The sequence below is a fragment of the Nesterenkonia massiliensis genome (assembly GCF_000455245.1).
Lineage (GTDB): Bacteria > Actinomycetota > Actinomycetes > Actinomycetales > Micrococcaceae > Nesterenkonia > Nesterenkonia rhizosphaerae.
This window is the reverse complement of the sequence record NZ_HG005165.1, coordinates 246558-289550: the sequence shown is the minus strand read 5'-3', so window position 1 is coordinate 289550 and position 42993 is coordinate 246558. Positions and strand designations below refer to the sequence as shown.

Genomic DNA, 42993 nt, shown 5'->3' with positions numbered 1-42993 from the left:
CGGTGGCCCGCCCCGAGGTCATCAACGATATCGTCGCCCGTTTCGGCAACCAGGTGCTGGTGCTCTCCCTTGATGCGCGACGATCACCGGATACGCCGTCGGGGTTTGAAGTCACCACCCATGGAGGACGCCGCGGGACCGGCATTGACGCGCTGGACTGGTGCCGGGAGGCCTCAGAACGCGGAGTGGGGGAGATCCTGCTCAACAGCATCGACGCCGATGGCACCAAAGAGGGCTTCGATACCGAGATGATCTCCGCGGTGCGCGCGGTGACCTCGGTGCCGTTGATCGCCTCTGGAGGAGCTGGCGAGCCGGCGCACTTCCCACCGGCTATTGCTGCCGGCGCCGATGCAGTACTGGCGGCATCGATGTTCCACTTTGGACCAGACGACATGATCGCCCAGGTCAAGGACGCTATCCGCGCCGCAGGGTACCCCGTGCGGTGAGTGCAGAAACCGATGAAAGTGCCGCAGTCATGAGCAGCTATCAGCTTCCCCAGGACCTCGCCCAGCAGGTGAGCTTCAACGAGGCCGGACTTGTTCCAGCTATCGCCCAGGATGTTTCCAGCGGTGTGGTGCTGATGATGGCGTGGATGAACGCCGAGGCGCTGGCTGCCACACTGGCCACTCGGCGGGGCACCTACTGGTCACGTTCGCGCCAGGAACTCTGGGTCAAAGGCGAAACCAGCGGACACGCCCAGACTGTGCGCTCGGTGCACCTGGACTGCGACGGCGACACTGTCCTCCTGCAGGTGGAACAGCGCGGTCCGGCCTGCCACACTGGTTCCGAAAGCTGCTTCACCGACCGCGAGATCATGCTGGAGAACTCAGCGGAAGGAAACAACCTGTGATGCACCAGCTCGGCGTCGTCATCCCCGCCCAGGACCAGTTCTTGAGCCTGGCCAAAGACCACCGGGTCATTCCTGTGTCCATGCGAATGCTGGCCGATAGTCACACCCCGTTGAGCATCTACCGGGCACTGGCTACTGAGGCTGACGGAACCGCGCGGCCGGGCAGCTTCCTGATGGAATCGGCGGCCCCCGGTGCGGCCTGGGACCGGCACAGTTTTATCGGGGTGAACTCCCTGGCCACACTTTCTGAACAGGACGGCCGTGCGCACTGGATCGGCCAGCCGCCAGCCGGGGCTCCCACTGAAGGAACCACCGCTGAGGTGCTGCGCGAGACCTTGAACTTCCTCACGGAGGGTTCGGCCACAGGCCGCGCTTTCACCGAGGAGCTGCCTCATCTGTCATCCGGCCTGGTTGGGTACGCCGGCTGGGATGTGGTGCGGCACTGGGAGAAGCTGCCGAACCCTCCTGCCGATGACCTGGGCCTGCCCGAGATGGCCATGAACCTGGTCTCAGACCTAGCCGTCCACGATAACCGCGATGGCACAGTGACCCTCATCGCTAACGCCATCAACCGCGACGGCCGCGAGACCGGGGCCGCTGAAGCCTATGCCGACGCCGTGGCCCGGTTGGAGACTATGCGCACTCAGCTGGCGGCGCCGGTCCAGCCCGGTCTTGCGCTCGCCCAGGAATCCTGGGCCGAGCAGGTGGAGCAGGATTTCCAGGAGAAGGTCATTCACACCTGGGATCAGGACGAGTACCTTGCGACTCTGGGCAATGCTAAGCAAGCGATCATCGACGGCGAGGTCTTTCAGATCGTCGTCTCCCGCAGGTTCGAGGTGGCCACCGATGTGGACGCCCTGGCGGTGTATCGGATGCTGCGGCTGCTCAACCCCAGCCCGTATATGTACCTGATGCATTTCCAGACCCCAGATGGTGAGCCATACGAGTTGGTTGGCGCCTCTCCGGAAGCACTCGTCACCGTGGAGGAGACCACCGGCGGCGAGCGAGTCGCCGTATCGCATCCGATTGCCGGCACCCGGCCCCGCGGTGCCACCCCGGCGGAGGATAGGGCGCTGGCCGAGGACCTGCTGGCTGATGAGAAGGAACGTGCGGAGCACATCATGCTGGTGGATCTGGCGCGCAATGATCTGGCGAAGGTATGCGTGCCCGGTTCAGTGGAGGTCACCCGCTTCATGGCGGTGGAGCACTTCAGCCACGTGATGCACCTGACCAGCCATGTCCAGGGAACTGTTGCGCCGTCGTCGTCGGCCTACGATGTGCTGGCCGCGACGTTCCCAGCCGGCACGCTCTCCGGGGCGCCCAAGCCTCGGGCGCTGCAGTTGCTTGATGAGTGGGAGCCCACCCGTCGTGGCATCTACGGGGGAGTGGTCGGCTACTTTGACCTGTCCGGGCGAATGGACGCCGCCATTGCGATCCGTTCTGCGGTGTTGAAGGATGGGCGCGCCTATGTCCAGTCTGGAGGCGGAATCGTAGCGGATTCTGACGACGACGCCGAGCGCCAGGAGACGGTGAATAAGGCCGCTGCTCCGCTGCGCGCTGTGCTGGCTGCAGCTCGGCTGCAGAATGTCCCGGACCAGACGGGTTTCCCCGCCGCCGGGAGTAGCGCTTTAGGTGTGAAGGCCGACGATAGGCGGCCAAGAGGCGAGCGGGGTTCCCCCGCCGCCGGGACTAGCACTGATAGGTTTCAGTCCTAATGGGACATCTTGCGTATTTCTTCCAGCGTCGCAACACGGTTCTGCTCATTCAGGCCGGTGCGATCCTGCTGCTGATCTCCACTGCTCTGACCTGGGTCGCAGTTGACGCCCCGGGGGTTCAGCCGGTTGAGCTCAGCGGTGCTGCCATGGCGCCTATCGTGCGTACCATCGGGATGCTGGCGGTGGTGGCAGGTGTGCTGATCACGCTCTTCCGCGGCTGGTTCCGGGGTGCTCTGGGCGCGGTGCTGCTCGGTGGCGGCATCATCGCTGGCATCGCAGTGATCCTTGCCATGGTGGATCCGGTAGCCGCAGCGTCGGCAGCCTCTGCTGTCAACGGTGCGGCGGAAGCGGAGTATAGCACCGGCGGTGCGCTGTGGGCCGGCCTTGTCGGCAGCCTCGCGCTGTTGGTCGGTTCACTGGCTGTGCTGCTGTTCTCGCAGAGCTGGGATGATGAGGCCCAGCCTGGCCGCGCTGCAGACCGGCGGGGGAGTGCCCGCTGATGAGCAACCGTCGCAATGCCGTGCTGCTGGCTCTGGCCGGTGCCGCACTCATGCTGATCTCGGTGACCATGACATGGGTGACCGCCGAGCAGCTGGGTGAGACCGCCTCGGTGCAGAGCATTGAGGTTCCCGGTTCTCAGGCCTCCGATATCGTCACCGCCATGGGGCTGGTTGCCCTGGCCGGTGCGCTGACCCTGACCATCGCCCGGCGGGCAGGCCGCTGGATTATTGCGCTGCTGCTCAGCGCCGCCGCGGCTGCGGCACTTTTTGACACCCTCCATGCAGTGGCTGATCCGGCTTCGGCCGCTGCGGTGGCCGTGGGTGAGGCCACTGGCATCACCACGACAGCAGGCAGCTACGAACTCGGTGCCGGTCCTTGGTTGGGCGTGGCAGGGGCGGTGCTGGTCCTGCTGGGTGCTCTGCTTGTTCTGCTCTTCTCCCACCGCTGGACTGATAAGCGCAGCTCCAAGAAGTACAGCCGCACCGCTTCGGTCGATGACGCTGAACCCGATGAATTTGACCTCTGGGATGGGCTCTCCCAGGGAGAAGACCCCACGGAGGAGAGACAGCAGTGAATATTGGGCGAATCGTGATTATCGGTGCCGGTGCGGTCGGTGCTGGCACCGCAGCGGAGTTAGCACTTCGGGATCGACCGCACCTGCTGGTCGGCCGCGGTGAGCAGATCCGTCACCTGACCGAGCGCGGACTGAAGTACCGCCGGCCCGAGGGCGTTCGTCAGGTTCAGCTCTCGACCTGCGATGGCATTGCGAACGCGCAGCTGCGTGCTGGTGATGTTCTGGTTATCGCTACTAAGACCCAGCATGTGGCGCAGGTTGCTGAGCAGTTGGCCTGGCAGCCGGTGGAAGGCGGCAGCACCGCCTCTGAGCTCCCCGTCCTTACCTTGCAGAACGGGATGGCAAGCGAGCCCATACTGCTGCGCTACTTTGCACATGTCTATGGCGGCTCAATCCTGATTCCTGCCAGCTACACCACTACCGGTGAGGTCATCTCTGGCGCCGCGCCCAAAATTGCCAGCTTCGTGATGGGCCGCGCACCACGGGGCCTGGATGAGACAGCCCAAGAGATCGCCGAGCATCTGCGCGAGATCGACTGGCTGGTGCAGCTGGATGAGAACGTCATCCGGTGGAAGGCCCTGAAGCTGCTGCACAGCGTGAAGAACGGCCTGGAACTGCTGGATCTCAGCAAAGAGCACTCTCAGCAGCTGGGGCATGCCCTGGTCCACGAAGCCAAGGAAACACTGTCCGCGGCGGCTATCCCGGTGGCAGAGAACTCCGAGCGCACCGAAGATATGTCCCTGTTCCAGGTGGATTCGTCCTCCGGCTATCAACCGGGGCAACAGTCCACGTGGCAGAGCTACGCCCGTGGCGCCAGTCCCGAGGTGGACTACCTCAACGGTGAGATCGTCCAGCTGGGTCGGCTGCATGCCGTCCCCACCCCGGTCAACGCCGCCCTGCAGCGTGTGCTGGGCGTGGCGTGGCTGCAGAGGCAGACTCCAGGGCAGATTGATGCCGGCCCCGTCCTGGCGGCGCTGCCGAAGACTGACTTCGACGCCGTGTAGTAGAAATCTGGCACAATTGGAGCCAGGCAACACCCCCGTAGTTTTTCCAGGAGAGGACAACCCAGATGGCCACCAGCCAGACCAAGGTGCGCGACGTCGAGCAGCAGCCCAGCGCCAGCGACGAGTTCATCCACTACGACCACATCGGTCACGGCTCCACTCCTGCCGCCTGGGCACTCTCCCTCACCATCATCGTGGCCTCCATCGTTGCCGGAATCGGCTTCGTCACCGAGATTTGGCTATTCGCCTGGATCGGTGCGGGCCTGGTCCCAGTGGCCGTCATCCTCGGCGTGGTCCTGAAGAAGATGGGCTACGGCGTGGAGATGGATGCCAAATCGGTGCTCAACCAGGGCGCTGACCCCCGCGAGCACGCTGGTCCTGCCATTCCTGACCACACCGAAGGCGGCGCAGACAAGCGTCGCCCCGAGTCGGGCCGCAGCTAAAAGCCGAATCCTCGATGACCACAGTCCTTGATTCCATCATTGAGGGGGTCCGCGAAGATCTCGCTCAGCGTCAGGCCCAGGTGCCGCTGGATCAGCTGATCCAGCAGGCTCAGGCTGCAGCGCCGCCCCTTGATGCATACGCCGCACTTGCTGGAGGGCGCGACGACGCCCAGGGTGTGCGCGTTATCGCCGAGGTCAAACGCTCCTCACCCTCCAAAGGCGCGCTCGCAGAGATCCCGGACCCCGCTGCCCTGGCTTCGGCCTACCAGGCCGGTGGCGCCAGCGTCATCTCTGTGCTCACTGAGCAGCGTCGCTTCCGCGGCAGCTTGGATGACCTTGCCGCGGTCCGGGCTGCTGTAGATATTCCGGTGCTTCGCAAGGATTTCATGGTCGATGAGTACCAGTTCTACGAGGCGCGTGCCTACGGTGCTGACCTGGTGCTGCTGATCGTGGCGGCCTTGGATGACGTCCAGCTGAAGAGGTTCTTACAGCTGACTCACGATCTGGGCATGAATGCCCTGGTTGAAGCCCACACTGAGGAGGAGATCGAACGCGCCAAGGCGCTCGGTGCAAAAATCGTGGGCGTCAACGTGCGCAACCTGAAGACCCTGGAGGTCGACGTCGCCCACTACTCGGCCATGGCGCGGCACCTGCCACAGGATGTCATCAGAATTGCTGAATCCGGTGTGGACGGCCCGGGTGTGGTCCTGGACTACGCCCGTCAAGGTGCCGACGCGGTGCTGGTGGGGGAGGCCCTGGTCAAACACGGCGATCCCACCACTGCCGTGCGCGATTTCCGGCAAGCCTCACTGGCTGCCGACGCAGACTAAATTTCAACGGACGCGCAGCCGGCCGTTGGTGACCCACCCTCATGAGGAGAGCGATGACTCAGAACCAGTTCCGCGAAGCGGAGGGCCCCTACTTCGGTGACTACGGCGGGCGCTGGATGCCGGAGTCCCTGGTCGCCGCCCTCGACGAGGTCGAGCGTGTCTTTCGTGAGGCCAAAGCTGACCCGGAGTTTGTGGACGAGTTCCAGCGGCTCTGCCGGGATTACACTGGCCGGCCCAGCCTGCTCACAGAGGTCCCGCGCTTCGCCGCGGAGGCCGGCAGCGCACGGATCTTCCTGAAGCGCGAAGACCTCAACCACACCGGCTCGCACAAGATCAACAATGTGCTCGGGCAGGCGCTGATTGCTAAGCGTCTGGGCAAGACCCGGCTGATCGCCGAAACCGGAGCCGGCCAGCACGGTGTAGCCACCGCCACCGCCGCGGCCCTGATGGGCATGGAGTGCGTGGTGTACATGGGTGCTGAGGACACTCGCCGCCAGGCCCTCAACGTGGCCCGGATGCGGCTGCTCGGTGCAGATGTGGTGCCGGTGGAGCACGGCGCTAAGACCCTGAAGGACGCGATCAACGAGGCCCTGCGTGACTGGGTGGCCACCGTGGAGAACACCCACTATGTCCTGGGCACCGTGGCCGGACCGCATCCCTTCCCGGAAATGGTGCGCTGGTTCCACCAGGTCATCGGTGAGGAGGCTCGCGCCCAGATCCTCCAGCAGGAAGGACGACTGCCCGACGCTGTCGTTGCCTGCGTAGGTGGCGGCTCCAACGCACTGGGTATCTTCCATGCCTTCCTCGATGACGAAGATGTTGCTCTCTACGGTTTTGAAGCAGGCGGTGAGGGTCTGGAATCCGGGCGCCATGCCTCGGCTATCACTCTGGGACGCTCCGGAGTGCTACATGGTGCCCGCAGTTACCTGATGCAGGATGAAGACGGGCAGACCGTGGACTCTCACTCGATCTCCGCGGGTCTGGACTATCCCTCCGTTGGCCCGGAGCACGCCTACCTCGCCGACGCCGGGCGCGTCAGCTACGAGCCGGTGACCGATGTCGAGTGCATGAACGCCTTTGAACGGCTCTGCCGCACTGAGGGCATCATTCCGGCCATCGAATCCGCCCACGCACTTGCCGGGGCCACCCGGCTGGCGCGCAGCTGGGGCGCTGAAGGGGAGGACCGCATCATCATCGTCAGCCTCTCCGGGCGTGGGGATAAAGATGTGGCCACCGCCGCTGAATGGTTCAAGCTGTTGCCCGGGCAGGAGAACGACCCTGCCCGGACCGTGGCGGGGGATGAAGACGAGAACGCCGGTCAGGCGCCCGAGACGGGAGTGCAGAGTTGAGCGAGCAAGCAGCCCCGACGCAGCCGCAGCCTGGAGATGAGCACATCATGAGCAAGACCGCAGCAGCCATCGACGCCGCCAAAGCCCAGGGTCGGTCCGCCTTCATCGGTTACCTGCCCGCCGGCTACCCGGATAAGGACACCTCCATCGCCGCCGCGATTGCCCTGGTGGAGAACGGAGCCGACGTCCTGGAGATCGGGATCCCGTACTCAGATCCGGTGATGGACGGTCCGGTGATCCAGCAGGCCACCACAGCGGTGCTGCAGCGTGGCTTTCGGATCGATGAGGTTTTCGAGATCGTCGAAGCCGTCACCGATGCCACCGGTGCCGCAGTACTGGTGATGACCTACTACAATATCATCGACCGCATGGGGGCCGATGAGTTCGCGCGTCGCCTGGCAGCCGCCGGTGGTGCAGGGGCGATCACTCCGGACTTGATCCCAGACGAGGCCGATGACTGGATCGCCGCCACCGAGAAGTACGGTCTGGACCGGGTCTTCCTCTCCGCCCCCACCTCCACCCCGCAGCGGGTGGCACGGATCGCCGAGCTTTCCCGCGGCTTCGTTTACGGGGTCTCGCTGATGGGCGTCACCGGAACCCGGGACGCTGTCTCCGACGTCGCCGAGTCAGTGGTGAAAGCCGCCAAGGGCGCCGGAGCTGAACGAGTATGTGTCGGCCTCGGAGTCTCCACCCGTGCCCACGTCGAAGAAATCGGCGCCTACGCTGATGGCGTGATCGTGGGCACCGCCTTGGTGGCAGCACTGCGCGACGGCGGCGCAGCTGCCGTGGGCCGATTGGCCGCCGAGCTCTCTGGACGGCCCTGAACCACACACCAGATAGCTGATAGGTTTCCCTCATGATCCTTGCTGGCTTCCCGCCGCCGCCTGCGCGCGGCATCGACCTGCCCGGTCCGTTCTTCCTGAACTTCTACACCCTGGTCATCATCCTCGGCGGTATCCTCGCCGTCGTCGTGGCCACCCGCCTGTGGAAGTCCCGCGGGGGCAATGGCGACGACGTCTTCTCCGCAACCTCCTGGGCGGTGATCCTGGGCATCATCGGTGCGCGGATCTACCACGTGATCAGCTCCCCAGATGCCTACTTCGGCGAAGGCGGAGATGCGCTGCGGGCACTGCGCGTGTGGGAGGGTGGCCTGAGCATCATCGGCGCAGTGGCCGCTGGTGCCTTGGGCATCTGGATCGCCTGCCGCCGCTACGGCATGAAATTCGGTGCACTGGCTGATGCGGTGGTGCCCGGTGTGATTCTGGCTCAGGCGATTGGGCGATGGGGCAACTGGTTCAACCAGGAGCTCTTCGGTCGCACCACTGAGCTCCCCTGGGGTCTGCGGATCGACCTGGAGCAGGCCAGCCAGGCACCACTGAACACCTCTGAAAGCACGCTGTTCCACCCCACCTTCCTCTACGAATCCATCTGGAACCTGCTGGGCTTTGTGGCGCTGCTGTGGCTCTTCCGTCGCTTCCAGTTCAAGCAGGGACTGCTGACCTGGACCTATGTGGCCTACTACGCGCTGGGCCGATTCTGGATCGAGTCGCTGCGCATTGATGAGCCCACCAAATCCACCCAGTACCCGCTGCGGGAGCTGCTGGGTCTTGACTGGCGACTGAACCAGATCGTCATGTTCGTGATCTTCGTGGTGGCTATTGCAGTGCTGCTCTACCTGTGGGCCCGTCGCCCGCGCACCCCGGAGGCCTTGGCAGAAGAGCTGGAAATCTACCGTCCTGACTCTGAAGCGCGTACTGGCGCGGACGAGGGTGCCGGCGAGGTCGCTGTGGAGGCTTCGGAGGAGAGTGCAGCGGACCAGGCTGACAGTGCCGAGGCGGTGGAGACTCCGGAGGAATCCACACGTCCACGCACTGAGACCTGAGCCGTTCTATTTGCCTCAGCTCACACTCGCGCGCAAGATAGACCTGATCACCCAATGAAGGGTCTCTACCTAAGCGTGCCCACAGAATCGCACCCAAATTCTGGCTCTCGCTTTGAAGCGCCCACCCGAAGCGCCACTGTGATGCCGCCTGTGTGAAGCACAGCGCGGCGTCCTATAGGCAGGGGAGCACCCCTGGCCTTTCCAATGCCCGCTGCGGAGGAAGGAACACCGCTATGTCCGCTGATCAGGTCATCAGCCCGTACCAGCGCTTCGCCGCTTTCCCTGAGAAGGCCGGCCTCTACGATCCTGCCAATGAGCACGAGAACTGCGGCATGGCCGCAGTGGCCACACTGCGCGGTGAGCCAGGGCATGACATTGTTGACCACGCACTCGTAGCGCTGCGCAATGTGGAGCACCGCGGTGCCGTCGGCGGAGATGTCGGCACCGGAGATGGGGCGGGTATCCTCACTCAGATTCCGGATGAGTTCTTCCGTGCGGTCACCGAGTTCGAGCTCCCCGCTAAGGGACAGTACGCAGCTGGCACCGCCTTCCTCCCGAAGGAAGACACCGAGCGTGCTGACATGGTCGCCGCTTTCGAGGAGATGGCCGCGGATCAGGGGCTCCAGGTGCTGGGCTGGCGTGATGTCCCGGTGGATTCCTCCATGATCGGCAGCCTGGCCCGTGACGCGATGCCCTTCTTCAAACAGGTGTTCCTCGCAATGGCGGACCAGGATTCCGCGGAGTTCCAGGAGTCAGCACCGGGGAATCTGGATCAGCGTGCCTGGAGGCTGCGCAAGCGCGCTCAGGTGCGGCTGGGCATCTATTTCCCCTCGCTCTCCAGCCGGACCATCACCTATAAGGGCATGCTGACCACCGCTCAGTTGGAGCCCTTCTATCCGGATCTGGCCGATGAGCGCTATAAGTCCACACTGGCGATCGTGCACTCGCGGTTCTCCACCAATACTTTCCCCTCCTGGCCGTTGGCTCAGCCGCTGCGTCATATTGCCCACAACGGCGAGATCAACACCGTCAAGGGCAACCGCAACTGGATGCGTGCCCGGCAGGCTGTGATGGCCGGGGAGGTTCTCGGTGATGACCCTGAGTACCTGTTCCCCATCTGCACCCCGGGCGCCAGCGACTCCACCAGCTTCGATGAGGCTGCAGAGCTGCTGATGCTCGCCGGCCGTCCGCTGGCCCAGGCGATGCGCATGATGATCCCAGAAGCCTGGGAGAACAATAAGACGATGGACCCGAACCTGCGGGCCTTCTACGAGTACCACGCAATGCTCATGGAGGCCTGGGACGGTCCGGCGGCTATGGCCTTCACCGACGGCACGCAGCTGGGTGCCGTGCTGGACCGCAACGGGCTGCGTCCGGCCCGCTACTGGGTCACCGACGATGGCCTGGTCATCCTCTCCTCCGAGGTTGGCGTGGTGGAGGTGGAACCCTCCAAGGTGGTCCGCAAGGGCCGAGTGGCCCCGGGCATGATGTTCCTGTGCGACACCGCAGAGGGCCGCATCATCGAAGACGATGAAATCAAGGCAGACTTCGCCTCCAAGGAGCCCTGGCAGGACTGGGTCAAGGACAATCTGGTCCGCTTGGAAGATCTCCCGGAGCGGCTGCATGTACGCCACCCTTCCGGCTCTGTCCGGCTGCGCCAGCAGACCTTCGGCTACACCCATGAGGAACTGAAGACCCTGGTGGGCCCCATGGCTGCCACTGGCGCCGAACCACTTGGCGCTATGGGCACCGATACCCCCATTGCTGTGCTCGCCGAGCGCCCACGGCTGCTCTTCGACTATTTCGTGCAGACCTTCGCTCAAGTCACTAACCCGCCGCTGGATGCCATCCGTGAGGAACTGGTGACCTCCTTGGGGCTGCATATTGGGCCCAAGGGCAACCTGCTGGCCAGCTCCCAGGTGAAGACCCAGCAGATCGCTCTGGACTTCCCCGTGCTCAACAATGACCAGCTGGCCAAAATCGCCAATGTCCGCAACGACGACGGGCAGAAGGCCACACTGCGCATTCGGGGACTCTTCCGGGTGGGCTCCACCGAAGAAGAGTTCCGCCAGCGCATCCGGACCCTGTGCGAGCAGGTATCCGCGGCGGTGAACCGCGGCGTCGGCTACATCATCATCTCCGACCGCGACTCCAACGCGCAGTGGGCACCTATCCCTTCACTGCTGCTGCTTTCGGCCATCCACCACCACCTGCTGAAGTCCGCCAACCGGACCAAGGCCTCACTGATCGTGGAGGCCGGCGATGTCCGTGAAGTCCACCATGTGGCCTGCCTGATCGGCTACGGTGCTGCCGCGGTCAACCCCTACCTGGCCATGGAGTCAGCCGAGGACATGGTCCGCCGAGGTGAGATCACCAACGTCACCGAGGAACAGGCGGTGGGCAACCTCATCACTGCTCTTGGCAAGGGCGTGTTGAAGATCATGTCCAAGATGGGTATCTCCACGGTCACCTCATACTGCGGTGCGCAGACCTTCGAAGCAGTGGGTCTGGCTCAGAACGTGGTGGACCAGTACTTCTCCGGCACCCACTCACCGATGGGTGGGGTCGGCATCAATGTCATCAAAGAGGAGGCCCTGGCCCGCCATGCCAAGGCCTACCCTGCTGATGGCAATGATCTGGGCCGCGGTGATGAGCTGGAGGTCGGTGGCGAATACCAGTGGCGCCGTGAAGGCCCGCCGCATCTCTTCAACCCCGAGACGGTGTTCAAACTCCAGCACGCTTCGCGGACTCGCCGGTACGACATCTTCAAGCAGTACACCAAGGCCGTGGACGACCAGTCCAAGGCTCTGATGACACTGCGCGGGCTGTTCAAGCTCAAAGGCAGCCGACCGGCGGTGCCCATTAGCGAAGTGGAGCCGGTCAGCGAGATCGTCAAGCGCTTCAACACTGGAGCTATGAGCTACGGCTCCATCTCCCAGGAAGCCCATGAGACGTTGGCCATTGCCATGAATAAGCTCGGCGGCCGCTCCAACACCGGTGAAGGCGGCGAGCACCCTGAGCGTCTGATGGACCCTGAACGGCGCAGCGCGATCAAGCAGATCGCTTCCGGCCGGTTCGGCGTCACCAGCCAGTACCTCACCCACGCCGATGATCTGCAGATCAAGATGGCGCAGGGGGCCAAGCCCGGTGAGGGCGGCCAGCTCATGGGCAAGAAGGTCTACCCCTGGGTGGCGGAGACCCGGCACTCGACTCCTGGTGTTTCGTTGGTATCTCCTCCGCCGCACCACGACATTTACTCCATCGAGGACCTCAAGCAGCTCATCTATGACCTCAAGCGTGCCAATACCGGCGCTCGGGTGCATGTGAAGCTGGTGTCCCTACACGGTGTGGGCACTGTGGCAGCAGGCGTGGCCAAGGCCAGCGCCGACGTCGTGCTCATCTCCGGACACGACGGTGGTACCGGTGCCTCCCCGCTGAACTCGCTCAAGCACGCCGGCACCCCTTGGGAACTGGGACTCGCCGAGGCGCAGCAGACCCTGATGCTCAACGGCCTGCGCGAACGCGTCACCGTGCAGGTGGACGGTCAGCTCAAGACAGGACGCGATGTGGTGATTGCGGCACTGCTGGGGGCCGAGGAATACGGCTTCGCCACCAGCGCGCTGGTGGTCTCCGGCTGCATCATGATGCGGGTCTGCCACTTGGACACCTGCCCGGTGGGTGTGGCCACCCAGAACCCGGTGCTGCGCGAGCGCTTCACCGGCAAGGCCGAGCATGTGGTGAACTTCTTCGAGTTCGTCGCCCAGGAAGTGCGGGAATACCTCGCCGAACTCGGCTTCCGCAGCCTGGACGAAGCCATCGGCCATATCGAGGCCCTGAATATGGACGATGCCAAACGGCACTGGAAGACCGAAGGCTTAAGCCTGGATGCTGTGCTGACCGGCTGGGATCCGCTGGATGAAACCACCGCGGCTATGCTGCGGCGGACCTCCGAGCAGGACCACGAGCTGGAGAAGCACTTCGACGTCGCGCTCATTGAACAGGCGCAGTCAGCCATCCGCGAGGGACAGCATGTGCGGATCTCCTCCAGCGTGGTCAACACTGACCGCGCCGTAGGCACCATGCTCGGCCATGAGGTGACCAAGGCTCTGGGCCTGAAGACCCTGGAGAACAACACCATCGAGCTGGACCTCGACGGTCACGCGGGGCAGTCCCTGGGCGCTTTCCTCCCGCACGGGATCACCATCCGGCTCGACGGCGACGCCAACGACTATGTGGGCAAGGGCCTCTCCGGTGGCCGGATCATCATCCGCCCCCATACCCGCGCGCCGCTGGTGGCCGAGGACAATGTCATCGCCGGTAACGTCATCGGCTACGGCGCCACCGCAGGAGAGATGTTCCTGCGCGGACAGGTCGGCGAGCGTTTCCTGGTGCGCAACTCCGGCGCCACTGCTGTGGCCGAAGGAATCGGCGATCATGGCTGCGAGTACATGACCGGTGGTCAGACCCTGATCCTGGGCCCCACCGGGCGGAACTTCGGAGCAGGGATGTCCGGCGGCACTGCCTTTGTGCTGGACTTCGACGAGCGCCAGCTCAACGACCACGCGGCTGCCCGTGGCGACCTGCTGCTGCTCTCCCCGGATGAGGAAGACCAGCAGATCATCCTGGACCTGCTCCGCCGCCATGTGGAGGAGACCGGATCCGAGGTTGCTCAGCGACTGCTGGCCAACCCGGAAGAGACGATGGCCAGGATCACCAAGATCCTGCCGCGAGACTATGACGCAGTGCTGCGCGCCCGCGCCGAGGCCCTGGACGAAGGTCTGGATCCCAATGGCGATGACGCATGGCAGAAGATTCTGGAGGTGACCCGTGGCTGATCCACGCGGATTCCTGAAGCACCCACACCGCCGTCCCCGCCCCTCGCGGCCGGTTCCGGTGCGCCTGATGGACTTCAAAGAGGTCTATGAGCGCCAGCAGAAGGGCACCACCCAGGCCCAGGCCTCGCGCTGCATGGACTGCGGCATTCCCTTCTGCCACACCGGTTGCCCGCTGGGGAACCTCATCCCTGAGTGGAACGACCTGATCTGGCGTGATCAGTGGGAAGAGGCCTCCCGACGGCTGCATATGACCAATAACTTCCCCGAGTTCACCGGGCGGGTCTGCCCGGCACCTTGTGAGAGCTCATGTGTGCTGGGGATCAATCAGCCTGCGGTGACCATCAAGCAGTCCGAGGTGGAGATTGCCGATGAGGCACTTGAGCGTGGCTATGTGGAACCAGTCCCGCCGCAGCGGCTCACCGGCAAGACCGTGGCAGTGGTCGGCTCCGGCCCAGCCGGCCTGGCTGCCGCCCAGCAGCTGACCCGCGCAGGCCACACGGTGGCTGTCTACGAGCGCGATGACCGTCTCGGCGGTCTGCTGCGCTACGGCATTCCGGACTTCAAAATGGAGAAGCAGCTGGTGGACTTCCGCATCCAGCAGATGGAAGCAGAAGGCACTCGCTTCTACGCCTCCACCGAGGTCGGCACTGACATCACATGGGATGCCCTGCGGGACTCCTACGACGCCGTCATCGTAGCCACCGGTGCCATGGTGCCGCGTGATCTGCCCATTCCCGGCAGGGGCCTCAACGGCATCCACTTCGCCATGGACTATCTGGTGCAGTCCAATAAGGCCGTGGCTGGTGATGACGTGCCGGACCAGATCCACGCCCAGGGTAAGAAGGTTGTGGTGCTCGGCGGCGGCGATACCGGCGCAGACTGCATCGGCACTGCCCACCGACACGGGGCGGTCTCGGTGACCACCCTGGCGATCGGTAAGGAGCTCCCCAGCGAACGCACCGAAGAAGAGCCGTGGCCTATCGATCCGCGGATCCTGGAAATTTCCAGCGCCGATGAAGAGGGCGGGGAGCGCCGCTGGCTGGCCTCCACCGTGGAGTTCCTCGGTGACGAGAACGGCAATGTCCGCGCCCTCCGGGTGGCCGAGACCGAATACAACCCCGATGGCACGCGTACGCCCAAACCCGGCACCGAACAGGACATCGAAGCTGACCTGGTGCTGCTGGCGCTGGGCTTCACCGGTGCCGAGCCGCAGACTCTGACCAATCAGCTGGGCATCGAGTTCACCAACCGCGGCGTGATCGGACGGTCCGAGGACTACCAGACCAATATTGAAGGGGTCTTCAGCGTCGGCGACGCTGGACGCGGAGCCTCCCTGGTGGTCTGGGCGATCGCCGAGGGACGGGCAGTGGCGAAGGAAGTTGATGAGTTCCTCGAGGGCTCTTCGCGGCTTCCCGCCCCGGTTCGCCCCAGCGACCGCGCCATCAGCCTGCAGGGTTAGTCCCACGGGGCCGTCCACGCCGCGCGCGGTTCTGGACTGTGTGCGGCGTGTACTGCCCCAGGTGTTCTGGGTCACCCATTTGGGTATAGGCTCGTATGGTCACTGGTCCAGCGTCGCACCAGGATTGACGAAGAAGCTTGAAGTTAATCCGACAACGACAAAGGTGAGGCATGAGACACGCCAAGATCGTCGCAACATTCGGCCCAGCAACGGCCGGCTACGAGAAGACCCGGGAGCTGATCGAGGCCGGGGTCGACGTCGTCCGCGTCAATATGAGCCACGGCGACTACTCCGTGCACGAGGAGACCTACAACACCGTGCGCGAGGTGGCTAAGGATATGCGCCAGGCGGTGGCGATCTTCGCCGACCTGCAGGGTCCCAAGATCCGTTTGGGCCGATTCATTGACGGGCCGCATTACCTGGAGGTCGGTGACCGGTTCACCATCACCACCGAGGACATTCAGGGCACCAAGGAGCGCTGCTCCACCACGTTGAAGACCCTGCCCCAGGACGTTGAAGTGGGGGACAGCCTGCTGATCGACGACGGCAAAGTCTCCCTGCGCGCCTTGGAAGTCACTGACACTGACGTGGTCACCGAAGTGATCGTGCCTGGAAACGTCTCCAACAACAAGGGCATCAACCTGCCCGGTGTGGCCGTCTCAGTTCCCGCTCTCAGCGAGAAGGACGAGGATGACCTGCGCTGGGCACTGCGCACCGGCTTCGACATGATCGCGCTGTCCTTTGTCCGCGACGCCGCAGACATCGAGGCAGTCCATCGCATTATGGACGAAGAAGGCCGGCGCGTGCCGGTGATTGCCAAGCTGGAGAAGCCGCAGGCAGTTGACGCGCTGCAGGACGTCATTGATGCCTTCGACGCCATCATGGTGGCCCGCGGAGACCTCGGTGTCGAGCTTCCGCTGGAAGAAGTTCCTGTGGTGCAGAAGCGCGCGGTGGAACTTGCCCGCCGCTGGGCTAAGCCTGTCATCGTGGCCACCCAGGTGCTGGAGTCCATGATCGACAACCCGCGTCCCACCCGTGCAGAGGCCTCAGACTGCGCCAACGCTGTGCTCGACGGCGCCGACGCGGTCATGCTTTCCGGTGAGACCTCTGTGGGTAAGTACCCGGTGAAGACCGTGGAAACTATGGCCAAGATCATCGAGACCACTGAAGCCAAGGGCCTGACCCGCATCCCAGAGCTGGGTACCCGGCCGAAGACTCGCGGTGGTGCCATCACTCGCGCCGCCAAGGAGATGGCAGAACAGCTGGATGTGCCCTACCTGGCCACATTCACCCGCTCTGGCGACTCTGCTCGGCGGCTTTCCCGGCTGCGCCCTAAGCAGCCGATCTTCGCCTTCACCCACGTGGAGCACACTCACAACATTCTGTGCCTGAGCTGGGGCGTGCAGCCCCGCTGGGTGGAGTTCGCCTCCCACACCGACCGGATGACTGCCCAGGTGGAGCGACAGCTTCTTGAAGAAGGCATCGCCGATGTGGGCGACCTGGTGGTCATCGCCGCGGGTTCCCCTCCAGGACAGGCTGGCACCACCAATATGGTCAAGGTTCACCGTCTCGGTGACCTGCCAGATGGGGGAGTCGACCTCGAGGCCTTGCGCCGCGGTGACGCCGATGCGTTGCCCACCAAGGAGCCGGTGGGACCATGGCCCTCGCGCAGCGCAGCCAGTGCCGCCAGTGCGCTTTCAGCGCACTCGGCGCTGTAAGTAACGCAACACGGAAAAAGTCCGGGCGAGCGTGTCCAGCCGAGCCTGCAGTTTTAGGTAGACTGTAGCGGCTGGTCGGTCGCCCGGCCCGCGCCCGAATGGCGGAATTGGTAGACGCGCCGCACTCAAAATGCGGTACCTCTGGTGTGTGGGTTCGAGTCCCACTTCGGGCACATTTCTTAGGGATTTTCTGCCGAGCGGCCGCGTGGAAGAACTGACCCTGTTGGCCGTAGCGGCTGTGCTGATTATTGTGGCCGCCACACTCTTTGCGTAGAAGCACGGCATCGCAGCCCCCGTTCTACTGGTGATCATCGGCATTGGATGCAGCTTCATCCCCGGTACCCCTGAGGTGCTGGTGGAACCGGAGTGGATTCTCATGGTGGTGCTGCCACCGATCCTCTGATTCGGCCTCAGTTAACGTGCCGATCACCGGCGCGAACTCCCAGCGGCGCTTCTGGAGGTCGAACAGGCAGTGATCCTGGATGCGCGGGCCGCAGGCACCTACAGTGCGCATACCTTGGAGAAGGCCCAGCACTTCATCGACGCTCATGCCACCAGGCCCTGAAGCGCAGTACTTCACGGACTCAGGCAACACCACAGACATAGGTAAGATGACTGGGTTGACCACAAGCGACGGAATGCGGTGATGTGACGGGAATGTCTGATTCAGTACTTTCCCGGGCGCTGCTCACCCTGACTGACGAAGCCACACTCCAGGCCGCACACGCCATGGTGGAATCTGACAGCGTCTTCCTCGTCAGCGATGAGACCCAGGACGGGCTGCAGCGCATCGAGGCAGTGGTGGCCTCAGCGGAGACCGGCAAATGGTACGAGCGCCCAGTGGTGGAGACCTGGCTGGACGACGACGGCACCGGCCAGATGCACATCACCTGCAGCTGCGGTGCGGCCCCGGGCTGTGTTCACGCCGCTGCAACTATCCTGGCCTCTGGGGACGCGGTAGTGGCCGGCCTCCCCGGCTACCGCCGAGCACGAGAAACGCCGGTGGTAGAAATCAGCGCAGCGGAGACCACTGAACTGGCCCCCGGAACCCCTGCAGAAACCGACGGCGACGTAAGCGCCGCGGACGAGACCGGGCCGGAACTGCAGCTGAACAGCTCCAACGCCACTGGTGATTGGTTCGACCTGAAGGTCACCGTGACCATCGAGGGCGAAGAGGTCAATTTTGCTGATCTGTTCGCCGCCCTCAGCCGGAACGAATCGATCTTCGTGCTGCCCTCTGGCACCTATTTCCCGCTGGATTCTCCTGAGCTGGACCAGCTGCGCAGTATCATCGAGGAAGCCGCTTCGCTCAATGATCAGCCCAGCGGCTCCGGACTGCGGTTAAGCCGATACCAGTCGGACCTATGGGAGCAGCTGGGCGATCTCGGCGTCGTCGCACAGCGGGAGCACCAGTGGTGGGAGAGCCTGCGTCAGCTCTCTGACGACGCCACGCTTCAGCTGCGCAAGCCACCTGCGGGCCTTCACGCCACGCTGCGGGACTATCAAGTGTATGGCTATTCCTGGCTGCGCTTCCTCTACGAACACCGGCTCGGTGGCATCCTGGCTGACGAAATGGGCCTGGGCAAAACCCTGCAGACGCTGGCGATGATCCAGTCGGTGCGGGAGGACGCCGCACCCAAGGACGCTGCACCCAAGGGCACTGCGCTCAATGAGACCGCCCCCGAGGAGGCTGCCCCCGAGGGTGCTGCACCGTTCTTGATCCTGGCACCCACCTCCGTGGTGGGCAATTGGAAGGCCGAAGCACACCGCTTCACGCCGTCGTTGGAGGTAGTTGTCATCTCCGAGACGGCGCAGAAGAGCGGCGAGCCGCTGGCCCAGCAGGTTCAGGGCGCGGACATCGTGATCACCAGCTACGCGCTGTTCCGGTTGGAGGAGGAACGCTACCGGGAGCTGGACTGGGCGGGCCTGATCCTGGATGAGGCGCAGATGATCAAGAACCATGCCTCCCGCGGTCACCGTGCTGCCCGGGGTCTGAATACGCCATTTACCCTGGCCATCACCGGCACACCGCTGGAGAACAACCTCATGGAGCTCTGGGCGCTGGCCGCACTGACCTGTCCGGGACTGCTGGGCAGGCGGGAGCGTTTCATCCAGACGTATCAGAACCCCATCGAGAAAGACCGCGATGCTGGACGGCTGGCCACGCTGCGCCGTCGACTGCGTCCTTTCCTGCTGCGGCGAACCAAGGAAGCGGTGGCCACGGAGCTTCCTCCGAAGCAGGAGCAGGTCTTGAGCCTCGAACTCCATCCGGACCACCGTGAGCTTTACGACCGCAGACTCCAGCGCGAACGGGCGAAAATCCTGGGGCTGGTGGAGAACGTGAGCACCAACCGGTTCGAGATCTTCCGATCCCTGACTACTCTGCGGCAGCTGGCCCTGGACGCTGAACTCGCCGGGGAGGGCACTGCCCCTTCGGTCAAACTCGAGGCCCTGGGTGAGCTGCTGGAAGAGGTCACCGCCGAAGGGCACCGGGTGCTGGTGCTCAGTCAGTTCACCAGGTTCTTGAAGAAGGCTCGCGCCACCGCAGATGAACGCGGGATCGCCTCGGCTTACCTGGACGGGGCCACCGCCAAGCGACAGGACCAGATCGATGCTTTCCGGGCAGGGGAGCGGGAGGTCTTCTTCATCTCGCTGAAGGCCGGTGGTTTTGGCCTGAACCTGGTGGAGGCCGACTACGTGATCCTGCTGGACCCTTGGTGGAACCCGGCAGCCGAGGCCCAGGCCATCGATCGGGCACATCGCATTGGGCAGACCCGATCAGTCATGGTCTACCGGCTTATCGCTGCAAATACCATCGAGTCCAAGGTGATGGCCTTGCAGAAGTCCAAGCACGAGCTGTTCTCCCGGGTGTTGGAGGACAGCGACGCCGCCGCACCAGTGCAGCTCAGCGCAGACGACATCCGACAGCTGCTGCAGTAGATCACACTGGCCGGTACTCAGCTGCCCGTAAAGTCCGGGGCGGTACCCTTATTTTCAGAGCAACTGGCGCGGGGCAGGTCCCGCCCCTAGACCCTTAAGCATGAAGGAGCCCCGTGACAGAGCAGACTGAAGCCGGCACCGCCCCGGCCCAGCACCAGCCCCGCCGGGTGCTGGTGGCAGAGGACGAGACGCTGATCCGACTCGATATCGTCGAAATCCTCACCGGCGCCGGGTACGAGGTTGTCGGAGAGGCCGACAACGGCGAGAAGGCCGTGGAGCTGGCCCGTGAGAGCGAACCGGATCTGGTGGTCATGGACGTGAAAATGCCGGTGATGGATGGGATCACCGCGGCCAAGACCATTGCCGAGGAGCGCATCGCCCCGGTGGTGATGCTCACCGCTTTCTCCCAGCGCGACCTTGTGGAGTCAGCGCGGGAGGCCGGAGCGATGGCCTATGTGGTCAAACCCTTCAGCGAGAACGACCTGATTCCTGCCATCGAGGTGGCAGCCGCACGCTTTGATGAGATCCGCGCCCTTGAGGAGGAAGTCTCCTCGCTGGCGGAGAAGTTCGAGACCCGCAAACTGGTGGACCGCGCGAAGTCGCTGCTGACTACCAAGATGGGGCTCTCCGAACCGGAGGCCTTCCGCTGGATCCAGAAGACCTCGATGGATCGTCGGCTGACCATGCGCGAAGTCGCAGACACCGTCATCGACCAGATGGGTTAGCCTCTCGGGCACCGCGCAGGGCGGCCTTGCAGGCGGCTCTGGCGGCCTCAGCGCTCTGGGCTGCGCCGGGGTGCACAGACTTTTGTTGTTCCATCGAACACAAGGTCTTGTGAACTAGGGCGCACTATGGAACCTGGTGAGTGAGACAAGAAATTCCGCGTGGTGAGACGACGTCGCCATCAGAAGGCAAAGGGGCTCGGGGCCGGAGTACCATCAGTACCATGTCGCAGAGCACCCAGAACCCTGCCGCTGAGCAGGACCCGCAGCAGACCGAAGCTCCTCGCTTCACCCCGCCCACACCGGTCACCGGGCCCTCCATTCCAGAGAAGCCACGCAGCTGGCAGGTCACTGACGGGTACACCCGGGCACCTGCCCGCGGCATGCTGCGGGCCGTGGGTATGGGGGATGACGACTTCAAGAAGGCCCAGATCGGCATCGCCAGCTCCTGGAATGAGATCACCCCCTGCAATCTTTCCCTGGACCGGTTGGCCAAGGCGTCGAAGGAGGGTGTGCACGCCGGAGGCGGCTACCCCCTGGAGTTCGGCACTATCTCTGTCTCCGATGGCATCTCCATGGGCCACGAGGGCATGCACTACTCGCTGGTCTCCCGCGAAGTCATCGCCGACTCGGTGGAAACCGTGATGCAGGCTGAGCGACTGGACGGTTCGGTCCTGCTGGCCGGCTGTGACAAGTCACTGCCTGGCATGCTGATGGCTGCCGCTCGGCTCGATGTCAGCTCGGTCTTCCTCTACGCCGGCTCCATCATGCCCGGCATCGCCCGCTTCTCCGATGGTACGGAGAAGGAAGTCACACTCATCGACGCCTTCGAAGGTGTGGGCGCCTGCGCACGCGGCACCATCAGCGAGGCGGACCTCGATGTGATCGAACGTGCCATCTGCCCCGGCGAAGGCGCCTGCGGCGGTATGTACACCGCCAACACCATGGCGTGCATCGGTGAGGCGCTGGGGCTCTCACTGCCCGGCTCCGCCGCCCCACCCTCGGCCGACCGCCGCCGCGACTACTACGCCCACAAGTCAGGTGAGGCTGTCGTGGAGCTGCTGCGCAAGGGCATCACCACCCGCGACATCCTCACCAAGAAGGCCTTCGAAAACGCCATCGCAGTGACCATGGCATTCGGCGGCTCCACCAACGCGGTGCTCCATCTGCTGGCCATCGCCCGTGAGGCCGAGGTGGACCTGACGCTGGATGACTTCAACCGCATCGGCGACCGAGTCCCGCACCTGGGAGACCTGAAGCCCTTCGGCCAGCATGTGATGGCAGATGTGGACAAGGTCGGCGGTGTGCCCGTGGTGATGCGTGCTCTGCTGGATGCCGGCCTCATCCACGGCGACGTGCTGACAGTGACCGGCAAGACCGTGGCCGAGAACCTCGAAGCCATCAACCCACCGGATATTGACGGCAAGATCATCCGCACCCTGGATAACCCCATGCACCACAACGGCGGCATCGCGGTTCTGTGCGGCTCTCTTGCTCCTGAGGGTGCGGTGGTGAAGTCTGCGGGCTTCGATGCCGAGGTCTTCGAAGGTACTGCGCGGGTATTCGAACGCGAGCAGGCAGCGCTGAAAGCCTTGGAAGAGGGCCGGATCAAGGCCGGCGACGTCGTCGTCATCCGTTACGAAGGTCCCAAGGGCGGACCTGGTATGCGCGAAATGCTGGCCATCACCGGTGCGATCAAGGGTGCTGGCCTGGGCAAGGACGTGCTGCTGATTACCGACGGGCGCTTCTCCGGGGGCACCACTGGTCTGTGCATCGGCCATATCGCGCCGGAAGCGGTCGACGGCGGGCCTATCGCCTATATCGCTGACGGCGACACGATCCGCGTGGACATCGCTTCCCGCAGCATCGAGCTGGAGGTTGAGGAGTCCGTGCTGGCTCAGCGCCGGGCGGATCCGGCCTGGAAGCCGCTGCCGCCGTTTGTCACCACCGGCGTGCTGGGCAAATACGCCAAGCTCGTACGGTCTGCGGCAGAGGGCGCGTACTGCGGCTGACGCCACTCGGCTGCGCGGCAGGACTGTGCTGTTGGTCAATGCAGAACGACCCCAGGATATCGATCCGTCCAAAATATGAGACGCCAAATTCCCGGAATTGACACACATCACACCCGGGGCAAGGATGGTCATATGCGCCAGAAGCTAGTAGTAGTACTCGTCATTACCCCCGCCGGGGTGTGAACGAGCTGCTCATGCGCCGACGCTAAGCACCGTCCAACCCCGGCAGAAGGGTCCACAGGGACTCCTCGGAGCCGGGGTTTCGTCTGTGTGGGGCCCGATGACTTTAAGGCAGGACACCATGACTTGGATGAGGGAAGAAGAGATGAGCACTGCCCCAGCAGAACACGCTGACCCTGCAGCCAGCCTGCGCAACAGCCTGGATCGACATGGCCGTATTACCACCGCTGACCAGCGCCTCTACGGCCCTGGGCGCGTGATAGCCCCGGAGCAGGTCACCGGCAGCCAGGCCATCATTCGCAGCCTGGAGGAGCTGGGGGTCACCGATGTCTTCGGCATTCCGGGCGGAGCCATCCTGCCCACCTACGATCCGTTGATGGACTCCACCCAGATCAACCACATCCTGGTCCGGCACGAACAGGGCGGCGGACATGCAGCCCAGGGCTACGCCATGGCCACCGGAAAAGTGGGCGTCTGCTTCGCCACCTCGGGCCCCGGAGCCACTAATCTGGTGACCCCGCTGGCTGATGCCCATATGGACTCTGTCCCCATGGTCGCCATCACCGGACAGGTCAATGCCCAGGTCATCGGAACTGATGCATTCCAGGAAGCCGATATCGTCGGGATCTCCACACCGATCACTAAGCACGCCTTCTTGGTGACCGACGCCGACCAGATTCCCCAGGTCATGGCAGAGGCCTTCCACATCGCCTCCTCGGGACGCCCGGGTCCGGTGCTGGTGGACATCACCAAATCCGCGCAGACCGCGCAGACCACCTTCTCCTGGCCGCCGAAGATCGGGCTCAACGGCTATAAGCCCGTGACCCGCGGCCATGCCAAACAGGTCCGTGAGGCAGCAAAGCTCATCCAGTCCAGCTCCCGTCCGGTCTTCTACATCGGTGGCGGTCTGATCAAAGCCGAAGCCTCCGAGGAGTTCATCAGCCTGGCCGAAACTGTGGGTGCCCCGGTGGTCAACACGCTGATGGCACGCGGGGCTTTCCCCGATTCCCACCCGCAGAACGTGGGTATGCCCGGGATGCACGGAACGGTCTCCGCTGTGGCCGCGCTGCAGCAGGCTGATCTGCTGATCACCCTCGGCGCCCGCTTCGACGACCGGGTCACCGGTCAGCTGGAGACCTTCGCCCCAGGTGCCAAGGTCATCCACGCCGATATCGACCCTGCAGAGATCTCCAAGAACCGGCTGGCAGATGTGCCGATCGTCGGGTCGCTGAAGGAGATCGTGCCGGAGCTGCGCAGCGCCGTCGAGGACGTTTTCGCCACACAGGGCCAGCCAGACCTCGCAGCATGGTGGAAGCAGCTGGACCGGCTGCGCGAGACTTACCCGCTGGGATGGACTGAGCCTGAAGACGGCAAAATCGCCCCGCAGAAAGTCATCCAGAAGATCGGTGAGGCTGCCGGGTCAGAAGCCATCTATGCCGCAGGCGTGGGACAGCATCAGATGTGGGCTGCCCAGTTCATCACCTACGACCGGCCCCGCCAGTGGCTGAACTCCGGAGGCCTGGGCACTATGGGCTATTCGGTGCCAGCAGCGATGGGCGCAGCCGTGGGCAGCCCGGAACGAGTTGTCTGGGCCATCGACGGCGACGGCTGCTTCCAGATGACCAACCAGGAACTGGCCACCTGCGCCATCAACAACATTCCGATCAAAGTCGCCGTCATCAACAACTCATCCCTGGGCATGGTCCGCCAGTGGCAGACCCTGTTCTATGAGTCCCGCTACTCCAACACCCACCTGAATACGGCAGTCAGCGCCGACGGTAACGATGTGGTGCGCATCCCGGACTTCGTCAAACTGGCCGAGGCATATGGCTGTGTGGGGCTGCGCTGCGAGCGCGAAGAGGACATCGATGCGGTGATCGCTGAAGCCATGGAGATCAACGATCGTCCCGTGGTCATCGATTTTGTCGTCTCCCGGGACTCCATGGTCTGGCCCATGGTGCCCGCCGGCGTCTCCAATAGCGCCATCCAGGTGGCTCGCAATATGACTCCCGAGTGGGATGAGGAGGACTGAGACCATGAGCGCTCTGAAGAACAACGTCAAAGCCCAGGCGACCGATGAAGCCGTCTCCCGCCGCACACTGTCGGTGCTGGTGGAAGACGTCCCCGGCGTGCTCTCCAAGGTGTCGGGGCTCTTCGCCCGCCGCGCCTTCAACATCCACTCGCTGGCCGTGGGGCCCTCCGAAATCGAAGGCCTGAGCCGGATCACCGTAGTGGTCGATGCCGACACCACGCTGCTTGAGCAGATCACCAAACAGCTGAACAAGCTCATCAACGTCATCAAGATCATTGAGCTTGAGCCGGGCAACTCGGTGCAGCGTGAACATCTGCTCATCAAGGTCCGCGCTGATGCCGCAGCACGGCTGCAGGTCACCCAGGCGGTGGAGCTGTTTCGGGCCAAGATCGTTGATGTGTCGGTGGACTCACTGACCGTTGAAGCCACCGGTGCCGCCGATAAGCTCGACGCCCTGCTCAGCGTGCTGGAGCCCTTCGGGGTCCGTGAGATCGTACGTTCGGGAACCCTGGCGATCTCCCGCGGCTCCAAATCCATGACGGAGAAAGCTCTCTCCGGCAAAGCGCTGCGCTAGCGCCCTCACTCTTGAAGACTACTGACCAAAAACCCAACCACCATGAGGAGAACCTCGAACGATGACTGACCTCTACTACGACGACGACGCCGACCTCTCCGTCCTCTCCGGCAAGACCGTAGCCGTCATCGGCTACGGCTCCCAGGGCCACGCCCACGCACTGTCGCTGCGCGACTCCGGTGTGGACGTCGTCGTCGGCCTCAAGGAGGGCTCCTCCTCCCGCGCCAAGGCCGAGGAGCAGGGCCTGAAGGTCGCCACTGTTGCCGAGGCGGCAAAGGCTGCAGATGTGGTGATGATCCTGGTCCCGGATCAGCACCAGGCTGCTGTCTACGCCGAAGAGATCGCGCCGAACCTGGAGTCCGGCAACGCGCTGTTCTTCTCCCACGGCTTCAACATCCGCTTCGGCTACATCCAGCCGCCCGCCGACGTCGACGTCGCCATGGTGGCCCCGAAGGGCCCCGGCCATGTGGTCCGCCGCGAATACGAGGCAGGCCGCGGTGTGCCTGCGCTGATCGCCATTGAACAGGACGCCACCGGAAAGGCCAAGGACCTGGCTCTGGCCTACGCCAAGGGCATCGGCGGCACCCGCGCCGGTGTCATTGAGACCACCTTCACCGAGGAGACCGAAACCGATCTCTTCGGCGAGCAGGCTGTGCTCTGCGGCGGTGCCTCCCAGCTGGTGCAGTACGGCTTCGAGACCCTGACTGAGGCCGGTTATAAGCCGGAGATCGCCTACTTCGAGGTGCTCCACGAGCTGAAGCTGATCGTGGATCTGATGGTCGAAGGCGGCCTGACCAAGCAGCGCTGGTCCATCTCTGACACCGCAGAGTTCGGCGACTACGTCTCCGGTCCGCGGGTGATCTCCCCAGAGGTCAAGGAAAACATGAAGGCAGTACTGGCCGATATCCAGTCCGGTGCCTTCGCCCAGCGCTTCATGGACGACCAGCGCAACGGCGGCAAGGAGTTCGCGGAGCTGCGCAAGAAGAACGAAGAGCACCCGATCGAGTCCACCGGGCGCGAGCTGCGCAAGCTGTTCTCCTGGATCACCCAGGATGACGACTACACCGAGGGCACTGCGGCACGCTGAGGTAGTCCCGCTGGTGGGGAAACCCCGCCGCAGCGGCACGGCTGCACATACGGGAGTCACAAATAACGTTATGTATGCCACTTTCGGCGTTGAAATACCGTCTTTTGTGACTCCCGTGCCGTGGCGCACCGAGATACGCGTCCCCACTGGGCGCTAGCCGCTCGAAGAACGCGAAAAATTCTCTAGGATGGTGGGGTCGGCCGAAGCGCCGGCCCCAAGCCGTCTAAGCAGTACATCCCGATACTGAAGAAGGAACCTGTGAGCATTCGTCCCGTTGTTGTCCTCGCCGAAGAACTGTCACCTGCCACCGTCGAGGCCCTCGGGCCGGACTTCGAGATTCGTCAGTCCGACGGCACCGACCGCCCACGGCTCTTCGCGGACATCGCCGAGGCCGATGCCCTGATGGTCCGTTCCGCCACCCAGGTCGACGCCGAAGTCCTCTCCTACGCCAAGAAGCTGAAGGTTGTAGCCCGTGCCGGGGTCGGGCTGGACAATGTGGACATCCCCGCGGCCACTGCCGCTGGCGTCATGGTGGTCAACGCCCCGACGTCGAATATTGTCTCCGCCGCAGAACTGACCTGCGCCCATATCCTGGGCCTGGCTCGCAATATCTCCCCGGCGCATCAGGCGCTGAAGGCAGGGGAGTGGAAGCGCTCGAAGTACACCGGCGTGGAGCTTCAGGACAAAGTCCTCGGTGTTATTGGTCTGGGCCGCATCGGCGGACTGGTAGCCGAGCGGATGAAGGCCTTCGATATGGAGATCCTCGCCTACGACCCCTACGTCACCGCAGCCCGCGCCCACCAGCTCGGTGCGCAGCTTGTCAGTCTGGACGAGCTGTACGAAAAAGCTGACGTGATCACCATCCACATGCCCAAGACCCCCGAGACCCTCGGCATGCTGGGCAAGGCCGCCTTTGCCAAGATGAAGGACACCGCCGTGGTCGTCAACGTGGCCCGCGGTGGCCTCATCGACGAAGAAGCGCTGGAAGAGGCCCTGGCGGCAGGAGAGATCGGCGGAGCCGCAGTGGACGTCTTCTCCACTGAGCCTTCCACCGATCTGCCCTTCTTCGCCCGGGAGAATGTGGTGGTTACCCCGCATCTGGGTGCTTCCACTCACGAGGCCCAGGAGAAGGCCGGTGTCTCAGTAGCAAAGTCAGTACGGCTGGCGCTTGCCGGTGAACTCGTCCCCGACGCCGTGAACGTGGCAGGCGGAGCCATCGATCCGCTGGTGCGCCCCGGCATCCCTCTGATCGAGAAGCTCGGCCGAGTGCTCAACGCCCTCTCCACCGAAGCCTTCACCGATATTGAGACTGAGGCGGCAGGAGAGATCGCCGAGCACAACGTCTCAGCACTGCAGCTGGCAGCGCTGAAGGGTCTGTTCACCGACGTGGTGCACGAGCCGGTCTCCTACGTCAACGCTCCGGTACTTGCTGAGCAGCGCGGCATCTCCACCCGACTGACCACCACGACCGAGGTGGAGGACTACCGCAATGCGCTGACCGTGCGCGGTGCCACCTCTTCGGGCACCAACCTCTCGGCGCGCGGCACATTGACCGGCCCCAAGCAGATCGAGAAGATCGTGGGCATCAACGGTTACGATCTGGAGATCACGCTGACTGATCACCTGGTGGTCTTCGAATACGCAGATCGCCCCGGTGTGGTCGGTGCTCTTGGGCGCATCCTGGGAGATGAGGGTGTGAACATCGCTGGCATGCAGATCTCGCAGAACACCAAGGAAGGCCGCGCACTAGCTGTGCTGGCCATCGATTCTGCACTGCCCACCGGAGTGCTGGAGTCAATCAGCGCCGAGGTTCAGGCGACCCTGGCCGCCGAAGTAGACCTCGAAGACTGACCACAAGAGAGAACTTACGACACCGCTATGGCAGACAAGACCCCGTACTACATCACCACCGCGATCTCCTACCCCAACGGAGAGCCGCATATCGGTCACGCCTACGAGTACATCTCTGCTGACGTCATGGCGCGTTTCAAACGCCTCGACGGCTACGAGACGTTCTTCCTGACCGGTACCGATGAGCACGGGCAGAAGATGCAGCAGAACGCTGAGGCCCAGGGGATCACGCCCTATGAGCTGGCCACGCGCAACGCCTCTGCCTTTAAAAGGGTCGACGACGAGGTCCTGGACATCTCCTACGACCGCTTCATCCGCACCACCGATACCGATCACTACGAAGCCTCCAAGGCGCTGTGGCGACGCATGGTGGAAGCCGGGGACATCTACCTCGATAAGTACTCCGGCTGGTACTCGGTGCGCGATGAGTCTTTCTACACCGAGTCAGAGACTGAGATTCGCGAGGACGGGGAACGCTACTCCATTGAGACCGGCACCCCGGTGCACTGGGTGGAGGAGGAGTCCTACTTCTTCCGGCTGTCCAGTTACCAGGACAAGCTGCTGGCCTTCTACGAGCAGAACCCCGACTTTGCCGGCCCACGCAGTCGCTTCAACGAAGTGATCCGCTTCGTCGAAGGCGGTCTTAATGACCTCTCCATCTCCCGCACCACTTTTGATTGGGGTGTGCCGGTGCCGGAGGATCTCACGGCCGGTGAGACTGACCTCAAGCACGTGATGTACGTGTGGGTGGACGCGCTGACCAACTATTTGACCGGCGTGGGCTACCCCCAGGTGGATTCTGAGTCTTTCCAGAAGTTCTGGCCCGCGGACCTGCATCTCATCGGCAAAGACATCTCCCGGTTCCACTGCATTTTCTGGCCGGCGTTCCTGATGAGCGCCGGATTGCCGCTGCCCAAGCGCGTCATCATCCACGGCTTCCTGCACAATGCCGGCGAGAAGATGTCCAAGTCGGTGGGCAATGTGGTGGCTCCTGCAGCCTGGGTGGATACTTACGGCCTCGACGCCGTGCGCTTCTTCCTGCTCAGAGAATTCCCCTACGGCCAGGACGGCTCCTACACTCACGAAGCCGTGATCGGACGTAAGAACTCTGACCTGGCCAATAACCTCGGGAACCTGGCACAGCGAAGCTTGTCCATGATCGTGAAGAACTGCGACGGCGCGATCCCGCAGCCCGGTGAGTACACCGCTGAGGACCGTGCCATCCTGGACCAGGCGGAGGCCCTGCTGGAGACTTCACGGGAGGCCTACCAGCTCCAGGACTTCCACCGCGCCTTGGAACGCACCTGGCATGTACTGGGGGAGACTAACGCCTACTTCGCGGAGCAGGAACCGTGGAAGCTGAAGAAGACCGATGAGGCACGCATGCGGACCGTGCTGTATGTGACGGCCGAGATCATCCGTAAGGTGGCTCTGCTCATTCAGCCGGTGATGCCCACCTCAGCCACCAAGCTGCTGGATGTTCTAGGTGTTCCAGCCTCCGGTGATGCGGGACGCACCAACGCCTCCGGCGAGGGTCCGCGCAGCTTTTCGGCCTTCGACCAGGCGCTTGAGCCGGGAAGCGCGCTAGAGAAACCGCAGCCGATCTTCCCGCGGCATGAGGAGCCGGAGACGGTGTGATCCGCCAGCGTGCCAGCTCTCAGCTAGCGCGCGCAGCCTCTGGCGGCGAGCACGACGGCGCCCCACGCAGCTCTCGAAGCATCATGAAGGTTCCAGATGCTGAGAACTGCGGGGGCGCCGTCGTCGTACCGGGAAGTGCTCACTACTGTGAGTTCCATGACAGAGCAGAGCGTTTCAGCGGCAGAGCAGGCAGCCCAGCATCTGGAGATCGCGGTGATCCCGGGAGACGGTATCGGTCCCGAGGTGATCACCGAGGCCAGGAAGGTGCTGGACGTCGCTGCGGAGGCTTCAGGAGCCACGGTCGCCTACACCGAATACCCCCTGGGAGTGCAGCACTGGCTTGCCACCGGGGAGACCCTGTCTGAGGAAACCCTGCAGCAGCTGCGTGGGCATGACGCGATCCTCTTCGGCGCCGTCGGTGCGGATCCGCAGGACACCCGGGTGCCCAGCGGCCTCATCGAGCGCGAACTGCTGCTCAAACTGCGCTTCAGTCTCGACCACTGCGTCAACCTGCGCCCGGCCCGCACCTACCCGGGAGTGCAGACTCCGCTGGCTACTGATGCTCCGATTGACTTCGTGGTGGTGCGCGAAGGCACCGAGGGTCCCTATGTGGGCAACGGCGGCAGTATTCGCAAGGGAACGAGTCAGGAAATCGCCACCGAAGTCTCGCTGAACACCGCCTACGGCGTACAGCGTGTAGTGGAGGACGCCTTTGTGCGCGCTCAGGGCCGGTCCAAGAAGCTGACCCTGGTGCATAAGCACAATGTGCTGGTCCACGCTGGTGACCTGTGGCGCCGTGCAGTGGAACAGGCAGCACCCTCATACCCAGATGTGACCTGGGACTATATGCATGTTGATGCCGCCACCATCCATATGGTGACTCATCCCGGACGTTTCGATGTGATTGTCACTGACAACCTCTTCGGCGATATCCTCACCGACCTGGCCGGCGCGGTCACCGGAGGGATCGGCCTGGCTGCCTCCGGTTCCATCAACGCCACCGGTGATGCGCCCTCCATGTTCGAGCCAGTACACGGATCCGCTCCGGATATTGCCGGTCAGGGCATCGCTGATCCGACGGCGGCAATCCTCTCCGCAGCGCTGATGCTTGACCATCTGGGCCTGAGCACCGCCGCAGAACAGATCGAGCAGGCCGTTCACGTCCAGCTCAGCCAGTGGGCTGCCGAGGCCAGCGGATCCTTAAGTACCGCGCAGCGTGGCGATGCCTACGTCCTGCAACTGCGCCGCGTCGTCGCAGGCTCCTAGACGGCGGTAAAGTGGGGGCTGATCACAGCCCTTTGACCTATGTACCAGCACGGGTACACCAGGCACATGCTGAAAGGCAGGCACCCATGAAGTTCGAGGTTACCGAGCACCCGAATCCCACCAGCGGCGAGCGGATCGCAGAGATTCTGCAGAACCCCGGGTTCGGCACGAACTTCACCGATCACACCACTGTGGTGGACTGGAGTGCCGACGCCGGATGGCAGGATGCCCGCATTGAGCCCTACGGTCCCATCACCCTGGACCCCGCAGCCTCGGTTCTGCACTACGCCTCGGAGATCTTCGAAGGCATGAAGGCCTACCTGCACCCCGATGGCAGCGTGTACACCTTCCGCCCCTTTGCCAACGCGGCCCGAATGAACGCCTCAGCACGCCGGATGGCGCTGCCGGAGATCGACGAAGAAGTGTTCGTACAGTCCCTCGAGGTGCTGGTGGCCAAGGACAAAGCATGGGTTCCCGCCGGCGACGGTGAGGCCCTGTACCTGCGCCCCTTCATGTTCGGCACCGAGGCATTCTTGGGTGTGCGACCCTCGCAGACGGTGACCTACCGGGTGATTGCCTCGCCTGCCGGTAACTTCTTCGGCGGAGAGCTCAAGCCCGTGAAGATCTGGGTCTCGCGCGACTATGTGCGCGCTGCACCCGGTGGCACCGGCGCAGCGAAGACCGGCGGCAACTACGCCGGCTCCCTTGCCGCGCAGGCCCAGGCCGCGCAGAAGGGCTGCCAGCAGGTGCTGTTCCTGGACCCGCTGCACGAGAACGCCATTGAAGAGCTCGGCGGCATGAATGTCTTCCTGGTCACCAACGACGGACGCCTGCTCACCCCCGAGCTGACCGGCACCATCCTGGAGGGCGTGACCCGCTCCTCCATCATCCAGTTGGCCCAGGACCGAGGCTTGACCGTGGAGGAGCGACGCGTGGGGCTTGAAGAATGGGCCAAGGGCGCAGCCGACGGGACCATCGTTGAAGCCTTCGCCTGTGGCACCGCTGCCGTGGTCACGCCCATCGGCGAGCTGCTGGACGGTGACCAGACCATCACCATGACCGGTGATTTCTCCACTACCCTCGCGCTGCGCGAGGAACTGCTGGGTATCCAGACCGGCAAGGTGGAGGACCGGCACGGCTGGCTGCACAAGCTGGCCTGACTCTGGGACAGAAGCTCCACCGGTGCGTACTCGGTGAGGCTGGTGCGCTCAACGAGGCCAGTGCGCTCAGTTAGGCTGGTGGCATGCGCATTGCACGATTTGTCACCGACGCCGAACCCGCCTATGGAATCCTCAGTGGAGAGCCGGGGGAGGAGACCCTCACCCAGCTCATCGGAGACCCCTTCTACCAGGGCATTCAGCAGTCCGGACAGACCCATAAGCTCGAGGATGTGCGCTTGGTGGCGCCGATCATTCCCCGTTCCAAGATCGTAGGCGTGGGTCGAAACTACGCAGATCACGCCAAGGAGATGGGCAATGAGCTGCCCACCTCCCCGCTGCTGTTCCTCATCCCCAACACTGCTGTGGTGGGACCCCAGGAGCCGGTCACGCTGCCTTCCTTCTCTGAAGAGGTCAGCTACGAGGCAGAGCTGGCCGTAGTCATTGGACGTATCTGCAAGGACGTGCCGATTGAGCGCGTGGACGAGGTGATCTTCGGCTACACCGTCAGCAATGACGTCACCGCACGGGACGCTCAGCGCACTGATAACCAGTGGGCCCGCGCCAAGGGCTTCGACGGTTCTTCCCCGCTGGGGCCCTGGATCGAGACTGAACTGGATACCGATGACCTGCGCGTCACCGGTCGACTCAACGGTTCGACCGTCCAGGACGGCACCACCGCAGATATGGTCTTCGGTGTGCGGGAACTGGTCTCCTATATCTCCCAGGCCTTTACCCTGCTGCCCGGAGATGTCATCCTCACCGGCACCCCGGCGGGCGTAGGCCTGCTCTCCGACGGTGACCGTTTTGAAGCCGAGGTTGAGGGCATCGGAACTCTGACCAACTTCTTCAGGCGCTGAGGCGTCGTCGTTATCCGCTTCCGCGCGAATGTGGAAGCCACCCCATCCACCACCAGGAGTAGACAACCCCCTATGAGCACTCCCGTTGCTCCCCCCAAGGACATCCCCGCCGTCGACGCCGCGACTGAAGTCCGTGTGCGTTTCTGCCCCTCACCCACAGGCACCCCGCATGTGGGACTGATCCGCACTGCACTGTTCAACTGGGCTTATGCCCGGCACACCGGTGGCAAGCTGATCTTCCGCATCGAGGACACTGACGCCAAGCGTGACAGCGAAGAGTCATACCAGCAGCTTCTGGAAGCCCTGAACTGGTTGGGTATCGATTGGGATGAGGGCGTGGAGGCCGGTGGTCCGCATGGGCCCTACCGCCAGTCCCAGCGCGGTGAGATCTATCAGGATGTACTGGCGAAGCTGAAGGACGCCGGATTCATCTACGAGTCCTACTCCACTCCGGAAGAGATCGAGGCACGTCACAGGGCCGCTGGCCGTGACCCCAAGCTCGGCTATGACGGTTATGACCGCGACCTCAGCGCTGAGCAGATCGAGGCCTTCCGTGCCGAAGGTCGTGAGCCGGTGCTGCGTTTCCGGATGCCCGATGAGGACATCACCTTCACCGACCTGGTGCGTGGTGAAATCACCTTCGGCGCAGGTTCCACCCCCGATTTTGTGGTGGCGCGGGCTAACGGTCAGCCGCTCTACACGCTGGTCAACCCCGTCGATGACGCGCTCATGGAGATCACTCATGTGCTGCGCGGCGAGGACCTACTGTCCTCGACCCCGCGGCAGATTGCCCTATACCGGGCGCTCTACGTTATCGGTGTGGCCAAGTACATGCCGGCCTTCGGGCATCTGCCTTACGTGATGGGGGAGGGGAATAAGAAACTCTCCAAGCGCGACCCGGAGTCCAACCTCTTCCACCACAGGGACCGCGGGTTCATCCGGGAGGGTCTGCTGAACTACCTGGCGCTGCTGGGATGGTCGCTCTCGGCTGATGAGGACATCTTCACCGTGGAGGAACTGGTGGAGAATTTCGACGTCGCCGATGTGCTGGGCAACCCTGCGCGCTTTGACACCAAGAAGGCTGAAGCCATCAACGGCACGCATATCCGCCGCCTGGAGCGGGAGGATTTCCGCGACCGTATGGTGCCGTATCTGCAGGCCCGAGATTTGGTGGGCGCAGAGCTCACCGAGCGTGAGGCGTTCCTGCTCGACGGCGCAGCTCCCTTGGTTCAGGAGCGGATTGCGCTGCTGGATGAGGGTGCGGACATGATGGCGTTCCTCTTCGTGGCAGATGAGGACCTTCAGATCGAGGAGAAGGCCTTCAGCGGCTTGGGGGATCAGGTGCTGGAGACCCTCGATGCTTCCGTCTCTGCTCTGGAGGCCATCGATGAGGGCTCCTGGAGCACCGAGGCAATTGAGGAAGCCCTGCGTGAGGCCCTGATTGAAGGGCTTCAGCTGAAGCCGCGCAAGGCCTTCGGTGCGGTGCGCTCTGCCGTTTCCGGACGCCGGGTCTCGCCGCCGCTGTTTGAGTCCATGGAGCTGCTGGGCCGTAGGTCGTCACTGGCCCGACTGGCGCGCTTCCGCGCTGAGGTCGAGTCCCGGGGCTGATGTCGTGTGGGTTCTGCTCCTGTGAGTAAGCCCATACACGGGCCGGGTCCTGCCGATTTTGCGCAAGGGCCCGGCCACAGTGTAAAGTAGATACCCGTGCGAGGCCGCCGAATGGACCGGCTGAGCGCGGTAAAAATTGAACAGTGGGCTATGGTGTAATTGGCAACACAGCGGTTTCTGGTACCGTCGTTCTAGGTTCGAGTCCTAGTAGCCCAGCGGATTGGCTTCGGCCAGTCTTTCGCACTGGGCCCCATCGTATAGCGGCCTAGTACGCCGCCCTCTCACGGCGGTAACGCGGGTTCGAATCCCGCTGGGGTCACCAAGTTTTTTCTTGGTGAAGCAGTGCGAACAAATGAATACGGCCCCATCGTATAGCGGCCTAGTACGCCGCCCTCTCACGGCGGTAACGCGGGTTCGAATCCCGCTGGGGTCACAAATCAATACAAGAGGTGAAAACCCCAGGTCGAATGCAGACTTGGGGTTTTTCCGTATCTGACATGAATTATCGAATGTCTGCTTCGCCCCCTTGAGTCTTCCCTACCTGGCTAGTATGGAGCCATGAGCATGGATGAGCTGCTGGAGTTAGAGCACAAAGGGTGGCAATCATTGTGCTCCAGCTTAGCTGCGGATTTCTATGGACAGCTCATGACCGAAAACGGGGTCAAGATTCTTTCCCCCGGTTTGTCCTCACTCGCGAACAGGTCATCGAGTCGCTGAATGATGCGTCACCCTGGCGCGAGTATGAGATCACAGAAGAACCGCTCGTTTCACTACATGAGTCCTCTGCAGTCTTTGTCTACAAAGGCACTGTTTGGCGCGATGAAGCAGCCCCTGAGTTCCGGGCATTGATGTCCTCTCTTGACGTGCGACGCCAGAACGGATGGCGATTAGCCTCCTACCAGCAAACTCCCATTTCTGAGTAGGTCCTTCCTTCATTTGCGGAACTGAGGAAGGACAACGTCCGTGCACAATTCTTTTAGTCGGGGGCGTGGAAGCTGGCTAGCGTATAACGTGAGAAAGTCCGGCTCTCGGTCACGGATTTAGGCGGCCTCACCCGTGCTCCTGTTTCATGGTCTCGCTGGGCGCCATCCCTTGAACTGCTACCTAGCGGCAGGATCCTGCTAAGCACCGACCGTGTGCGGCTGCTGGATCAGCAAGGCCATGGCCGCAGCACCCACCGGCCAGCGGATCTTTCACGAGAAGCATTCGTCGCGGATGTGGTTGATGTCCTTTAAGAGTTTTGCCCGGGAGAGAAAGTCACTCTCATTGGACAGTCCATGGGTGCGCATGCGGCGTTCCTTCAGGCGGCCGTCGAGCAAAATGGCTCAGCCGAGCACAGAGCAGATGAACGCAGGACGCCCGACCACTATGTCCTATGTTGGGAATTCCGGTGGCAGAAATTTCTCTTAGAGCGATGAAGTCACCTTGACGCTCCGTGTATCATCCTGATAAATGACGTTGTGCTGAAGCCCGTTCGCACAGTGGCCACAAATTATGTGGTGGCCGTGTGCCTAGGAGGCCCATATGGCCAGATTAGAGTCTGTTCGACTCGCCGTAGAGCACTGTGTCAACGTTCAGGCTCCGCTGCTTCTGCTGGTGGGACAACACGGCTGTGGATTCACTGAATTTATCCGTGGAATAGAATTTCAGCTGGGCACAGCTTTTGCGATTTGTCCTTCTTTTAACGTTCCCGAACACGCGCTGCAGCGCCGGCTTCAGGTTCTGGACGAGTGCAAAGTGCCTGATCCGCATGCTGCCGCAGCCGAGCTGCGTCGCCTAGCCAGCCCTGAGGGCAGTAGACGCCCTGGAATACTGATTATTCCCAGAGTCGAGCTGTTGGACGAAGAATCATTCAGCGTGGTGGATCTGCTGGTCCGCGAGCAAAGCGTGGGGTTGGTTTTTACCTGTTCATCGGAATCCCAACTGGGATTTGGTTATGCCAGGGCCCTTCACTCGCGGCGCGGACTCAAAATACGTCTCGAACCCCTAAGCTTCGAGGAGGCGGAAGTGATCCTCCGAGAAGAACTTGGTCACTCGCCGACTGCTGCACTGACCGATTTCATGCTTCGGGCAGCTGGATCCACTCCCCACGAGGTTCGGCGGTTGGCCGTCGCCGGGCGTGCCGAGGGCTGGATTGTCCCGCGCGACGGTCGAAGTGCGGTTGTGCGTTGCCCTGCCTGGATGGACCGTAGCGCCGCTGCTGACTTCTGTCGAAGCCTGGAAGCGGACCTAGGTCCTGCTGCCGTCGGTCTCCTGTATTTGGTCGCGGTGCGCGAGCGTATTCCGCTGCGGGAACTCCTTGATGATGAAGCAATCCGCAGCGTGGTCTTTTGGCTCCTCGAGGCGGGGCTACTTCGCAGCGAAGGCACTGAAGTATGTCTGGGACGGGCGAGGTTCCGTCACCACTTGGTCTTGGCGGCTCGGGATGATCACCTCCAGCAACTCCCTACGGCTTCTTGGGCGCTTGCCCGCCGGGCCGGTGGAGATCACATTGATGATGAAACAACTGTGGCTGCGGCATACCAGCACATAGAACGAGGCCTTCTTGAGCAGGCCCGGTTCCTCGCAAGTGGATTGACCCCAGAGAACGCCAATCTGCGTTACATCGAAGCCAGCATTCTCGCCGCATCCGGGGCTCCACGGTCCGCGCTGAACGTACTGGAGACCACTACAGGATCTCAGCCAGGTCAGCCTGATGAGCATGCGCTGGCTGCGTTCATCCGAGGCTCCTTGCTGGGAGCCGGCAGCGCTGGTGATACCGAAGTATCGGATTTCTCATCCCGTCTGGCACATTTTGATGACTATGCGCCCACTGGGTACCTTCGCGCATTTGCACCACCTCGGCATCGGAAGTCGGATCCGTGCGTCTCCACCGAACGGCACGAAGTGTCCGGCAAACTCGATCTTGAACTGCTGGGACGCGTGGCATCGGCAGCCTTGGATAGCTACGCCGCTGCGATCGCTGGCGATACCAGTCGGGCATTGTCATCGCTAAGGGAGGTGACAAGTGTGCCGGCCTCGAAGGTGCCGCTCCTTGGTGGCAGCTGGATCTATGAACGAGTCGGTCTTGCCCGAATTCTGATTAATCCGGCCGATACGCCTTTACCAGAGTCATGGATGAAAGACGAATCTCCTGAGCGCCGGCTCCTCCATGCCGTAATCGATCAGACCCTGAAGGTAGTGCGCGGCGTGGTATGCGGCAAGGAGACGCCGGAACTTCAAGCCGAGATGGATGACCTATGGACGCAGTTTGAAACCGGGCTCCCTGTCGGAAGTATCTCGCGCCGCCTTCTGGAGGCCCTGGATAGGGTGTTGGACAACACCCGCTCAGTGGAGCTGCTGGGCCCTCCTGACTTGGTTCCGCCGGTGCTCGCCCGAACATTCCGTGATGCGTGCACCGACACTCTCGTCCTGCTGGGAGGATTGTTGCATGCGCCGACTACCTCACTTGCCCTATCGATTGAGGGCGCCTTCAAGATAGCCCCCGACGCACCCGGTATGAGGCGTATGGTGCTGCGAACAGTGCTGCTTCGACGCGCGGCGTCAATACCTGCTGACACACTGCAGGAACTCATCGATTTAGCAAGGGCAGCCGATGTCGAGGACGAGGTCCTTCAGTCTGCGCAGGTGCTGGCGTGGGGAGGAGAGAACCGCCGTCGTTTCCTGGCTTCAACCATGACAACGGGCCAAGGGTTTCGGTTCTGTACCGCGATATTGCGTCCCGAGCATCGCGCAGCCGCTAAGCTGCACCCTGCGGTGGAGGAGCTGCTTTCGGCCCGGGAGCGCGAAATCACTCAGCAACTGATGGTAGGTGCAGAAACTGCCGACGTCGCGCACGAGCTGAAGATCTCGGTGCGCACCGTTCAGGCACATGTGCGCAGCATCTATCGTAAGCTCGGTGTTGCTTCCCGAACCCAGCTGCGCGCCAGGATATTAGGCTCTTCAAGGAGCCTGACTTGAAGGATTTTCCGTGCACCCTGGTTCTTGACAGCTTCAAGGCCGCTGCAAGGATTGTTGACGCACTGCTTTCGTTGCCCAAACGGCAGAGTATTGGCTTACTGCTGCCATGTCTTTGGGGCGCCGACGACGTCGTCGAAGAACTGTCAGCGCGCGTCCCTGTGCTGCGCGTGGACGGAGCAATCGGAGAAGGCTCCGGATCCTGCCCGTTGGCCGTTGCGCTGAAGCATGCTGATATCGCGTTGGATGATGGCACGCCCCAGGCATCAGCTCAAGCGCTGCGGGTATGGGGGCGGCAGGAGTCTGAACGTACGGGAGACTGTCCCGTCGTCGTCATTGAATCTGCGACGATGCTGGATCCAGCAGGCGGAGAAACACTGGTCGAGGCCGGACTCGCCGATGCTGTGCGGCTAGTACTCCTGCTGCGTACTGAAGCGGAGACCCCCTCCTTTGTGCAGCCCCTTCAACGTGCAGGACGCCTTGGCATGTTCTCACTTGCCAGTTTGACTAATGCGGCTCTGTCCCATGCAGTTGAAACACATTTGGGTGCACCTGTGTGTTCCCCCACGCTGCAACGTCTCAGTGCCCTCAGCGCCGGTCATCCGTTTCTCGCAAAGCGGGTCCTGGAGGCCGCCCTCCAGACAGGAGTGCTCAGGCGCCGTGGAAGTGTGTGGGTCTGGAGCATTGATGAGGAGCCGCTGCAGCAGCTACTCGGACGTGAAATCGGAGGAATCCTGGGGGGTTTGGAAGCTCCCGAGCAGGAACTGCTGGTTCTGACTGCCATCAGCGGGAGACTTCCCGAGAGCTGGGCAAGGACACATTACGGAGAAGCAGCGGTGTTGAGCCTACGTGCACAGGACCTGCTTGCACCTGATCGTGTCACCCACCAGGGATTCCTAGACGTGCGTGTGACAGCAGAGGCGTTAATCACGGCCGTCAGGATTGTCTACAACCCAACAGAACTCATTCGACTCTGGTATGACGTGGGGCGATACATCCCATCCGAGGACGGTGGACCTGCTTCAGAGTCTTCGCTTATATGGTGGGCCGCCCGGGCTGGCGTCCGTACAGAGGTCGAGAAGGCTGAGCGAGTCGGTCGACTGTGCATCTCCCGAAGCTGGTACGAGCCGGTCCTGGATATCGTGGGTGCGGCGGAGTCCGTGACCCCCATGCTGCGCGTGCTGCGGGCCAGAGCGCTGTTGGCCACAGGGCAGATTGAAGAAGCTGCTAGAGCGCTCCGTTTGTTCGCGGACCAGTGCCAAAACGAGGCCTCAAGGGGCGCTTATCCGGAGGCTCACCGACAAGCGCGCCTACTGGCTTATCGGATGTGTCTATTCCACCCAGAAATTGGTCGCCCGATACTTAGTGATCTGGATTCGTTCGGGCAAAACAGTACTCCTTATCTCTCGCGCATATACGATCTGACTTCGTGTGATGATTCGGACATCTGGCTGAGAGAACTGGCGCAGATTCGTCTGCACGCCGACTGGGACGAACTTGTTGTAGCTCAACTTTGGGTAGGTGCTTGGCTCGGCATGCGTCAGCATCCGGGACTTGGCCGCTTAGTATTGGCCTCCCTCTGGGATGATCTGGCTCGGGAAGGTAATCATCCAGACATTGAGGATGCCGCCGTCACACTCATGCTGCTGATCGCGATGGCTCATGACTGGCGGACAGACGCGCTGCGGGTCGAACTGCGTACCTGGGCGAGCCGGCCTACGCCGAGTGTCTCGTTTCAGGGCACCGTGGACCTAGTGAGCTCGCTACTCGCCATGCAGGAGGACAGAATGGTTTCTGCTCTGCGCTACGCCACGGCAGCTCATGAAGCATTCCTCCGGGCAGACGCCTACGGTCTGGCCCGGTGCGCCTCATCGCTGATCGCAGCGACTGCATCATACGTAGACGAACACGTCGCCAATGAGGCGCATATGTCGCATCGAATCCGATACCCCGATGACGACCCATACATCGGCTTGCCACACGTTCGTCTGTTCGCTGAGGGTCTGGCCCTTATCGGCAGTGGACTTCCTGCTGCTGAAGTCAGCTCACGGCTCATACAGCTGGGATCGCAGGCACGAGGCGAAGGGGAGTGGGCTCAAGAGCAGCAACTGCTGCTATTGGCCTTGCTGGGGCGTTCGGCTCAGGCAGTCAATTGCGTGCTGGCTGCTCCATGGACTCAACGGCACGGTAGAACAGCGATGATCGTGAAGCTGGCAGCTGCGATGGCCAGTCACAGTGATCATGAGGCACTCGATATTGCCTCCTCCCTGATCGAAGCCAAAGCTACATTCTTCGGGCTTTCTATTATCAGTGTGCGCTGGGAGCGGAAGCACGAAATGTCGCGCAGACATAGGGCACAGGCGATTCGCTTGCTTCTTGAAGCCAAGGAGCAAGCAGTTGAACCATCCTGGCTTCTGTCTACGTTTACGGACCTTCAGTTGAATGAACGTGAGTCCGCGGTTCTCCGCGGCTTGCAACAGGGCCTTTCCACCCGTGCCATCGCCCGATCACTGGATTTGTCTCCACGAACTGTCGAGTCCACCATTTCCAGACTGCTCCACAGGTTCGCGTGTGACAACCGGGTGGAACTCGTCTCCCTGGGGTTGCTTTCCAGCGATACCTACTAAATCTCCCTGCGCTGCCCGGATAGGCTAAGCAGATGGGGATTGCGGAGCTGGCCGGGGGCGCGAGTTCAGTCTCCCGAGTGACGCAAGCCCTGTCGACGCGCAGCAGAAGTTGCTCGCCTGGACTGACCCCTCTACCGAGAGGACAAGAGAGCGAATGACCAATCAGCCTAAGGCGCCGGAGACTGTGGGGCGGGTTGGTGAAGAGGTTGTGCTGGAAACCCTGCGGGCCGCCGTCGATCCCCACAATAGCGCTGTGACCGGCACCTCCATGGACCTCGGACCAGGTGACGACGCCGCCCTGCTCACTGCCACGGCTGGAGCTCAGCTTGTGCTCACAACTGACACCATGAGCGAAGGCCAGGACTTCCGCCGTGAATGGTGGCTCGGGTCCGCGGAGCTCAGCGCGGCCGCCGGGGAATCGGCCGAGAAATGGGCTATGGACGTCGGCACCAAGGCAGCCGCGCAGAATCTCTCCGATATCAATGCTATGGGCGCAGTCCCCACCGCCTTGCTGGTGAGTCTGACATTGCCTGCAGACCTACCGGTGCGGTGGGTTAAGGACTTCTACCGCGGTGTGATCCGCGCATGCCAGCAGCCTGGGGCCCAACGCTGCGTGATCGCTGGCGGGGATCTTGGCACCGGAGAACAGATCTCGGTGACCATCACCGCAGTGGGAGAGCTCCCACGGGAGGCTGAAGGCCAACCGGCCGGAGGCCTGCGCCGCAGCGGAGCAACCGCGGGGGATGTGCTGGCCATCTGCGGTCCCCTCGGACGAGCCGCAGCCGGACTGGCGTTCCTAGACATGCCCCGCGACGAGCTGACGGATCCGGAGAAACTGCAGCACCTGGACCACCACGCCGACCTCCTGGCGCAGGTCTTGACTGCCCAGCAGCGCCCCACCCCGCCGCTGACTGCCGGGCCAGCGGCGCGCGCTGCCGGTGCTACCGCAGCTATGGATATCTCTGATGGCCTGCTGCGTGACGCCGGACGTCTGGCACGTTCCTCAGAGGTGCGCATCGAGTTCGACGACGACGCTCTGCTGGCTGAAGCGCGGACCCTGGAACCCATCGCCACCGCAGTGGGCAGCACCCCTGATCAGGCTCTTTCCTGGGTGCTTGGCGGGGGTGAGGAATACGCACTGCTGGCGAGCTTCCCCGCCGTCGTGGAACTGCCGGAGGGGTTCCGGCGGATAGGGACAGTCGCAGACGCCAACGGCGCCCCCGGCGTGATTACCGGAAGCGCCGTTGAGAGCATTGGCTGGGACTCACTGGCTTAACTGATGTCTGGCCCGTCCCGGAACGACCTGATCAGCCGTTGAACAT

30 protein-coding genes and 4 tRNA genes are annotated in these 42993 nt (G+C 62.9%); 33 read left to right on the top strand and 1 reads right to left on the bottom strand.

Annotated elements, in window-relative coordinates; genetic code table 11:
* The 15 genes from TX78_RS14075 to TX78_RS01265 form a co-directional block, all read left to right on the top strand.
* The coding region (locus TX78_RS14075; RefSeq protein ID WP_044492939.1) for a HisA/HisF-related TIM barrel protein at positions 1-446 on the top strand (446 nt) is incomplete at its 5' end.
* Positions 447-475: 29 nt separating this feature from the next.
* Positions 476-850, top strand: a complete 375-nt coding sequence (hisI, locus tag TX78_RS01330) for a phosphoribosyl-AMP cyclohydrolase (RefSeq protein ID WP_044493503.1) — start codon at positions 476-478, stop codon at positions 848-850.
* Positions 850-2565, top strand: a complete 1716-nt coding sequence (gene trpE / locus TX78_RS01325; protein ID WP_081652474.1) for an anthranilate synthase component I — start codon at positions 850-852, stop codon at positions 2563-2565. The genes hisI and trpE overlap by 1 nt, the downstream gene beginning before the upstream one ends.
* Positions 2565-3065 carry a Trp biosynthesis-associated membrane protein gene (locus TX78_RS12410; protein ID WP_049897280.1) on the top strand — a complete coding sequence of 167 codons (501 nt, stop codon included), beginning with the start codon at positions 2565-2567 and terminating at the stop codon, positions 3063-3065. Before trpE ends, TX78_RS12410 begins: the two co-directional genes overlap by 1 nt.
* Positions 3065-3640, top strand: coding sequence for a Trp biosynthesis-associated membrane protein (locus TX78_RS01315; RefSeq protein WP_049897278.1), 576 nt, complete (start codon positions 3065-3067; stop codon positions 3638-3640). Before TX78_RS12410 ends, TX78_RS01315 begins: the two co-directional genes overlap by 1 nt.
* Positions 3637-4644: a ketopantoate reductase family protein gene (locus TX78_RS01310; RefSeq protein ID WP_049897276.1), complete on the top strand. Its 1008-nt coding sequence runs from the start codon at positions 3637-3639 to the stop codon at positions 4642-4644. The genes TX78_RS01315 and TX78_RS01310 overlap by 4 nt, the downstream gene beginning before the upstream one ends.
* Positions 4645-4709: 65 nt before the next feature.
* Entirely contained in the window at positions 4710-5087 is a 378-nt protein-coding gene (locus TX78_RS12405) for an HGxxPAAW family protein (protein WP_049897274.1), read from the top strand.
* Positions 5088-5101: 14 nt separating this feature from the next.
* Entirely contained in the window at positions 5102-5917 is an 816-nt protein-coding gene (gene trpC, locus TX78_RS01300) for an indole-3-glycerol phosphate synthase TrpC (RefSeq protein ID WP_044492937.1), read from the top strand.
* A gap of 53 nt (positions 5918-5970) precedes the next feature.
* A complete protein-coding gene (trpB, locus tag TX78_RS01295; protein ID WP_081652473.1) occupies positions 5971-7266 on the top strand; it encodes a tryptophan synthase subunit beta in 1296 nt (431 codons plus the stop codon).
* Between the two features lie 47 nt (positions 7267-7313).
* Positions 7314-8090 carry a tryptophan synthase subunit alpha gene (gene trpA, locus TX78_RS01290; RefSeq protein ID WP_044492933.1) on the top strand — a complete coding sequence of 259 codons (777 nt, stop codon included), beginning with the start codon at positions 7314-7316 and terminating at the stop codon, positions 8088-8090.
* Positions 8091-8122: 32 nt separating this feature from the next.
* Complete coding sequence (gene lgt, locus TX78_RS01285) at positions 8123-9148, top strand: prolipoprotein diacylglyceryl transferase (RefSeq protein ID WP_049897272.1); 1026 nt, start codon at positions 8123-8125, stop codon at positions 9146-9148.
* 233 nt (positions 9149-9381) lie between these two features.
* Positions 9382-13983, top strand: a complete 4602-nt coding sequence (gene gltB / locus TX78_RS01280; protein WP_044492931.1) for a glutamate synthase large subunit — start codon at positions 9382-9384, stop codon at positions 13981-13983.
* Positions 13976-15442, top strand: a complete 1467-nt coding sequence (locus TX78_RS01275; RefSeq protein WP_044492930.1) for a glutamate synthase subunit beta — start codon at positions 13976-13978, stop codon at positions 15440-15442. Before gltB ends, TX78_RS01275 begins: the two co-directional genes overlap by 8 nt.
* A gap of 170 nt (positions 15443-15612) precedes the next feature.
* A complete protein-coding gene (gene pyk / locus TX78_RS01270; protein ID WP_044492929.1) occupies positions 15613-17160 on the top strand; it encodes a pyruvate kinase in 1548 nt (515 codons plus the stop codon).
* 92 nt (positions 17161-17252) lie between these two features.
* Positions 17253-17333: transfer RNA gene (locus TX78_RS01265), tRNA-Leu, on the top strand.
* Between the two features lie 125 nt (positions 17334-17458).
* Here the strand turns inward: TX78_RS01265 and TX78_RS01260 are convergent.
* A complete protein-coding gene (locus TX78_RS01260; protein WP_044492927.1) occupies positions 17459-17710 on the bottom strand; it encodes a hypothetical protein in 252 nt (83 codons plus the stop codon).
* A 107-nt stretch (positions 17711-17817) separates the two neighbouring features.
* Between TX78_RS01260 and TX78_RS01255 the strand changes: the two genes are divergently transcribed.
* The 18 genes from TX78_RS01255 to thiL all read left to right on the top strand — a co-directional run bounded on the left by TX78_RS01255 (position 17818) and on the right by thiL (position 42947).
* Positions 17818-20100, top strand: coding sequence for a DEAD/DEAH box helicase (locus TX78_RS01255; protein WP_049897271.1), 2283 nt, complete (start codon positions 17818-17820; stop codon positions 20098-20100).
* 113 nt (positions 20101-20213) lie between these two features.
* A complete protein-coding gene (locus tag TX78_RS01250; protein WP_044492926.1) occupies positions 20214-20825 on the top strand; it encodes an ANTAR domain-containing response regulator in 612 nt (203 codons plus the stop codon).
* 221 nt (positions 20826-21046) lie between these two features.
* Positions 21047-22834: a dihydroxy-acid dehydratase gene (gene ilvD / locus TX78_RS01245; protein WP_081652472.1), complete on the top strand. Its 1788-nt coding sequence runs from the start codon at positions 21047-21049 to the stop codon at positions 22832-22834.
* 325 nt (positions 22835-23159) lie between these two features.
* Positions 23160-25046, top strand: a complete 1887-nt coding sequence (locus tag TX78_RS01240; protein WP_233722111.1) for an acetolactate synthase large subunit — start codon at positions 23160-23162, stop codon at positions 25044-25046.
* 4 nt (positions 25047-25050) lie between these two features.
* Positions 25051-25620, top strand: coding sequence for an acetolactate synthase small subunit (gene ilvN, locus TX78_RS01235; protein WP_044492922.1), 570 nt, complete (start codon positions 25051-25053; stop codon positions 25618-25620).
* Positions 25621-25681: 61 nt separating this feature from the next.
* Complete coding sequence (gene ilvC, locus TX78_RS01230) at positions 25682-26707, top strand: ketol-acid reductoisomerase (RefSeq protein ID WP_044492920.1); 1026 nt, start codon at positions 25682-25684, stop codon at positions 26705-26707.
* Between the two features lie 258 nt (positions 26708-26965).
* The gene (serA, locus tag TX78_RS01225) at positions 26966-28558 is read left to right on the top strand and encodes a phosphoglycerate dehydrogenase (protein WP_044492917.1); all 1593 of its coding nucleotides are present in this window, start codon (positions 26966-26968) and stop codon (positions 28556-28558) included.
* A 27-nt stretch (positions 28559-28585) separates the two neighbouring features.
* The gene (gene metG, locus TX78_RS01220) at positions 28586-30196 is read left to right on the top strand and encodes a methionine--tRNA ligase (protein ID WP_044492915.1); all 1611 of its coding nucleotides are present in this window, start codon (positions 28586-28588) and stop codon (positions 30194-30196) included.
* A 156-nt stretch (positions 30197-30352) separates the two neighbouring features.
* Complete coding sequence (locus TX78_RS01215; RefSeq protein WP_044493490.1) at positions 30353-31462, top strand: 3-isopropylmalate dehydrogenase; 1110 nt, start codon at positions 30353-30355, stop codon at positions 31460-31462.
* An 86-nt stretch (positions 31463-31548) separates the two neighbouring features.
* Positions 31549-32622, top strand: coding sequence for a branched-chain amino acid aminotransferase (locus TX78_RS01210; protein WP_044492913.1), 1074 nt, complete (start codon positions 31549-31551; stop codon positions 32620-32622).
* 83 nt (positions 32623-32705) lie between these two features.
* Positions 32706-33479 (top strand): fumarylacetoacetate hydrolase family protein, encoded by a 774-nt coding sequence (locus tag TX78_RS01205; RefSeq protein ID WP_044492910.1) that lies wholly within the window; start codon positions 32706-32708, stop codon positions 33477-33479.
* A 72-nt stretch (positions 33480-33551) separates the two neighbouring features.
* On the top strand, positions 33552-35087 hold the full coding sequence (gene gltX / locus TX78_RS01200) for a glutamate--tRNA ligase (RefSeq protein ID WP_044492908.1): 1536 nt from the start codon (positions 33552-33554) through the stop codon (positions 35085-35087).
* A gap of 144 nt (positions 35088-35231) precedes the next feature.
* Positions 35232-35303 (top strand) — tRNA-Gln (locus tag TX78_RS01195).
* A 30-nt stretch (positions 35304-35333) separates the two neighbouring features.
* Positions 35334-35409, top strand: a tRNA-Glu gene (locus tag TX78_RS01190).
* A 38-nt stretch (positions 35410-35447) separates the two neighbouring features.
* Positions 35448-35520, top strand: a tRNA-Glu gene (locus TX78_RS01185).
* Between the two features lie 1574 nt (positions 35521-37094).
* Positions 37095-39047, top strand: coding sequence for a helix-turn-helix transcriptional regulator (locus tag TX78_RS12400; protein ID WP_049897268.1), 1953 nt, complete (start codon positions 37095-37097; stop codon positions 39045-39047).
* Between the two features lie 1166 nt (positions 39048-40213).
* Positions 40214-41671 (top strand): helix-turn-helix transcriptional regulator, encoded by a 1458-nt coding sequence (locus tag TX78_RS14070; protein WP_233722139.1) that lies wholly within the window; start codon positions 40214-40216, stop codon positions 41669-41671.
* 154 nt (positions 41672-41825) lie between these two features.
* Positions 41826-42947 (top strand): thiamine-phosphate kinase, encoded by a 1122-nt coding sequence (thiL, locus tag TX78_RS01160; protein ID WP_044492900.1) that lies wholly within the window; start codon positions 41826-41828, stop codon positions 42945-42947.
* The last annotated feature ends 46 nt before the right edge of the window (positions 42948-42993 follow it).

Excerpts from the sequence above, each read along its gene's own strand:
- trpA (WP_044492933.1), top strand. The coding sequence starts at position 7,314 with ATGAGCAAGACCGCAGCAGCCATCGACGCCGCCAAAGCCCAGGGTCGG.
- lgt (WP_049897272.1), top strand. The coding sequence starts at position 8,123 with ATGATCCTTGCTGGCTTCCCGCCGCCGCCTGCGCGCGGCATCGACCTG.
- TX78_RS12410 (WP_049897280.1), top strand. The coding sequence starts at position 2,565 with ATGGGACATCTTGCGTATTTCTTCCAGCGTCGCAACACGGTTCTGCTC.
- hisI (WP_044493503.1), top strand. The coding sequence starts at position 476 with ATGAGCAGCTATCAGCTTCCCCAGGACCTCGCCCAGCAGGTGAGCTTC.
- metG (WP_044492915.1), top strand. The coding sequence starts at position 28,586 with ATGGCAGACAAGACCCCGTACTACATCACCACCGCGATCTCCTACCCC.
- trpC (WP_044492937.1), top strand. The coding sequence starts at position 5,102 with ATGACCACAGTCCTTGATTCCATCATTGAGGGGGTCCGCGAAGATCTC.
- TX78_RS01215 (WP_044493490.1), top strand. The coding sequence starts at position 30,353 with ATGACAGAGCAGAGCGTTTCAGCGGCAGAGCAGGCAGCCCAGCATCTG.
- TX78_RS12405 (WP_049897274.1), top strand. The coding sequence starts at position 4,710 with ATGGCCACCAGCCAGACCAAGGTGCGCGACGTCGAGCAGCAGCCCAGC.
- trpE (WP_081652474.1), top strand. The coding sequence starts at position 850 with ATGCACCAGCTCGGCGTCGTCATCCCCGCCCAGGACCAGTTCTTGAGC.
- TX78_RS01260 (WP_044492927.1), bottom strand. The coding sequence starts at position 17,710 with ATGAGCGTCGATGAAGTGCTGGGCCTTCTCCAAGGTATGCGCACTGTA.
- trpB (WP_081652473.1), top strand. The coding sequence starts at position 5,971 with ATGACTCAGAACCAGTTCCGCGAAGCGGAGGGCCCCTACTTCGGTGAC.
- ilvN (WP_044492922.1), top strand. The coding sequence starts at position 25,051 with ATGAGCGCTCTGAAGAACAACGTCAAAGCCCAGGCGACCGATGAAGCC.
- ilvC (WP_044492920.1), top strand. The coding sequence starts at position 25,682 with ATGACTGACCTCTACTACGACGACGACGCCGACCTCTCCGTCCTCTCC.
- TX78_RS01210 (WP_044492913.1), top strand. The coding sequence starts at position 31,549 with ATGAAGTTCGAGGTTACCGAGCACCCGAATCCCACCAGCGGCGAGCGG.
- TX78_RS01315 (WP_049897278.1), top strand. The coding sequence starts at position 3,065 with ATGAGCAACCGTCGCAATGCCGTGCTGCTGGCTCTGGCCGGTGCCGCA.
- thiL (WP_044492900.1), top strand. The coding sequence starts at position 41,826 with ATGACCAATCAGCCTAAGGCGCCGGAGACTGTGGGGCGGGTTGGTGAA.
- ilvD (WP_081652472.1), top strand. The coding sequence starts at position 21,047 with ATGTCGCAGAGCACCCAGAACCCTGCCGCTGAGCAGGACCCGCAGCAG.
- pyk (WP_044492929.1), top strand. The coding sequence starts at position 15,613 with ATGAGACACGCCAAGATCGTCGCAACATTCGGCCCAGCAACGGCCGGC.
- gltX (WP_044492908.1), top strand. The coding sequence starts at position 33,552 with ATGAGCACTCCCGTTGCTCCCCCCAAGGACATCCCCGCCGTCGACGCC.
- gltB (WP_044492931.1), top strand. The coding sequence starts at position 9,382 with ATGTCCGCTGATCAGGTCATCAGCCCGTACCAGCGCTTCGCCGCTTTC.
- TX78_RS14070 (WP_233722139.1), top strand. The coding sequence starts at position 40,214 with ATGCTGCGCGTGCTGCGGGCCAGAGCGCTGTTGGCCACAGGGCAGATT.
- TX78_RS01240 (WP_233722111.1), top strand. The coding sequence starts at position 23,160 with ATGAGCACTGCCCCAGCAGAACACGCTGACCCTGCAGCCAGCCTGCGC.
- TX78_RS01205 (WP_044492910.1), top strand. The coding sequence starts at position 32,706 with ATGCGCATTGCACGATTTGTCACCGACGCCGAACCCGCCTATGGAATC.
- TX78_RS01255 (WP_049897271.1), top strand. The coding sequence starts at position 17,818 with ATGTCTGATTCAGTACTTTCCCGGGCGCTGCTCACCCTGACTGACGAA.